Below are 57671 nucleotides of genomic sequence, written 5' to 3'. Positions count from 1 at the left end.
CGGCCAGTATGCGCACTACCGCCAAACGGATTGACGGCGGTTATCTGCTTAACGGCAGCAAGATGTGGATCACCAATAGCCCGATCGCCGATGTGTTTGTGGTTTGGGCTAAGCTGGACGGTGAAATTCGCGGCTTTGTGCTGGAAAAAGGCATGGCCGGTTTGTCGGCACCAAAAATTGAAGGCAAGTTCTCATTGCGCGCCTCCATTACCGGTGAAATTGTGATGGATAATGTCGCCGTGCCGGAAGATGCCTTACTACCTAATGTCAGTGGCCTGAAAGGCCCCTTTGGCTGTCTGAATAAAGCCCGTTACGGCATTGCCTGGGGCGCACTGGGTGCGGCCGAGTTCTGCTGGCATGCGGCGCGGCAATATACGCTGGATCGGATCCAGTTTGGCCGGCCGCTGGCGCAAACCCAACTGGTACAAAAGAAACTGGCCGATATGCAAACCGAGATTAGCATTGGCTTACTGGCCTGCTTACAGGCCGGCCGTTTAATGGATGCCGGTTTGCTGCCACCCGAGACCATTTCGCTGATTAAACGTAATTCCTGTGGCAAAGCACTGGAGATTGCCCGTATCGCCCGCGATATGCACGGCGGTAATGGTATTGCCGATGAATACCATGTTATTCGCCATGTGATGAACCTGGAAGCGGTGAATACCTACGAAGGTACCCATGATGTGCATGCGCTGATCCTGGGCCGGGCCCAGACCGGCTTGCAAGCCTTTAGCTAAGCCGGAGGCCAGCATGACCGAAGCCTTGCACCCCTGGTTGCAGGGGTTTTTGGCGCGCATCGAACAAGGCGCCTTACCCACACCACACTGGCCGGACAGCCTGAGCGATAGCGATCTGTACCGGCTGTGGCACAGTCAGCTTTGTAGCCGGTTACTGGATTTACAGTCACGCTTACTGCAGGCCAAGGGCCAAAGTTTTTATACCATTGGCAGTGCTGGCCATGAGGCTAATGCTGCGGTGGCCGCTGCGCTGCGCCTGAGCGATCCGGCATTTTTACATTACCGCAGCGGCGCCTTTTTTATTGAGCGTAGCAAGCAGTTACCCGGTAGCACGCCGCTGTACGATATGTTGTTGTCGTTCTGCGCTTCCAGTGAAGATCCGATCTCAGGCGGCCGGCATAAAGTGCTGGGTAGCCTGGCACTGAATATTCCGCCGCAAACCAGTACCATTGCTTCGCAATTACCAAAAGCGGTCGGAACTGCTTTTGCCATTGATCTTAGTAAGCGGCTTGGCCAGCCCGGTAACTGGCCGGAAGATGCCATAGTGGTCTGTAGCTTTGGTGATGCTTCGGCCAACCACTCGACGGCACAGGGCGCCATTAACTCAGCCTGTTGGGCGGCCTATCAGCATGTGCCGCTGCCGATTTTGCTGGTCTGTGAAGACAATGGCCTAGGGATTTCCACCCCGACACCGCAAGGCTGGATCGAGCAAAGCCTGGCTGAGCGGCCAGAGCTGCGCTACTTTGCTGCTGATGGCAGTGATTTAGCCGAAACACTGCGCGTCGCCAAGGCGGCCGCACACTATGTCCGCAGCAAACGCGCACCGGCACTGCTGCATCTATCGACGGTACGCTTATTTGGTCACGCCGGCGCCGATGCAGAAGTGGCCTATCGCAGCAAACAGCAAATTGAAACCGAGCTGGAGCAGGACCCGTTATTAGCCAGCAGCGGTATGCTACTCAGTCGTGGTATCTTATCGCAGGCCGCGTTGTTACAAAGTGTGCAGCAGTTGGCGGCGCAAATTGCCCGCGTTGCTGCCGTGGCCAGTAGCCGGCCCAAACTAACCAGCGCTGCCGCCGTGATGGCCTCGATTGCGCCGAATTATCCCGCTTTACCGACACCGCCGTTGCCGCTGCCAGCTGTGCGACAGGCGTTATTTGCCTTTGACCAGCATAACCTGGGTAAAGGCCAGCATTTAGCCAAGCTGTTAAACTGGGCGCTGCACGATCTCTTTGCGCAATATCCACAAACTCTGCTATTTGGCGAAGATGTCGGCAAAAAAGGCGGTGTTTATGGCGTATCGCAGCATTTGGTCCATGCTTTTGGCGCCAACAGGGTGATTAATACCCTGCTCGATGAGCAAAGTATTCTTGGGCTGGCGATTGGCTTGGCGCAGCAGGGCTTTTTGCCTATTCCGGAAATTCAGTTTCTGGCCTATGTGCATAATGCCGAGGATCAGATCCGTGGCGAAGCGGCAACGCTGCCGTTTTTCTCCAATGGCCAGTACCATAATGCGATGGTGATCCGCATAGCGGGTCTGGCCTATCAGCGCGGCTTTGGTGGTCACTTTCACAATGATAATTCCTTTGCGGTGTTTCGCGACATTCCGGGCATTATTCTGCTCTGTCCGTCTAACGGCGCTGATGCGGTGCTGCTGCTGCGCCAGGCGGTTCAGCTGGCCTACCAGCAAAAGCGGTTGGTGATCCTGCTTGAGCCGATCGCGCTCTATATGACGCGGGATCTGTTACACCCAGGCGATGGCTTATGGCTTTGCCAATACCCAGAGCCAGATCAGCCGTTGCCTGCGCTCGGCGAGCCGGGCGTGTATGGTGAGGGGGAGCAGCTGGCGGTAATTAGCTATGCCAATGGTTATTACTTAAGTCGCCAGGCGTTAGCGGAATTACCGCAGCAGGCAGCGGACATCCGCTTACTTGACCTGCGCTGTCTGGTGCCGCTGCATATCGACGCCATTATTCAGGCGCTGGGCCCTTGTCGCAAAATTCTGCTGGTGGATGAATGCCGCCGTCGCGGTTCACTGAGCGAAGAGCTGTTTACACTGCTACATGAAGCGCGGCTCGGGTTGTATCAGATCCAGCGTATTACCGCTGAAGATAGCTTTATTCCACTGGGGGCAGCCGCCTATCAGGTGCTGCCATCGAAAGCGCAAATCAGCAGTGCCATGCAGCAGTTACTGACTGCGGAGGTGTTAGTATGAGTGGTAAAAAAACCGCCGTCGTTGTTTGCCCCGGTCGTGGCAGCTATAACCGCACTGAGCTGGGCTATCTCAAGCAGGTCGCCGCCGACAGTCGCTGGCTTAAGCAATTTGATGCGGTGCGGGAGCAGCTCGGGTTAAGCACGGTAACGGCGCTGGATCAGGCGCCGGCCTTTAGTAGTCGCGAGCATTTAAAAGCCGAGAATGCAGCAGCGTTGATTTATAGCTGTGGTATCGCTGATTTTGCGGCCATTGATCGCGAACAGCTGGAGATCGTGGCGGTAACCGGCAATTCGATGGGTTGGTATACTGCGCTCGGCTGTGCTGGTGTCTGGCAGGGCGACAGTCAGATGCAGCTGGTCACCGGTATGGCGCAGCTGACGGCGGAGGCGGCCGGGGCGCAGTTTATCTATCCGCTGGTTAATAGCGACTGGCAGCCCGATGCCGCAAAACAACGCGCCGTAGCAGAGCAGCTATGGCAACATCAGGGCGCGCTCTTTATGTCGATAGTGTATGGCGGTTACGCGGTGCTGGCGGGAACGCAGCAGGCGGTACAAGCCGCGATGCAGGCCCTGCCGCCCTGTGATGAGCGTTTTCCGCTATTGTTACCCGGCCATGCCGCCTTTCATAGTCCACTGATGCAACCGGCCTCAGATCAGGCGATGAGTCGCTTTGCCGAGCCACTGTTTCACCCGCCGCAAATCCCGCTGATTGATGGCCGCGGTCAGATTTGGCCGGCCGGTTTAGCCCAGGCCGCGGCACTAAAAGCCTATACCCTTGGCGATCAGGTCTGTCAGACCTATCACTTTAGCAAGGCTATTGAGGTAGCAGTAAAAGAGTTTGCGCCGGATCACCTGATCTTACTGGGCCCTGGCAGTAGCCTTGGTGGCGCCGTCGCACAAAGTCTGATTGCGATTAACTGGCACAACTGGCAAAGCAAAGCCGATTTTAGTCAGGCGCAGCAGGCAGACTCTCCCTTTGTCATTAGCATGGGATTGGTGGAGCAACGCCGCTTAGTCAGTTCATTGGCCTAAGATCGTACAGCGGGTCAACAGACTCGCTGCTACACTTTATCCCGCACTTAACGCCATTAAACGCAGCACGGATTTTCTGCGCTTGAAAACATACAAACCTGTATGTATATTGTTGGGTAAACTAGGGCAGGTAAAACCTACCATTGATTAATTCTTCCATCTGCAAGGGCAAGCATGCGGCAATTTCAAGTTATTCTGCGCAATAGCAGCGTTTTCGTGATCCTAATTGGCCTGTTAACTGGTTGCAGTGAACCGGCTCCGCAAGCGTTAGCCGCTCCCGGGTTACCGGAGGTCGGGGTCTATCAGGTTCAATCGCAGTCATTAACTCAAGTTACGGAATTACCCGGCCGTACCACCGACTTCCGACAGGCAGAAATCCGGCCGCAGGTCAGCGGTATCCTGCAAAAACGGCATTTTACTGAAGGCCAGCAGGTGGCTGCCGGTGAACTGTTATATCAGATTGATCCGGCGCCTTATCAGGCGGCACTTGCCACCGCAGAGGCCAATTTAAGCCGGGCGCAGGCAGCCGCAACCAATGCTGAGCAGCGTCTGAAACGGTTACAGGGGCTGCTCGCTTCGCAAGTGGTCAGTCAGCAGGATGTCGATGATGCGCGCGCCACCTTATTGCAAGCTGCGGCCGAAGTGCAAGCCGCAACAGCGCAGCGGCAGGTGGCACAGATTAACCTGAACTACACCCGCATTACTGCGCCTATTGCCGGTCAAATTGGCCGCTCGCTGGTCACCGAGGGCGCGCTGTTAACTGCAAATCAGAGCGAAGTATTAGCTACTATCCGACAACTTGAGCCTATCTACGTTGATTTAACGCAATCAAGTAGTGAAATGCTGCAATTGCGGCGACAAATTCAGCATGACGGGCAGCAGATTGTCAGCGTAAGCCTGGAGCTGGAAGATGGTAGTCAATATCCGGCACAGGGCGAATTGCAGTTCTCCGAAGCCAGTGTCGACCCCAGCACCGGTATGGTGACCTTAAGGGCAGTATTCCCCAATCCGGATGGGCTGCTATTACCCGGCATGTTTGTCCGCGCCAGTCTGGCACAGGCCGGACAGACGAATGCGGTACTGGTACCGCAAGCGGCAGTAAAGCGTTTGCCTAAGGGCGCAACTCAGGTATTAGTGGTGAATAATCAGCAACAGGTTGAAGCCCGACAAGTTACCCTCGGTCGCAGTTATCAGCATTACTGGGTCGTGCAGGAAGGGCTGGCCGCCGGTGAGCAGGTGATTGTCGCCGGCTTACAAAAAGTACAGCCGGGTGCTCAGGTGAAAGCGGTAGTGGTGCAGGAGTAACCAATGGCAAATTTCTTTATCAGCCGGCCGATCTTTGCCTGGGTTATCGCCATTGTAATTATGCTGGGTGGTGCCTTATCGATAATGCAGCTGCCGGTAGAGCAGTATCCTCGGATCGCGCCACCGGCGGTAACCATTTCCGCCAGCTATCCGGGCGCCTCAGCGCAAACCGCGGAAGATGCAGTAACTCAGGTGATCGAGCAGGCGATGACCGGCCTGGATAACCTGATGTATATGTCGGCGCAAAGTGATTCGTCCGGTAATATCAGTTTAACCCTGACTTTTGAAACTGGCACTAACGCCGATATTGCGCAGGTCCAGGTACAGAACAAGCTACAGCAGGCCATTCCATTATTGCCGCAGGAAGTGCAGCAACAAGGGGTGCGGGTAGCCAAGTCCAACGGCGCTTTTTTGATGGTGGTGGCCTTTATCTCGGCCGATGGTAGTCTGAACCGCGATGATATTGCTGACTATGTGGTCGCTAACGTACGGGATCCGCTCAGCCGTACCCCCGGCGTCGGTAATGTCACAGTATTTGGTAGTCAGTATGCGATGCGGATCTGGCTGGATGCCGCTAAGTTAAACCAGTTTAATCTGACACCGGCTGATGTTACAGCGGCGGTGAGGGTGCAAAATAATCAGGTCACTGCCGGCCAGTTAGGCGGCGCACCGGCTTTAGCTGGCCAGCAGTTTAATGCCCCAATACTGGCGCAAACCCGCTTAACCTCAGCCGAAGAATTTGCCGATATTCTGCTGCGGGTGAATGCTGATGGCTCTACCGTGAAACTGGCTGATGTGGCCCGGGTTGAGCTGGGTGGCGAGAACTACGCCGTTATGGGCCGCTTTAATGGTCAGGAAGCCACCGGCATTGCGATTGAGCTGGCCACCGGCGCTAATGCTCTGGATACGGCAGCAGCAGTGCGGCAGCGGTTGGAAGAGTTAAAACCTTACTTTCCGGCTGGCCTGGTCACCGAAATTCCGTATGACACCACACCCTTTGTCGAAATTTCCATTACCTCAGTGGTGCAAACGCTGATTGAAGCAGTGATTCTGGTGTTTTTGGTGATGTACCTGTTCCTGCAGAATTTCCGCGCGACCCTGATCCCAACCCTGGCAGTGCCGGTGGTGTTACTCGGCACCTTTGGCGTGATGGCCGCCTTTGGCTTTTCGATTAATACCCTGACCATGTTTGGTATGGTGTTGGCCATCGGCTTGCTGGTTGATGATGCAATCGTGGTGGTGGAAAACGTTGAGCGGGTAATGACTGAAGAAGGCCTGCCACCGGAGGAAGCAACCCGTAAATCGATGGGGCAGATCACCGGCGCGTTGATTGGCATTGGTCTGGTATTGTCGGCAGTCTTTGTGCCGATGGCGTTCTTTGGTGGCGCCACCGGCGCTATCTATAAGCAGTTCTCGATTACTATCGTTACGGCGATGGCGCTGTCGGTACTGGTAGCGTTGATCTTTACCCCGGCGCTGTGCGCCACCATGCTCAAAGCTGGCCACTTACCGCCCAATAAGGGGTTCTTCGGTTGGTTTAACCGCAACTTTGAACGCAGTAACAAAGGCTATCAGCGCGGCGTGGCCGGCATGTTACAGCGGCCCGGCCGCTCGATGCTGGTATATGGCGCCATAGTGGCCATTATGGCGGTAATGTTTGTACGCTTGCCGACCTCCTTTTTGCCGGAAGAAGATCAGGGCATTTTTCTTAGCATAGTGCAGTTACCAACAGGTGCCAGTCTGGAGCGCACCGAGGCGGTAATGGATAAAATCAGCCAACACTATCAGCAGGATCCGGCCGTTATTTCTGCGTTTACCGTCAGCGGCTTTAGTTTCGCCGGCCGGGGGCAGAACGTTGGTTTAGCCTTCGTACGGTTAAAAGACTGGTCTGAACGTGGGCCGGAAGATAGTGTGCAGGCCGTAATAGGGCGAGCCTATGGTTTTTTCAGCACCATTAAAGAGGCGCAGGTGTTTGCCTTTAACTTACCACCGATCTCAGAGTTAGGACGGGCGACCGGTTTTAATCTGTATTTACAGGACCGCGGTGGCCTTGGCCATGAAGCGCTGCTTAATGCCCGTAATCAGTTATTGGGCATGGCGGCAAAAGAGCCGACGTTAATGCAGGTGCGGCCAAATGGTATGGAAGATGCGGCCCAGTTACAAATTGACGTGGATCAGCTAAAAGCTCAGGCGTTGGGTGTATCGCTAAGCGAAATTAACCAAACGTTGGCCATTGGCTGGGGCTCGGCCTATATCAATGATTTCGTCGACCGCGGCCGGGTGAAAAAGGTCTATGTACAGGCTGAGCCGGAATTCCGGATGACGCCGGAAGATCTGAACAAATGGTATGTCCGCAATAAGCAGGGCCAGATGGTGAACTTTAGCTCCTTTGCCAGCAGCCGTTGGGAGTATGGTCCGCAGCGTCTGGAACGCTATAACGGGGTCAGCGCCATGGAAATTCAGGGGGAGCCGGCGCCTGGCGTCAGCTCAGGCGATGCGATGGCGACCATGGCGCAACTGGTGCGGCAATTACCGGCCGGTATCGACTTTGAATGGACTGCAACCTCGTATCAGGAAAAGCTGTCTGGCTCGCAGGCACCGGCCTTATATGCACTGTCGATCCTGGTGGTCTTCCTCTGTCTGGCGGCGCTGTATGAGAGTTGGTCGGTGCCTTTTGCCGTGATCTTAGTGGTACCGCTGGGGATTTTCGGCGCGCTCTGTGCCGCCTATTTGCGTGGTCTGGGCAATGATGTCTATTTTCAGGTCGGGTTATTAACCACTATGGGGCTGGCCTCGAAAAACGCCATTCTGATTGTCGAGTTTGCCCGCGAGCTGCAGCAACAGGGCCGTGAACTAAAAGCCGCCATTATCGAAGCTGTCCGCTTACGCTTAAGGCCCATTATTATGACGTCAATGGCGTTCTCATTAGGGGTACTGCCGTTGGTGATCAGTAGTGGCGCCGGCTCTGCCAGTCGCAATGCGATTGGTACCGGTGTACTCGGCGGCATGATCTCTGCGACTGTGTTGGCGGTGTTTCTGGTGCCGATATTTTACTACGTGGTGATGCGCTTCTTTGCGGCTAAGCCGCGTCTCGCGTAAAGCGTGTCACGACTTAAAGGTTTGTACCTTTGCCAGTCTGTTTAGCGGGAAGGATTCCCAGCTTTCAGACTGGCTTTTTTATGCCGTTTAGCATCAGATCGATAAAGGCCGCAGCCTGCTTCAGATCGCAGAAATCGGGTTTCAGCAGATATTTACGGATCAGACCACCCAGATAGGCATGAATGGCACAGGCCGCCAGATCCGGATCGACATCGGCTTGCAACATGCCGGCACTCCGGGCACGTTGTAAGGCGCGGCTGATAATGGCATTGGCTGTTTTATCCAGCTCCTCCTGGCGCGACACCGCCGGATTTAGCTCATCAATATATTCACAGCGTAAGAATACGATCGATAAGACCCGGAAGTGCCGTTCACTGCTGCTGATCAACGTTAACGACCGGATCAGAAAATCGCGCAGTTGTGCCAGCGGATCGCCCTGCTGCAGCATATCGAGCTGGCCGAGCATTTGCTGAAAGGGCAGCCGGATCCGCTCCAGCATGGCGCTGAACAGTGCTGACTTATTCTCAAAATGCCAGTAAATAGCACCGCGGGTGACGCCGGCAGCGGCGGCAATTTTTTCCAGCGTGGTACGGGATACGCCATGCTGAAAAAACAACTGTTCAGCCGCATCCAGAATCAGTTCGCGGGTGGCTTCGGCTTCAGCTTTGGTTTTACGGGCCATAGACAGGACTTCTTGACTTTTTAACAACGGCCCCGGCAGTGTAGCACGTTGTCGTGGCGGACACTAATACCGGGGCGCGGCACGGCTTAAATCATCATCCAGCCAGTCAGGGTAAAGGCGAGCAGGGCCAGCAGGCCACAAAACAGCGCATAAGGCAGCTGGGTTTTTACGTGCTCCAGCAAATCACAGCCGGCAGCAACCGAGCTGACTGCGGTACTGTCTGAGATTGGTGAGCAGTGATCGCCGAAAATGCCGCCACTTAAAATGGCCGCTAATACCAACTGGGGTGGTAACTCCAGCAAAGTCACCATTGGCATACCAATAGGTACCAGGATCGCAAAGGTCCCCCAGCTGGTGCCGGTAGTGACGGAGATCAGTGAACCGGCCAGGAACAGCAATGCCGGGATCAGAAAATGCGGCACACTCTGATCAACCATGCCAGCGATCACGGCGCCGGTACCTAACATCTTTAAACTGGTACCCAGCGCCATCGACAGCAGTACTATGGTAACCACAGGTAATAGCTCTGAGATGCCTTTAAAACCGATATTCACCAACTGCTGGTGCTGAAAGCGCCGGCTAAACAGCATCATGCTATATGCCACCAGACACGCCAACACAGTTGCATACAGCACCGATTTGGAACCTGAACCCTGCACCAGATTACCGTTACCGGTTAGCAGCATAAAGGCGACCATCGAAAACACCAGTGTTAATAACGGCACCAACATATAAGACGGGTGACTGGCGGGGGTGTCAATTTCGGTATGATCGGCCAGCCGGTTTTGCTGCTGCTCAGCGCGGCGCAGTGGGCCATACACCTTACCGCTAATAATGGTGTACAGCACCACTGCCAGCGTAAACAGCGCATAAAAGTTCAGTGGAATAGTGCCCAGCAGCACAGACACAGCCGGCACCGATAATTCATAGGTGCTAAGCAGCCCCAGCACATAGGCACCCCAGCCATTGAGCAAAATAATGATACAAATTGGCGAGCTGGTACTGTCGATAATATAAGCCAGCCGGGCCCGGCTCATGCCAAATTTATCAAACAGGCCACGGGTACTGATCCCCTTGGTCAGCGAGCTTAAATTCGATTCAATAAAGGTAAAGAAGCTGATGCCAAAGGTTAGCAAACCGGCCTGGCGTCCGGTGCGGGCTACCCCTTTGCGGATCAACAGCTCCACCGTCGCCGTTACCCCACCGGAATAGCGTAAATAGGCCAGTAAGCTGCCGACCAGTAACGAGAACATCAGAATACGGGCATTACCGGCATCCGCCGTAACCTCGACAATCCGCTCCAGGGTCTGGATACTGCCGTTTAACAGTAAACTGGCGCCCAGTCCCTGGCCTTGCTGGATAAAGATCAGCAATTCCGCAGTACAAAGCGACAACAACAGCGCCAGGATCACTTCCTTGCGCCACAACACCACGGCAATAGCGACGATTGCCGGTAACAGGGTAAGCCAGTCTGACACGAAATCCTCCGTTGGCGGGGTCGGTCTGCCTTATTTGCCGGGGTACTGAGCCGATAGTGGGGTAGGGTACCCTGGCGCTGACAGTTTCTTTTGTTAAGATTTTATACAGGGGAAACGACGGCGCTGCAAGGCTTGTCTGTCAGACATTTGGTGCTGCCAGGTTATTGTCTTTACAACCTTTTGTATTTGTGCCTGAATAAGTATTGCAGCGGCAAGGGGTTTATTATGAATAAATGGTTACTGATCTTACTCTGGGTGGCTGGCATGACGATGGCACAGGCAACGACACTTGAACATTATCAACCTTACCTGCAACCGGGCTTCGATAAGCCCAGATTGCAACTGGCTGATATTGAACCTTTAATTAAGCAGTATGCCAGCGATCCGGCAGTAACGGTGACCGAGCTGGGCCGCTCGGTGGAAAACCGGCCAATCTATTTACTTAAGCTCGGGCAAGGCAAAAAACGCGTGCTGGCCTGGTCGCAGATGCATGGCGATGAACATACCGCAACCGCTGCCTTATTTGATTTATTGCGCTATACGCTGGCACCGGAGCAACAGGCCTGGCGCGAGCAGTGGTTTTCCGAAATCACCCTGTATCTGGTGCCCATGCTGAACCCTGATGGTGCTGCCCGGAACAGCCGGGTTAATGCCCAGGGCATAGATATTAACCGTGATGCGCTTGCGCTACAGAGTCCGGAAGGCCGCCTGCTGATGCAGCTGGCGCGGCAAATCCAGCCAGATTATGGCTTTAACTTGCATGATCAGAACCGCTTTCATGCCGCAGGTGAGGCCCCGAACCCGGCAACCATTTCACTGCTGGCACCGGCCTATAATGCAGCACGCGACATCAACGACAGCCGCCGGCGTGCGATGCAGCTGATTGCGCATATCAAACCCTGGTTGGATACTCAGATCCCGGAACATCTGGGCCGCTATAACGATACCTGGTCGCCACGCTCCTTTGGCGATACCTTTGCCGGTATGGGCATCAGTACGGTGTTAGTCGAGGCCGGAGGCCATCGTGCCGACGATAATCGCCAGGTGGCACGGCGGCTGAATTTCCAGTTGTATGTGGCCTGGTTAAATGCGATTGCCAGCGGCAGTTATCGTGCGGCCCCACTCAGTGATTATGAAGCGATCCCCTTTAACCGCAGTGGTGGCTTAAAAGATTTGATCCTGAAAAATCTGCAGGTCCGGGTTGCGGACACTGAGGCGGTGCTGGATATCGGCGTGAATTTTCATACCGAAGGCGATAGCTATGCCCGGATCCATGAGCTGGGCGATCTGAGTGGCTATGGCGCCTACCATCTGTTCGACGTGACTGGGCTGCGTTATCAGCAAGGCCGTGCCTATCCGCTGAGCGAGCCATTACTGTTGGATGATCAGCGTTATCAGCAACTACTACGGCAAGGTTATACCCACTTTAGCGGTGACGCCAAATTGCTGCAGCGACAAACCCGGTTACCGGTACTTGTTAATCCGCTGCGGCCAACACAAAGTTCGCCACAGTTGCGGCAAGGTGCGACCTTTTTACTACTGAATAGCCAGGGTGAGGTGGTTCAGGTACTGTTAAACGGCCAGCTGCTACACTTAGCCAACCTGGAATTAAAGAATCCTCTGGGGACTTAGGGCGTTAACTAGCCAAAAAAGGAACTTACTATGCGCAAACCATACCTGTATTTACCACTGTTACTTGCCAGCAGCTTGGTACTTCTGACGGCCTGTTCACCTGAGCCGGCCAACACCACTGTGCAACCGGGAGCCGGCAGCATGCAACTGAGCAGTAATAGCCGTGACTCGCTGGACTGGGCCGGTAGCTATCAGGGGATCTTACCCTGCGCCAGTTGTGAAGGGATTAAAACCACGCTGACGCTAAGCGCCGATGGTCAATTCCAGCTGCAAAGTATTTATCTTGGTGAAGAGCCGGATAATGAATTTAACGAAACGGGGCGTTTTAGCTGGGATACCAGTGGCGGCAAAATCCGGCTGGAGAGCGAAAGTCAGGAAAATCGCTGGTTTCGGGTTGAAGAAAATGCGGTGCGGCAGCTGGATCAGCAGGGCGAGCTGATTACTGGCGACCTGGCCGAGCATTATCGTTTGGCTAAGGTCGCGACAGAGGTGGCAGCGGTGACGGCCGGTGAAGCCGTGCAGCCAGATTTGCTTGACCGCGATTGGCAACTGACAGAGCTGCAGGGGCAGGCAGTGGCTGCCGATAGTGGCGCCTTTATCCATTTTGCGGCCGATGGCAAAGTCTGGGGCCGCTCTGGTTGTAACCGCTTTAGTGGCAGCTGGCAGGGTTCAGCCTATCGGATCCAAGTGGGGCAGCTTGCCGGTACTATGATGGCTTGTGCCGAAGATAAAATGGCACTGGAGCAGGCGTTTTTAGCGCAGCTGGCGCTGGCAGATAATTATACGCTGGCAAATGGCGAGCTGAGCCTGAACAAAGCCCGGATGGCGCCGCTGGCACGCTTTAGCGTAACAGCGGCGGCGGAATAATCATTCCGGATAGAGTAAATACGGTTGGCGTTGCAGCCTGAACTGCTGCAACGCACTTTGCCAGCTATCACGGATCTGTGGCTCACTGTCACCACGTTCAATTTGTAACCGCAACTGATCGGTGCCGGCCAGCTTATCCATAAAGTCCGGCGCCGTGAACATCACTTTGGCGTGGCTGGCAAACAGCTGTTGCCAGCGCATCAGATAGCTCAGGGTTAAGCCGTCTGTGCTGACCTGACGCAGATCTTCACCATAGACTCTTTTATCTTTTAACGGCGGATTTAATGCTGCACCCGGCGTGCTGACCGGGACAAAGCTAAACTCGTCGCTGGCAAACTGATCATAACCCAGCACCTGAAACGGAAAGGGGGTACCGCGCCCGACCGACAGGGGTGTGGCTTCAAAAAAGCCCAGCGAAGGGTAGAGCCGGACCGCCTGGGCATTGGGTAAATTCGGGCTGGGTGGGATTGGTAATTCGTATGGCAGATCGCGCTGATAATTGGCATTTGGGATCACCGTTAACTGCAGCTTTTCCGCATTGGCGATCCACTGCTCGCCTTTGATCATCAGTGCCAGCTCGCCAACCGTCATGCCATGTAACAGCGGGATCGGGTGCATGCCAACAAAGGACTGAAATTTTAGATCCAGTACCGGACCATCCAGATAAGCACCATTCGGGTTTGGCCGGTCCAGGATCAGCATCGCAACCCCGGCAGCGGCGGCAGCCTCCATCATATAGTGCATTGAGCTGATGTAGGTGTAATAGCGCACCCCGACATCCTGAATATCAAAGATCACCAGGTCCAGTTGCTGCAGTAAACTCAGATCCGGTTTTTTACTGGCGCCATACATTGACCAGATCGGCAGGCCGGTGCGGGGATCGCGGCTATCACCGACCCGGGCGCCGGCGTCGTAATCGCCGCGAAAACCATGTTCAGGTGCAAAGATGCCGACCACCTGCACTTGTTGCTGTAACAGGAAATCGACCAGATGCTGTTCGCCGACTCTGGAGGTTTGATTAACCAGTAAGCCCACTTTTTTACCGGCCAGCAGCGGCAAATAGCGCTCCGGTTGCTCGGCACCGGTGCGAATGGCTGCACTGTCAGCCAGCGCCGGCTGGCCACTACATAGCACTAACCATAACAGGACCAATAGCAGCTGTTTCATTGCAGCGCCTCCAGAGCTTTACGCACAAAACCTCCCTCTGCCAGCAGTTGTGCCCGACAGGCCTCGACCGGCTGGCCGCTGAGTAAATGCAATATCGCCAGCTTAGCACTCTGTTCACAACGCGCCAGTGCCTGCTCGGCAGTTGGCTGATCGCAGTCGGTGGCCTGCATCACAATGCGCACGGCGCGCGCCACCAGTTTTTGATTACTGGCATGCAGATCAACCATCAAATTCTGATACACCTTGCCGCTTAACACCATAGCAGCGGTGCTGAGCATATTTAAAATCATTTTCTGGGCGCTACCGGCTTTCATCCGAGTAGAGCCGGTTACCACTTCCGGGCCGACTTCGGCACAGATCGCGATATCAGCGGCCGCCAGAATAGGCGCACCGGCATTGCAACTGATGGCAACGGTTACTGCACCACAGCGGCGGGCGTAGGCCAGGCCGCCCAGTACATAGGGTGTGCGGCCACTGGCGGCGATGCCAACCAGAATATCCTGCGGCTGAAAGCCGATCTGCTGCAGATCCTGCTCCGCCAGTTGCGGATTATCTTCGGCACCTTCGACCGCTTTATAGATGGCATTAGCGCCACCGGCGATCAGGCCAATGACCTGGGAGTCTGGCACGCTATAGGTCGGCGGACATTCAACGGCATCCAGAATGCCGAGCCGGCCACTGGTGCCGGCCCCCAGATAAATCAGCCGGCCACCTTTGGCAAAGGCCTGCACTATCTGTTCTACCGCCTGAGCGATCTGCGGCAGTGCCGGCGTGATGCTGTTGGCTACTTGTTGATCCGCCTGATTAATCAGTTGAACCAGCTGCAGGCTACTGAGCTGATCCAGGTTCCGACTTGCGGTGTTACGTGCTTCTGTGCTCATTGTGGCTAATTGGGCAAGCAAGGTACTGGTACTCATCAGGCCTCCGAAGGTGCAGTTGCTAAGGCCTGTGCCAGCACCAGACCGCCGGTCAGGGCATCGCCGCTGGCGGCTTGTAACCGCTGTTGTAATAAGGGTGACAGCTGCGCCGCGCAGGCGGTTGCCAGCCCGCCCAGCAACACCAGGGGCAAGTCCTGGCCGGCCAGACAGCATAACGCCAGCTGATTAATGGCATCGGCCTGACGGGCCTGCAGGCGTTGGGCTGCCGGCTCACTGGCATATTGGTATACCAGCGGCGCCAGGGCAGCAAAGTCACTGGCCGTTGCTTGTTTCAACCAGGGCAGCAGGCTGGCAGCATCTTTGCCGCAGCGCGCGGCCACTGCCGAGAACAGTGGAGTGAACGGCTTTTGCCAATCCAGTTGCCATAACAGTTCCCGCACCAATTCCCGGCCCAGCCAGGCGCCGCCGCCCTCGTCACCGATATTAAAACCCCAGCCACCTACCTGCAGCTCGGTGCCATCGGCTTCTAAGCGCATCGCTACTGAACCGGTACCGATAGCGACCACCGCCACAGGTTTGCCCTGATTAGCGCCATACAATGAGGTTCGGGCATCGGTGGTGAGTTGCCATCTGGCAAAGGGTAAGGCCAGTTGTTGACTAAAGGCTTTATGCAATGCCGGATTGCCGGCACCGGCCAGACCAATTACCGCGGTGATCCCGGCCGGGCTGATGCCGGCCTGACGACACAGATCCTGTACCAGTGAGCGCACATTAATCAGCGCTTGTTGTAAATCATTGGTCAATTGAGCCGGGCCACTGACGGCTTGCCAGCGCTGACCACTAACCACAGCTTGCAGCACACCGGCTGTTTTGGTACCACCGCCATCGATGGCCAGAAGATACGACATACAGATTCCTCTTAACGGGAGGTTGTCAGCGCATCCGCCGCCACTTTGGCGGGCGAACCACTGACACAAACTAAAAAGGCGACCAGACTACCGAGGCAGAGTTGCCAGGTAAAGCCGAGATCCAGCACGGCCAGCGTTGGGCTGATTTGCTGCAACACATAAGGTTGTAGCACCAAGGTCACGCCAAAGCCGGTTAGCAGCGCCGCAGTTACCGAACGGCTATTGCCGCGACGGGTAAAGAGCGCGGTAAAAAACACGCCAAGTAAACCGCTGTAGGAAAACACCATCACGCTTAACGCAAAGGCCAGCAGCGGCATATCGGAATATTGTTGCCAGTAGTAACACAGCACCGCCATCAGTGACAGCGCCAGGGCAGTGAGCAACATTGCCAGCTGCCCGGCCCGCACCAGATGCCGCTCACTGCCAGCGCTTTGCTGTGCAATACCAGCACTTTGCCGTTTGCGCCACCAGGGAGCATAAAGATCCGCCACCAGTACCGAGGCCATTGAGTTCAGGCCCGAGGTAATGGTCGACAGTGCTGCTGCTATCACGCCCACTACGACCAGACCGCGCAGGCCGGAGGGCAGTTCGTTCAGCACATAGTACATAAAGACCGTAACCTTCTCGCCCTGAAAGCTATCGGCTAACAGGGCGCTGCCCTGATGCAGATCGGCGCGCTGATAAAAGATATACAGCAAAAAGCCAATTAAGATAAAGACCAGCATCACCGGGATCACCAGCAATGCAGAAGAAAGCAGCGCCTTAGCACCTTGCTGCGGGGTTTTGCAGGTCAGCACCCGCTGCGTCATATCCTGATCCAAACCAAAGGCGGCAATATTCAGCAGCACAAAGCCAGTCAGTGCCGACCAGATATTAAAGACGCCACTACTGCTAAAATCGACCGAAAAATCCAACAGCAATAATTTCGAACCGTCCTGCTCCAGCGGATGACGCAGGGCCTCCAGTAATACCGGCCAGGGCAGGCTTAAACTGCTGTACAGATATACCAGCACCACCAGCGCAGCAGTAACATAGACCAAACATTGCAGCGCATCGGTATAGATCACCGAACGGATACCACCCGCCATGGTACACAGCAGGCCAATGCCAGCCAGCAGCGCCACCGAGACCATTACACCACTGGCGTCGATATGGTTAAATAGCAGCATAGATACCGCCAGCGCCGCCATAAATAAGCGGGCACCGCTGGCAAAGACCCGGCCGAATAAGTACATCTGACCGGCATGACTTTTGGCACTGGCACTAAAGCGCTGTTCCAGCAACTCATAGACGGTGGTGACTTTCAGGGCGTAATAGCGCGGGATCAGAAAGCGCATCACAAAGAATGCCGCCAGCACGGCGCCGATATTCGAGGCCAGATAACTCAGGTTGCCGCGAAAGCCCAGATCCGGGCCGCCCAAAAAGGTTGCGGCAGACTGTGAGGTCGCCAGCACTGAAATGGCCACCAGGGCAGCGGGCATGGTGTTGGCACCCAGAAAGTAATCGCTGCTATTTTGCGCCCGCTTTTGATTAACCCACCAGGCAAGCAGGGCGAGCACAAAAAAATAGCTGCAAAAGACCAGCCAATCTACTAAGGTGAGCTGCATAAGCGGCAAGTCCGTGGTTTTACTGGGCCCCGTCAGCTGAGGGGCAGTTTTTAAGCAGCAGTAAAGCATAACTGCTAAGCGATGAACAGTGTAAACTATTCGTGTTTGCGAAAAATTCATGAATAAATTATGTTGGACGACGTTCAACTTTCTACACAGGGGGCACAACTGTGGCGGTAGTAAGCAAAGCTGGCTTAGGTAAATGGCTGGGGAGTGTAATGATGATTTGTAGTCTTGGCGCCAGTAGTCTGACAGAGGCCGCGGCCAAACAAAAAACGCCGCCAGTGCGGCAGATGCTGGGCCAGAAATTAATGCTGGACCTGCGTTATTATTGCGAGCAGCCGGTGGCACCCGGTGCCTGTCGCACTCCGCTAACCCAGTTACCGCCAGCGTTGGCAGAGCTGATCACCCAACATCATATCGGCGGGGTGATCCTGTTTGCCGAGAATCTGCAGGATCCGGAGCAAATCGTTAAACTGAATCTGGATTTACAGCAGGCTGCCGCTAAAGCCGGCGCTTTGCCGTTATTTATTGGAATTGATCAGGAAGGAGGGCGGGTAGCCCGCTTACCACGGCAACAATCCACCTCCTTTAGTGGCAATATGGCGATAGGCGCAACCTTTGCCCAGCATGGCAACCGCTTTGCCACTGAGGTTGGGCAGATCCTGGCCACGGAATTGCTTAGCCTGGGCATTAACGTTAACTTTGCGCCCACTGTTGATGTCAACGTGAATCCACAGAACCCGGTAATCAATGTGCGCTCCTTTGGTGAAGAGCCGCATAAGGTCGCGGTGCTGGGCAGCGCCATGACCAAAGCCATGCAGCAAAAAGGCTTGCTGGTATCACTAAAACATTTCCCCGGTCACGGCGATACCCATGTCGACAGTCATCTCGGTTTACCGCGGGTCGATCACAGTAAAGAGCAGATCGCCCGCGTCGACTTACTGCCTTTTGCCCAGATTATCAAAGAAGCTGCGCCGGCGATGATTATGACCGCGCATATCCAGTTCCCGGCGCTGGATAGCAGTACTTTTAGCAGCAAAAACGGCGAGCAGATGATTAAGCCGGCAACGTTGTCGCGCAGCATCCTGACCGGCGTACTGCGTGAACAGCTGAATTATCAGGGCCTGATTGTGACCGATGCGCTGGATATGGCCGGGATCAGCCATTTCTTTACGGTGCCACAGGCGGTGATTGAAACCTTTGCAGCCGGGGCGGATATTGCCCTGATGCCGGTAAAGCTGCAAAGCCCGGCGGAGCTGGCCAATCTGGCGGCGTTACTTGACGAGCTGGAGGCGGCGGTACAAAGCGGCAAGTTATCGCAGCGCGAACTGCAAGCCTCCTATCAGCGGATAGTGGCCGCCAAGCAGCCGCTGCAAAGCCAGGCCAGGCCGGATGCCCGTTTGGCCCGCACTGTGCTGGCTAATCCGTTACACCGGGCCAGTGAACTGGCATTGGCGCGGGCGGCCGTGACCGTGGTGAAAGGCGAATCCAGCTTGCCGCTGAATTTAACTAATAAAACCACAGTGCTGTTGATGCCGGATCTGAGCAAGGGCACCTTGCTGAAAAATTACCTTAAGCAGCTCGCTCCCAATGCCGGTAACATTGAGCTGATTAGCCTGCAACGGCTGAATTTGGATCAGGCGAAGCAGCAAATTGCCGCCGCCGATCAGGTGATCGCGGGCTTTATTTCACCGATGCAATCGCTGGCGGAGATCGGTGGCATGGATGATTTATCCGGCATTCGCAATCTGGGCGAGGCTTATCAACAACAGCAGCAGTATTTTTTACAACTGCTGCAGTACGGTGCGGCGCTGAAAAAACCGCAGACCTTTGTCAGTCTGCGCTCGCCTTATGAGATCAGCCTGTATGCCCCCTATGCCGAGCGGACACTGGCAACCTATGCCTATCATGGCTGGCAGGATGACGCAGGCAACTGGGTTAGCCCGGTGTATCAGGCATTAGCCGAGGTGTTGTTAGGTCAGAGTAAAGCAACCGGCCGCTTACCGGTGACGCTGGTGGCGCAACCGGAAAACTGAGATGCTATTGCGACACTGTCAGCAGATCTTAACCCAGCAACCGGCCAACCGCATGCTGGCGCTGGATGCGCTGCGCGGGCTGGCGATCCTGGCGATGATACTGGTGAATAATCCGGGCAGCTGGCAGTATGTCTACCCGCCGTTGTTACATGCCGAGTGGCATGGCTGGACGCCCACCGATCTGATTTTCCCGGCTTTTCTGGTAATGGTGGGGATGGCGATCCCCTACAGCCTGGCTGGCCGGCAGCTGCTACCCAAAGCGGAGCTGATCCGCCAGGGCGCCATCCGGGCACTAAAGCTGTATCTGTTGGGGCTGTTTCTGGTGCTGTTTTACTATAATTTCCGTGACCCCAATTACAGCTATCTGCAACAGAAACTGCTGACAGTGCGCTGGTCCGGTGTATTACAACGCATTGGTATTGTCTATTTTTGTACTTTAGTGATTGTGCTGTACAGCGGGACCCGCGGCCGCATTCTGTGGTTAAGCGGGTTATGCCTGTTATATTTTTTGCTGATGCAGTTTGTGCCCTACCGCGATAACTACGGCCATACCTTTGTTGGTTTGTGGGAGCACGGTAACAATCTGGCGGCCTGGCTTGATCATCAGCTGCTGGGGCCAAATCATGTGTATTTTCGTAGCGCCACGCCCTTTGCCTTCGATCCTGAGGGCATTTTGAGCACCCTGCCAGCGATTGCCAGCTGTTTAAGCGGGGTATTAATGGCGCAGCTGCTGCAGAGTCAGGCGGAGCTGGCATTTAAGCTGCGGGTGCTGTTGCTATCCGGTCTGGCGGCGGTTTGGATCGCCGAGCTGGCGCATCCGGCCTTGCCGATTAACAAAATGCTGTGGACACCGACCTTTGTGCTGCTAAGTAGCGGTTTCACTGCGTTAATGCTGGCGCTGTTTCTGTGGTTAACGGAAATGAAGCGCTACCGGCTCTGGACGGCGCCGCTGCTGGTATTTGGTGTTAATGCCATTTTATTCTTTATGCTGGCCGGGGTGGCGGCGCGGGTGTTATCGATGGTACCAGTTGTCGGCACCACGCTGGGTAACTGGCTGTACCGCAGTGCTTTTCAGCCACTGTTTGGTGACTATAACGGCTCGTTAGCCTACGCCATCTGCTTTTTGCTGTTGTCTTATATCGGTATGCTTTACTGCTATCGTCGCGGCTGGATTTTTAAGGTGTAGCAGCTAACTGAATAAGGCCAGCCGGCTTAAAAACTGCTGGCCATGTTGCGACATCAGCCATAACAGTAACAGGCAGTTACCCAGTACCACTAACCAGAACTCCCGCTGAAATAACGCTTTACTGCGCTTATGCGCCAGTTTTTTTTGCGCCACCAGCGCGCCGGGCCAGCCGCCAATCAGACTAAACATTTGCAGACTTTCTTCCGGCAGGCGTTGGGTTTGCCGGGCCACAGCGGCATTTTTATCGGCCTGATACAACCAGTAGGTAAAGAGGCTGGCTTCCAGATATAAGATAGGTAACAGGTAGGGCAGGGTACCGAACAGCAGCGCAATAATCACCAGCATCAAAAAGGCGGCGCGAAAATACAGCGCCACATCCTGGGTATAATCCAAATCAACGCTGCTCAGCCGTGGTAAAGGGTGTTGCCGGGCCGCCGGGTTGGCGCTTAGGATGCTCAGCTGAGTGGCAATAGGCCGGCCCTGTTTATCGGTGCCGATACTAAACTGCAGCTCATCACCTTCAGCCGGGCGGCTTTTACTGTCGGTAAAATCCCGGATATGAAAAAACAGCTTCTGCTCAGTTTGCTGACACAGCAAAAAGCCGAAGCCCTTTTTATCCTGCCAGAATACTACCTTACCTGTCAGCTGCATCTGCCACACTCCCGGCGCACCCAAGGTTTAAGTGTAGCAGAGCACGGGCGCATTCTTAGCCTCTTTGCTGTAAGCGCATCGATAAATCGATGGCCTGGACATGCTTGGTCAAGGCGCCACTGGAGATAAAATCGACACCGGTCGCCGCCAGTTCACTAAGCCGCTCACTGGTAATATTGCCCGATACTTCCAGCTTAGCCCGGCCCTGATTTAGCAGCACCGCCTGACGGATCTCCGGCGTAGCGAAATTATCCAGCATAATAATATCGGCGCCGGCAGTCAGCGCCTGTTTCAGCTCGTCCAGGTTTTCCACTTCCACCTCGACCGGCTTGCCGGGAAAGTTTTGCCGCGCCTGCTGCACCGCCTGACTGATTGAGCCGGCCGCTGCGATATGATTTTCTTTAATTAAAAAGGCGTCAAACAGCCCAAAACGATGATTCAGGCCACCGCCACAGCTAACGGCATATTTCTGGGCAAAGCGTAAGCCGGGTAGGGTTTTACGGGTATCCAGCAGCCGGGTGTTGCTGCCTTCCAGGTAGCGCACATAATAGGCAGTGGTGGTGGCCGTACCGCTTAGCAGTTGCAGAAAATTCAGCGCGGTACGCTCACCGGTGAGCAGCGCTCTTGCCGGTCCTTGCAGGGTACAGATCAGACTATTTGCACTTAAGCGGTCACCGTCAGTGGCGTGCCACTGAATGCTGACCTGATTACCCAGCTGCAGGAAGACTTCATTAACAAAGCCGCTGCCGCACAGCACACAGTCTTCGCGGGTAATAATGGTTGCCACCGCCTGCTGGCTGGCCGGGATCAGAGAAGCGGTAATATCGCCAAGCTCAGCGTTTTGCTGGCCAAGATCTTCAGCCAGGGCAGCCGCAACAGCGCGGCGCAGCTCATCGGCTAACAAAGGATGCTGAAAAGGGGTAACAGGGCTACTCATGGTTTAGGTCACTATCCGGTTTAGAAAAGGGTATACAACGCCGAAGCTGAATGCGACTTGAACAATCTGACTTGAGCAATGCGATGCGGCTACAAACGTTGGATCAGCGTTAACTGATTTCCTTGCTGGCGAAATTCTAACTGTTTTAGGGCGCTCATACCTAACAAAATCTCAGTGCCACCTAAATTTGGCACTATGCTGGCCGGTACCTGATACAGCACAATATCGCCCAGCTGCAGCTCGGCGATTTCACTGCGCCAGGCGTTACTGATGCCATTGGCAGTGGCGACCCGAATTGGCTGGCCCTTTTGCATGCCAAGTAAGGCCGCACTGCGCTCTGAGACCGCGACTGTGGTTGCGCCGGTATCCAGTAAAAATTCGGCACGCTGACCGTTAATCAGTGCCACGCCGAGATAATGGCCGGCCCGATTGCGGGTTAGCTGGGTAATAATTTCGCCATTACCGCGGCTGCTTTGCAGTTGCTGATTCGGGTTTTGCTGCTTTGCCAGATAATCCTGAAAGAACCAGAACAGCACAACCAGCAGCACTATCCAGGCCAGGATATGAAAGATCCGACCAAAGGAAGAACTGACTTCAGGTGCTTGCATAAAAGATCCCCAGCATCGACAATAGGCTTACAGTGTACTAAGACCAGAGCGCTACGGCAAAATTCCCGATGATTGCAGCCAAGCCACCGCTGATCCTCCGCCTCAGCGCGCATTTTGATGAGCGTCCTGACCCCACCGATATCAGTTTACTGGTGATCCACAATATCAGTTTACCCGCCGGTGAATTTGCGGCCCGCCCGGAGCAGAGTTATGTCGATGCGCTATTTTGCGGCCAGCTGGATTGCAGCGCGCATCCGAGTTTCAGTGACTTAGCCAACCTCAGAGTCGCGGCGCATTGTGTGATCTGGCGCGATGGTCAGATCTTTCAGTATGTGCCGTTTGAAAAACGCGCCTGGCATGCCGGTGTCAGCCAGTTTGCTGGTCGCGAACGCTGTAATGACTTTTCGATCGGTATTGAGTTAGAGGGCACCGACAATATACCCTATACTGAACAACAATATAGCAGCTTGCTTCAGCTAAGCCGTTATTTGTTGGCGCAGTACCCTGCCATCACCGCGGAGCGGATTGTTGGCCATTGCGATATCGCGCCCGGTCGCAAAACTGACCCCGGCCCGGCTTTTGATTGGGCCCGCTATAAAACGGCGCTAAAGGAGAACAAGGCATGACCCTGATAAGTATGTTACTGGCATTAATTATTGAGCGACTGGCGGTGCGTAGTGACGCCTGGCAAGCCCGCCCTTATTGTCAGGCCTATCTGAAACTGACCGCTGGTTCCGGCCTGAAACAACTGGCTGAGCATCAATATGGCCGTTACCTGTGGATCCTGCTGCCCGGCCTGCTGGTGGCCGTATTACTGCATCTGCTGGATAACCGCCTGCTGACATTAGTAGTGAATACACTGGTGCTGCTGGTGGGGATTGGTTGCTGGCATTACCGGCAGTTGTATAAACAGTATTTAAATGCCCAGGAGCGCGGCGATGCCGAGGCGGCGCACCTGGCCATGCAGCAGATCAGTCAGGATAGCCGCAGTACGGTAGACAGCAGTCAGGGGCTAACCCTGGTTTGGTTAAACTTCCGCTATTATGCCGCTGTGGTGTTTTGGTTCTTAATTCTGGGCGCCTTTGGGGTGATTACCTATGCCTTGCTCCGGCATCTGAATGAACAAACCGCAACCGAACAAGCGGCAGCGGCTAAGGTGGTAGACGAGCACAGCGATCCGCTGGCAGAAAGTGAAACTGCTGCGGGCTACAGTGCGGATTACAGCCAAACTGACTACAGCACTGCCGATGATATCAGTGCTGACAGCAATGGCGCTGATAACAGTGCTGAGCCGGTCACTATGGATGCTGCTATCGACAGCGATACCGAGAGTCTGAGTGCTGAGCCAGTGTCAGCGCCCGCCGCCAGGGATGCGCTTAATTGCATGCTGCATTGGGCAGACTGGTTCCCAGCACGGCTATTTGGTTTGGGTTTTGCGCTGGTGGGACATTTCTCCCGCGCCTCGAATGCCTTGCTCGGTTACTTTTTGGATTTTACCGCCAGCAACGAACAGGTGGTAAAGGATGTGGCGCGTGCCGCTGAACCCTTACCGGAAGAAGTCGTAAACGGTATTGAAGATACCAGCAGCATGGTACAACTGGCCAAACGCAATATGCTGTTCTTCCTGGCCTTTACCGCGATTTTAACGTTAACCGGTTGGTTGGGTTAGAACAGGCAGCGGGAATTTTCTCATAATAAGGCGCCGTTTGGCGCCTTATTTCTTGCTCATAACAAGGCATAGTAAACATTTTGCGCAATTGGTCAGACCAATTTATTTCAGTATTGAAATATTTGCCAATTATTGAGTAATTACTCTAACAAAATCGCGCTTGCCAGCCCCGAAAAATTCTGCTTTATTTACAAGCTGTGCAGAAAATGCTAGCCTGCTGCCCAAATGTTGAAAATTGGTAAGACCAATTTACCGGGCGCAAAATTGTAGCTAGCCTGGCGTGCAAATAAAGGATCTCTGCCACTCATATGGCTGATTTAAAAATTAAGCCTGCCAAATTATCCGACCAGATAGTGGCGCAGCTGGAACATTTACTACTGGAGGGCAGCTTTAAGCCTGGCCAGAAGCTACCTTCAGAGCGCGAGCTGGCTGAGCGCTTTGCGGTATCGCGTCCATCGCTGCGTGAAGCTATCCAAAAGCTGGAAGCCAAGGGCCTAGTCAACCGGCGCCAGGGGGGGGGGACTTACGTCTGCGACAATATGGTCAAGCAGCTGACTGACCCGCTGTTTATGCTGCTGGCGCAATATCCGGACTCGCAGTTCGACTTTCTGGAATTTCGCCACGCGCTGGAAGGCATTTGCGCCTATTACGCGGCATTGCGTGGCACTGAAGCCGATCATAAAAAGATTAAAGCCTCGTACGAGGATATCTGCCTGCAGCAGCAGTTGCAGGACAGTGATGCCGAAGCCAAAGCCGTGACCCAGTTTTATCTGGCGGTGGCGGAAGCGTCACACAATATCGTGTTGTTACATCTGGTCAGAAGCCTGACGCCGCTGACCGAACAGAATATCCGCTTAAACTTAGCCGCCTTGCAACAGCGTGACGGCTACGCCGACAAATTAAATGAGCATCGGCGCCGGTTAATGCAGGCGGTAATTAGCAGGGAGCCCGAACTGGCCCGTCAGGCCAGTAACGGGCATTTAGCTTATATAGAAGAAGCTTTGCTGGAAGTGAGCAAAGAGCGCTCCCGTATTGAGCGCTCGTTGCGACGGTCGCAGCAGGCATAATTATTTTTGCAGCACGCCTCGGCGTGATTAACCAAAGGAAACCTCGATATGTCTGAAGTCAGTAAGGTTGACATCGACGCTCTGGAAACCAAAGAGTGGCTGGAAGCGTTGGAGTCGGTGGTGCGTACCGAAGGGGTAGAGCGGGCGCAGTTTTTGCTGGAGCAGGTACTGGAGCAGGCCCGGCTGGAAGGCGTCGATATGCCGACCGGTGTCACCACCAACTACATCAATACTATTCCACCGCAACAAGAGCCGGCCTATCCGGGCGATGTGAACCTGGAGCGGCGTATTCGCTCGGTGATCCGCTGGAACGCCATAATGATCGTGCTGCGTGGCTCGAAAAAAGATCTGGAACTGGGTGGCCATATGGCGTCGTTCCAGTCTTCTGCCGCCTTCTATGAAACCTGCTTTAACCACTTCTTCCGCGCGCCGAACGAAAAAGACGGCGGCGACTTGGTGTACTATCAGGGTCATATTTCACCGGGTATCTATGCCCGTGCCTTTGTTGAAGGCCGTTTAACCGCCGAGCAGCTGGATAACTTCCGCCAGGAAGTGGATGGTAAGGGCCTGTCGAGCTACCCGCACCCGAAACTGATGCCGGAATTCTGGCAATTTCCGACCGTTTCTATGGGTTTAGGCCCAATTACCGCCATTTATCAGGCGCGTTTCTTAAAGTACTTAAATGGTCGTGGTTTAAAAGACACCAGCGCGCAGCGCGTTTATGCCTTCCTCGGTGACGGTGAGATGGACGAGCCGGAATCACGCGGTGCCATTTCGTTTGCGGCCCGTGAAAAACTGGGCAACCTGTGCTTCCTGGTCAACTGTAACCTGCAGCGCCTTGATGGCCCGGTAATGGGTAACGGTAAGATTATCCAGGAACTGGAAGGGTTATTCCGCGGCGCCGGCTGGAACGTGATCAAAGTGGTGTGGGGCCGTGGTTGGGACAAGCTGCTGGCCAAGGATACCACCGGTAAGTTACTGCAGCTGATGAACGAAACCGTAGACGGTGACTACCAGACGTACAAAGCCAAAGATGGCGCCTATGTACGCGAGCATTTCTTTGGCCGTTACCCGGAAACGGCGGCACTGGTTGCCGACATGACCGACGAAGAGATCTTCGCCTTAAAACGCGGCGGTCATGAACCATCGAAGCTGTATGCGGCCTTTAAAGCAGCCCAGGCCTGCACCGATAAGCCAACGGTTATTCTGGCGAAAACCGTTAAAGGTTACGGCATGGGTGACGCCGCCGAAGGTAAGAACATTGCGCACCAGGTCAAGAAGATGGACCTGACGCATGTTAAGCAACTGCGTACCCGCCTGGGTTTAGAAGACTATATCAGCGAAGAGCAGGTTGCCGATTTACCTTATATCAAGCTGCCAGAAGGCTCGCCAGAACTGCAATATCTGCATGATCGCCGTAAAGCCTTACATGGCTATACGCCGGTGCGCTTGCCGAAGTTCAGCGAAACTCTGACACTGCCAGAGCTGTCGGCCTTTGATTCGCTGCTGGAAGAGCAAAAGCGCGAAATATCCACTACGCTGGCTTATGTGCGGGCGCTGAATATCCTGCTGAAAGATCAGCATATTGGTCAGCGTATCGTGCCAATTATTGCCGACGAAGCCCGTACCTTTGGTATGGAAGGCTTATTCCGTCAGATCGGTATCTATAACCCGCATGGTCAGAACTATACGCCGGAAGACCGCTCAGTAGTGTCTTACTACAAAGAAGATACCGCGGGTCAGGTACTGCAAGAGGGTATCAACGAGCTGGGTGCCATGTCGTCCTGGGTAGCGGCGGCAACCTCGTATAGCACCAATGATCTGCCGATGATCCCGTTCTATATCTATTATTCGATGTTCGGCTTCCAGCGCGTTGGCGATATGGCCTGGCTGGCGGGTGACCAGCAGGCGCGTGGTTTCCTGTTAGGTGCCACCGCCGGTCGTACCACGCTAAATGGTGAAGGCTTACAGCACGAAGATGGTCACAGCCATATTCTGGCCAGCACAGTACCGAACTGTATTTCTTATGATCCGACCTATGCCTATGAGCTGGCGGTGATTCTACAAGACGGTATCCGTCGTATGTATGGTCCGGAGCAGGAAAATATCTATTACTACATTACCTTAATGAACGAAAGCTACCATCATCCGGCCATGCCAAAGGGAGCTGAAGAAGGTATCCGCAAAGGTATTTATAAGCTGGAGTCGTACAACGGTGGTCGCGGTAAGGTGCAGTTACTGGGCTCAGGTACCATCCTGAACGAAGTACGCAAAGCGGCTGATATTCTGAGTAAAGACTATGATGTCGCTTCAGATGTGTACTCTGTGACTTCCTTTAACGAGCTGGCGCGCGATGGTCAGGATTGCGAGCGTTTCAATATGCTGCATCCGGAAGCGGCCGAAAAGGTACCATTTGTGGCGCAGGTGCTGAACAAGGCGCCGGCGATTGCAGCCACCGACTATATGAAAAACTACGCCGAACAGATCCGTGCCTTTATCCCGGCCAATAGCTACAAGGTACTGGGTACCGACGGTTACGGTCGCTCGGATAGCCGCGAAAACCTGCGTCGCCATTTTGAAGTTAACGCCGGCTATATCGTGGTAGCAGCGCTAAACGAACTGGCGAAGCAAGGCGAGCTGAAAAAAGCGGTAGTGGCCGAAGCGATTAAGAAATTTGGCATTGACGCCGACAAAACCAACCCGCTGTACGCATAAGAGGATTTGTCATGACGATTGAAATTAAAGTACCAGATATTGGTACCGATGAAGTAGAAGTGACCGAGATCCTGGTAAAGGTGGGTGACGTTGTTGCTGCCGACCAGTCGCTGTTAAGCGTAGAAGGTGACAAGGCTTCAATGGAAGTACCCGCTGCCGTGGCCGGCACAGTGCAGGAAATTAAGGTTAAGGTAGGCGATAAAGTTAAAACCGGTAGCCTGATTATGGTCTTTGCCGGTGATGGTGCCGAAGCCAAAACCGAAGCCAAGGCTGCACCAGCGCCAGCAGCCCCGGCACCCGCAGCAGCGGCCAGTGCCGAGGTAACAAGCGCCGAGGTAAAAGAAGTGCAGGTGCCGGATATCGGTGGCGATGAAGTCGAAGTCACCGAGATTATGGTTAAGGTTGGCGATAGCGTCACGGCCGATCAGTCATTGCTCAGCGTCGAAGGTGACAAGGCCTCGATGGAAGTGCCAGCGCCGTTCGCCGGTGTGGTAAAAGAAATTAAGGTGCAAACTGGTAGCAAGGTGAAAACCGGCAGCCTGATCATGCTGTTCGACGTTGCCGGCAGCGGCAAAGCGCCGGCCGCTGCGGCTCCAGCCAGTGCTCCGGCTGCGGCTGCGCCGGCTCCTGCCAGCACAGAGCAAAAAGACGTTAAGGTACCAGATATCGGTGGCGACGAAGTTGAAGTGACCGAGATTATGGTCAAGGTGGGCGATACCGTTGCGGCTGATCAGTCACTGCTTAGCGTTGAAGGTGACAAGGCCTCGATGGAAGTGCCAGCGCCGTTCGCCGGTGTGGTAAAAGAAATTAAGGTACAAACCGGTAGCAAGGTGAAAACCGGCAGCCTGATTATGGTATTCGAAGTGGCTGGTGCCGCCAAAGCGGCCGCGCCTGCCGCTGCCAGTGCAGCTGCTACCACTGCTACCGCACCAACAGCTAGCGCCAGCCCAGCGGCTGCGCCAGCAACAACGGCAGCGGCTGATGGCTTTGTGGCCAATAGTGCCTATGCTCATGCTTCGCCGGTGATCCGCCGCTTAGCGCGTGAGTTTGGCATTAACCTGGCCAAGGTAACAGGCACTGGCCGTAAAGGCCGCATCGTGAAAGAAGACGTGCAAAACTACGTGAAGCAGTTAGTGAAGCAGGTAGAAAGCGGTGCGGCACCGGCTGCTGCCTCAGCCTCTACCGGTGGTAACAATATGGGCTTTGACTTACTGGCCTGGCCAAAAGTCGATTTTGCCAAGTTTGGTGCCGTAGAAGAGAAACCGCTGTCACGGATCCAGAAAATCTCTGGTGCCAATCTGCATCGCAACTGGGTACGCATTCCGCATGTCACCCAGTTTGACGAAGCCGATATCACTGGCCTGGAAGACTTCCGCAAAGAGCAGAATGCGCTGGCGGATAAGAAAAAGATGGGCGTTAAATACACCCCGCTGGTCTTTATTATGAAAGCGGTGGCCAAGGCGCTGGAAGAGTTCCCAACCTTTAACAGCTCTTTATCAGAAGATGGCGCCAGCCTGATCCTGAAAAAGTATGTGCATTTAGGCATTGCCGTTGATACGCCAAATGGCCTGGTGGTGCCGGTAGTACGGGATGTTAACAAAAAAGGCATTATCGAATTATCCCGCGAGCTGCAGGACATTTCGGTGAAGGCGCGCGAAGGTAAACTGACTGCCAGCGATATGCAGGGCGGCTGCTTTACTATCTCCAGCCTGGGTGGCATCGGCGGTACTGCTTTTACCCCTATTGTTAACGCGCCGGAAGTGGCCATTTTGGGTGTCTCGAAATCTGACATCAAACCAAAATGGAATGGCAAAGAGTTTGAGCCTAAGCTGATGCTGCCGTTATCGGTATCCTACGACCATAGGGTAATTGACGGTGCTCTGGCGGCGCGCTTTACTGCCACCTTAGCCAGTTATCTGGCCGACATCCGGCAAATTATTATGTAAAAAAGCCATTACGCCACGAAAAGTGGCGTAATTTTCACTCAGCCATGCAATCTATGGTTACAGAGCGGCGGCTCTGATGTTAAAATTCCGCCAATTTTTTCGCCTGACAGCCCTTGCCCTACACTTGGCTGTTGGAAAAATTTACTGATGATAAAAGGTAAAATGATGAGCAACGAAATCAAAACCCAAGTGGTAGTGCTGGGCGCAGGCCCTGGCGGTTACTCTGCAGCCTTCCGTGCCGCAGACTTAGGCTTAGAAGTAACACTGGTTGAAGCACGCAGCACCTTAGGTGGCGTGTGCTTAAACGTGGGTTGTATCCCATCTAAAGCACTGCTGCACGTTGCAAAAGTGATCGACGATGCCAAAGAAATGGCCTCACACGGCGTAACCTTTGGCGCACCGGAAATTGATTTAGATAAAATCCGTGCCTGGAAAGACAAGGTAATTGGTCAGCTGACCAACGGCCTGGGCGGCATGGCGAAAATGCGTAAAGTTAAGGTAGTTAACGGCTACGGTAAATTTACCGGCGCGAACACCTTACAGGTTGGCGATACTACCATTACCTTCGAACACGTTATTATTGCAGCCGGTTCAGAGCCAGTGGCGCTGCCATTTATTCCAAAAGATGACCGCGTAATCGACTCTACCGGCGCGCTGGAATTAAAAGATATCCCAGGCGAAATGCTGGTATTAGGTGGTGGTATTATCGGCCTGGAAATGGGTACTGTATACCGTGCGCTGGGTTCTAAAGTATCAGTAGTAGAATTTGCTGATCAGTTAGTACCAGCCGCTGATGCCGATATCGTTAAAGCCTACACCAAGTACAACAGCAAAAACTTCAATATTATGCTGTCAACCAAGGTAACAGCAGTAGAAGCCAAGAAAGATGGTTTATATGTGACGTTTGAAGGCAAAAACGCCCCGGCTAACCCGGTACGTTACGACAAGATCTTAGTTGCGGTTGGCCGTAAGCCAAACGGCAACCTGTTAGACGCGGCGAAAGCCGGTGTTAACGTCGATGAGCGTGGCTTTATCAATGTTGATAAGCAACTGCGCACCAACGTACCGCATATCTATGCTATCGGTGACGTGATCGGCCAGCCAATGTTAGCGCACAAAGCGGTACACGAAGGCCACGTAGCGGCTGAAGTGATCTCTGGCTTAAAGCACTTTTTCGATCCACGCTGCATTCCATCAGTAGCCTATACCGATCCAGAAATGGCTTGGGTGGGTGTCACCGAGAAAGAAGCAAAAGAGAAGGGCATCGCAGTAGAAACCGCTACCTTCCCATGGGCAGCCTCTGGCCGCGCTATCGCCTCAGCCCGCACTGAAGGCTTCACTAAGTTAATTTTCGACAAAGAAACCCACCGCATTTTAGGTGGCGCCATTGTTGGTATTAACGCCGGTGAAATGCTGGGCGAGATCTGCTTAGCAGTAGAAATGGGTGCCGACGCCGAAGATATCGCGTTAACCATCCACGCTCACCCAACGCTAAACGAGTCTATCGGCTTAGCAGCAGAGATCTACGAAGGTTCTATCACCGACCTGCCAAATCCAAAAGCGAAGAAGAAGTAATTTTTCTGAGTTTTGATAAGACAAAGGCCGCGAATGCGGCCTTTGTTGTTTTTGTCAGCTTGTAATCTGCCGGGCTAAGTATCATACTATCAGAGTGCTAAATTATGTACATGACTATGTACTTTGAGGTGTTGTATGGCGTCACATGCTATTTTGGCGGAAAAAGCAGTTTCGGTATCGGAAGCCCGCAAAAACTTGAGCCAGTACTTTACTGATGAGCCAGTGGCGGTGTTATCTAATAACAAGCCAACAGGCTATATGCTAAGTGCTGAGTTATACGAAAAAATGCTGCGGATTATTGAAGCATCAGGCGTTGCTGAACCCGGTTTATTTCGACCTGGTGCGGCAAGGCTAAAAGAGATTAGCCGTCTTAGCGAACAGTTGTTGTTAGAGGCAGATGCAGCTAAGTTGGGTGAATTTAGCGAGTGATTCGGGTTTTTACCAGTAAGCTATTGGTTGAAGCGCTGACGCCAGAGGAACGGCAGGCGTTAATTGCCGACTTTAAGCAATATAAAGCCGGGATCTTGCCTGCGGCGTTTGGCAAAGATGTGCCCTACGATCATGCTTTTAACCTTGATGTAATTAAACAGGAGCAAGTTAGGCATATTCACTTAGCTGAAAGCAGCGTCGGCTTCCCGGTATTACTTACTCAGATGAAACGAACCAGTGATACCCATCTGGCGTATTGTCGAGGCTTTCGTAACGATAACTGCTATCTACTGATGGCGATTCTGCAACCCAACGCGCATCAGCTGGCAAGGTCAAACCAAGTGATGTATCAACTTGGCGTAATGGCACAATTGTTCCGGCAAAAATTTTAAAGCTAGCTGGATCCCGAGAAACCCACAGCAAAATGCTGGAACAGCTGTAACCCTGGGTAACTTGTCCAATTAGGCGAACAGTATTCCGAAAGTCGTTAGCTTGCGCAGTAAAGTTAGGTAGAAGTTGTTACCATAGCTACAGGTAACAACTCTATTCAATGTTGGAGCTTAAAGATGGATTTAGACGATGCGCAAGACTGGGTCTGGTGTGACAGCCAGTTTGCGGCCATTGAAACTTACGTAAAAACCCAGCAAATCCCGCATGGTATGATTTGCGACTGGCCGGAATGGTATACCGCACCTTATGTTGGGTTATGGGCAGTAGAAAACCCTGAAGATCCGGGGTTTGTTGGACACTGGATCCTGGCTGGCGATAGCACCGGCGCTCAGCCCCAACCTGTGCCGTTTGACCATCTTAGCGCCACTGATTTACCCGAGCCCCGTGATGCGATGGCCGCCTTTGCGCGTAAATGGACCACGCTTGCCGCAGCCGCCAATAAAGGTATAGCCTGGCAAGGCAGCCCGGAGCTTAGCGGCGATTTGGCCGCCAAGGCAAAACAACTTAGCCGTCAGGCGCAGTTGCTGGCGCTGTGGGCGGCTGATGATGAGTTGTGGGATTTGGATTAGTGGTAAATCACTAATCCCCCACACCCGAATTACGATCACTATGCTGTAAGCGGTCAATCACTATTACTACGGCCAAGAGTTGCGCTGTCCACTCCGGTTTTAGGATCTGCACCGCATAGGTATCAGACCAGCTAAACCATTTTTTTGAAATACTGGCAATCAGCTGGCCCTGTTGGCGGATTTCGTATTCGTGTTGCCAGAAATTGCCGGTCATTTCTAGTTGCCCGTGCGGCGTTTCCACCACAAAGCGGCTTTTTAAAAACGCCCAGAACCGCTTGCGCACCAGCCATTCGCTGCCATCGTTATTAACAATCCGGCAGGCGGGTAACAGCGTCAGGTATTTGCGGCGGATCTTTAGTAGTGGCTGGGCGCTGGCATTAAATAGCGTTTGGCTGCTGCTAAAGCTAAAGACTTTACCTTTTACCAGATAAGCCGCGCGGCCGCGCTCATCTTCAATGCTAAAGCTATCGCTTAGGCTAAGCAGTTTTTGTTTAATCAGATATTTCATAGCGGTTGTCCTTGCCTTAGCTCGCTGGGGCCTTGCTCACCATTTTGCTGAAAGTATGTTAACTTATACATAAACCTGATGCGTGATTTTTAAGGTGTTTTTATGCAGCAAGCCGCTGTGCTTAATCGTTTAGTATCGCTGGCAGCCGCCAATTCTCAGATAGCGGCATTGTGGCTATACGGCTCGCGTGCGCGGGGCACTGCTGGTGACGCCAGTGACTACGATTTGGCGGTACTGTTTGCTGACTATCAAAACGATCCGGTTGAGCGTCGTTTGGCGCCGGAGTTACTGGCGTTGGATTGGCAAAGCGAGCTACCGGATATTCAATTATCTGTGCTTGATGTGCAGCAAGTGCCACTACCACTGGCTTTTACTGTAGTAAGCGACAATACCTTACTGTATTGCCGCGATGATTTTGCCCGGCTGGAGTTTGAACGCCGCACGCTGTCAAAGTGGGAAATTGATTATCTTTACCATAAGAGGCACTTTGGTTAAGTGCGCTGGTGCACGATTATTTAAATTTTAGCGTCGATGTATTGCAGCGGGTATTAGTGCAGCGGCAATTTTTACAGGTCTTTCAGTTTATTCAGCTCGCCAGTGCATCGTTACGATAACGGCTAACGCTGCGTAGGTTCTGCATTCTTAACCTGCCAATTGCCCCATACCGGGTTACCCTCTACCTTAAGCCCCAGCGCTCTTAACCAGTCGGCGGCCTGATGGTTGGAGTTATAGTGCATGGTATAGGGCTTATCGCTGGGGATAAAACTAAGATGGCGCTCAGAGCTATAAAAAGGCGCGGTCTGACTATGTTGAAATTGTTGCTCCAGGGTTTGGATCAGGGCATCGACTTTGGCGGCTTCAACTTGAAATTGCCAGCGCTGACCAATACCAACGCCGATTTGCGCTTCGAGGTTTTCTCCGGCACTGGCCGGGGCGATCTGTTGCCGACCCAATGCGCCTTTACTGTCCAGAAATAACGCCCGGCTGCCACTGGCCAGGCTTTGCTCGTTCGCAACATACCAGGCCCAGTCACCAAAGGAATAACGCAGCCGGCTTTGATCGGCGGCGGTTAGCAGAATAGAGCTATGGCGACCATGCAGCAGTAACTGCACTTCACGCGGCTCTGCCACCTGTGCCGGCAAGCTAATGGTGGCGCTGCAGCCGCTTAATAGTAGCAAGGGTAGCCAGATTAACAGTATCAACACTCTTGGTATCAAAACTTTCTGCATCAATGCTCTCCCCATAACTATTTTGTGCATAACTATTTTGTGCATAACTATTTTATGCATAACTACTTTGCGCTTTAGTGGCCGCACCCTGGCTCCTTAGTCTTTAACTATAACGGCGACGATTTTTCTGGCCCAGGCTGACCGCGCTATGTCAGAGTGGCCTTTACATCATAATAGCGACTTTTGGCGCAGGCAGCGCGGATCTGCATCCGGTTGGATCGCGGCTTAAGGCGCTTGCGATTATTGCGCTAGGAATGAATATATACTTCATATATAATTCGTATATTGCGAACTGCAGGAGTCAGGAACTTGGGTATTGTAAAAATTGCTGATGAGCTACACGAAGAAATTCGCAAAGCCAGTGGCGCTATGTCGCGCTCGATTAATGCGCAGGCGGAGTTTTGGCTAAAAATGGGCATGCTGGCTGAGCTGCATCCGACCCTTAATTATCAGCAATTGGTAGTGATGTTGTTACAGCAGGCTGATGTGAAATGGGCGGGGGGCCTGGATGAGCGGCGTTCAGCTTAAAACGGCAGCCGAGCTGGCATTACAGCGCGAGGCTGGCCGGTTGTTAACCCGGGTGTTTGCGATGCTGGATACCGCGATCACGGCCGGAATTTCAACCCTGCAAATTAATGAACTGGCTGAGCGCTATATCGTCGATGAGTTACAAGCCCGCCCGGCCAGTAAGGGGCAGTATGGCTTTGCCTATGTGCTAAATACCTCGGTGAACGAGGTGGTGTGTCACGGCGTGCCGTCGGCCAGCCAACGCTTAAAAAACGGCGATATTATTAACGTCGATATTACACTGGAAAAACATGGCTTTATTGCCGATTCCAGTAAGATGTATCTGATTGGCGAGGTGACACCGGCAGCCCGGCAGTTGGTGGCCGACTGTTATCAGGCGTTGTGGCTGGGTATTAAAGCGGTTAAGCCCGGCGCCCGGCTGGGCGATATTGGTTTTGCCATTGAGCAGTTTGCCTTAAGCCGCCGCCGGTAGCGGTATGCTGTTAAAGCCCGGCATGGTATTTACGATTGAGCCGATGCTTAATCAGGGTAGCGCCAAGGTGAAAACCAAAAAAGATGGCTGGACTGTGGTCACCCGCGATAAGAAATTATCGGCACAGTGGGAGCATACCGTGGCGGTAACAGAAAACGGGGTAGAGGTATTAACGCTGCGCCCGGAGGAGCTGGCGCAGCAGTTAGCAACGGCTGATTAGCGGTAAAAGGCTTCTACTGTGCCTTTTACGGTCAGTAATAATGGCTGGCCACGGCGATCCAGTGCTTTGGCGGAGGCGACCTTTACCCAGCCTTCGCTGATGCAATATTCTTCTACGTCAAAACGCTCTTTACCGTTAAGTTTGATGCCAACTTCGTGTTCGAAAATTGCCGCATCATAGAATTTGCTGCGTGGATTTACTGATAAACGGTCTGGTAAGGTCGGGCGGGAGCTGCTGTCGGTCATCTTGATTCTGCCATTAAAATTGCGATGCGGCATTGTAGGCAATGCCGGCAGCGCACTCAAGCTCATTTATCAGCCCGGATAAGCGCAGTGGTGCCGGTAAAACGCCCGGGTGCTATGCGGTATAGCGCCGTCTTGGGCGCAGCCGCTGCCAGAGTAGTACCAGGCCGGTGAGGGTAAATAGCAAAGCTGCGGCCGCGCTGCTAATTAACAGCGGGTTATTAAAGTTACTGCGGTCGCGGTAATCCATAATATGCAGCATCCAGAAAAAGTCGAAGATGCGCCAGCCCTGGGTTCTGACCCGCTGCACTACGCCGGTTGCCGGATCCAGATAAAAGGTGGTGTGGTCGGCATCGCTAAACTGTACCTGCCACAGCGGTGGTGTCAGATTTTTCACTTCTGCTGGCAGCTGCGATAGCAAATGGCTTTGTCGTAACTGGCCAGCGCCAAGATATTGGGCGGCTGCCAATTGCCGGATCTGCGGCTCGGTTAATGGTTCCAGCATGGCACCTGTGGCCGCGTGATAGCGATATAACTGTCCCTGATCTGCCACCAGATAGACGGGTATAGCGGCGAGTTGCTGCTCCTGCAGTATAAGTCGCTGGCTCAGCGTCAGGCCGGCACCGGCCTGATGTTTCGCCAACACAGCGGCGGGAGCCAGTGCAGCGCTTTGCCAGTCGCTGGCCAGGGTTTGGCGCAGATGTTCACCCCGCACCTGTTCAATCGGCATAATGGCCATCACCAGGCCGCTCAAAAACCAGCAGATAATCTGAATGACCAGGATTAGGCCCAGCCAGTTATGTAGCCAACGGCAAATTTTAAGCATGCGGCATCCTGCGGCGCGAAAGAGGGCCTTGGGCGTTAAAATGTCTAGCGGCGCGGCATTTCGGCCAGCGGCAGCTCAAAGTCCTGGCTGCTGCCATCGGCGAAGTACAGCGAAACCCGGACGCTGTCGCCCAGGCGCAGCTCGACCTGAGGTTCGAATAGCATCAGATGCAAACCACCGGGTTGAAACACCAGGGTAGCACCGGGCTCGAGACTAATCGACTCGACTTCCACCATCCGCATCACGTCGTCCTGGCGGATATGTTGGTGCAATTCCACCCGGGCAAAGGCCGGGCTGCTGGCCTTAACCAGCTCCACTTCATGGCTGGCACTGTTTTCTGCGGTAAAGTAACCGGCGGTGAGGGTTCTGCCCGGCATCGGCAGCCGTACTTCGCCCTGTTTTAATACTAAGGGTGCGGCGGCAACAAGGGGTGACGTGAAACCAAGCAGCAAGATCAAAGCGGGCAGAAAACGCATAACAGGTCCTTGATAGAGTAAGCCATATCCTGCCTACGGTAGCGATAAAGCGGCGCCCTGACAAGTGATGAGCCAGCGGGTGCGACAATATGTCGCACTGCTATTGCCTTCAGCCAATTGTCTGGGGCAGGCTGGATCTTGATCAGCAAAGCAGGCTACAGTCTGACTATGATTGTTGTCTGGCCGAGTTGTGCATGAAATCCTGGATTCTAAGTATCGTATTGGCGCTGGCGATTTTTTTTGGCCTAAGCTGGTATAAAGAGCGGCCATTATTAGCCAGCGGTACGCCCGCGCCAGCCTTTATTGCCATTGCGGCCGACGGCGCTTTGTTCCGCTCTGCTGAGCTGGAGGGTAAGCAAACCCTGTTATATTTTTTTGCGCCCTGGTGCGGCATCTGCCGCTTAAGTATGCCTAACCTGAAGTACCTGCAAGCCGATAACGACGGACTGGCCGTTTATGCCATTGCCTTACAGTATGATTCGGCAGAGCAGGTGGCAGACTTTGTCGCCGATCTGGATTTACAGGTGCCGGTATTGTTGGGTAATCAACAGCTAGCGGTCGATTATCAGATCCAGGCGTTTCCAACCTACTATGTGCTGGATGCTCAGGGGCAGGTCACGGCGAAATCCTTGGGCTACAGTACAGCGCTGGGGCTTTGGTTGCGCAGTCGCTAGCGGCTGGCACTACTTGTGTCAGCTGCAGCCTACTGCGTTTCCTGACTGAGTAACTTTTCCCGCGATAATTCAATTTGTTGCCAGAGCTTGGCGCGTCGCTCGTCGTTAAGTTTGCTGCTTTGGCGGCTGAATGCCAAAAACAGCGGCTGTGCCATAAACCGCGGTTCAAGCTTGCGGATTTTGTCGGCCTCGGGGTGGCCTTTAAGTTGGGTTGCTGCCACCTCATCCGGCAGTACATAACCATCCAGCCGGTGTTTTAAAACCAGATCAATGCCAGAGTCCAGGGTTGCATCCAGTTCACGCCAAACGCCCAGCTGTTGCAGGCGCTGTTCGGCGACATAACCTTTCGGAGCCGCCAGGCCATGTGCGATACCTGTCAGCTGCTGACCATCCCACTGCAGCGGGCTGTCATAACGGGTATAGATAGAGTAACTCAGGTGCAGTAATCGCTTAGTTGGATCTGGCTCCAGCTCTGATCTTGGGAAGTGGTATGCCTGATCGCGTTCTGCAGTCCAGCCGACACCGATCACGCCATCCAGCTCACCGCGGCTTACCGCCGCCAGGCAGCGGCGCCAGGGCAGTCGTTGTAATTGATAGGGCACGGCCAGGCTTTGTAAGGCATCAGCGACAACCTTGGCCTGAAACTCAAAAATCTGTTCCAGTCCAATCCCCAGGCTGGTTTCTACGGTCGAATTTTCCTGTAATTCATAACAGAGCAGTAAAGGGGAATGAGCAAAGACGGGCCGACATAATAGCAACAGCGCAAGTAAGGCGTATTTTTGCATAGTTATCCGCCTGATAAGAGGGGCGCGGCACAGTGCGCGTTGCCTAATAATTAACCTAAATTGGCATGCGGTCAACTTTAATTCAGGCGGCTGTACGCCACCCTGTAGCCGGTCTTTGCGATTAATCACAGTTTGCTGCCTGAAAGTGCAGGCTCTGATTACGCCCTTGTTGCTTGGCGCTATAAAGAGCCTGATCTGCCTGCTGGACCAGCTCGTGGAAATTTTGCCCTGAAACCAGGGTGCTAATGCCAATACTGACGGTGAGTTTGAGCGCTGGTAACTCGTCAATAATGCTATTTTCGATATGTTGGCGCAAACGCTCTGCGACTTTTAGTGCCTCGTCGGCGGCAGTGCCTTTTACAAAAAAGTTCACCATGGCGAGGGTGAGTATGTCCATATACGTAGTACCCCTGTTAGATCAATCCAAGACTAACAGAATAAGATAATTAATGCTGTGCTTAATAAGAGGTATCTTAGCTCATTTTTCTAAAAAAGAAACATTTGCTGCTGGATTTTGGCTGTGATTAGTCCGAGATAGCAGTGGCATGTTCTAATTTGACGGCGGAAAAGCTTTGTACCTGATTGCGGCCGCGGAACTTTGCCATATAAAGCGCTTGATCGGCATGCTTTAGCAAGCTTTGCCAATCTGCCGTTCCCGGGCTACTGGCCACGCCAATACTCACGGTGAGCGTAAAGGGCTCTGTTGCCTGCACTGCTTGCTTTTCGATGCTGTGACGCAGCCGCTCAGCGATCTGTAGCGCTGTAGAATGGTCGGTATCCGGTAAGCAAAGTAAGAACTCTTCGCCACCAAAGCGAAACAACAGATCATAATCGCGTAGCTGTTGATCGGCGATCCGCGCGATATGCTGTACTGCCTGATCGCCGGCAGCATGGCCAAGGGTATCGTTAATTTTCTTGAAGTGATCAGCATCCAGCAACAGCAAACTTAAGCTGCTGCCCTTGCGCTGACAACGATTAAATTCGGCTGCCAGCCTGAGGTCCAGGGTGCGGCGGTTTAATAAGCCGGTTAGCGCATCGCGCTCAGATAGCTGCTGTAACATCAGTTTTTGTTGCCGGTGGCTAAGCATAATAATGCAGCAAAAAATCAGAATGGCGAAAACCGTCAGGCAGAAAAAACCTATGCTATGCACCAGAGCGCTATAGTTTGTATTAAGAACCTGGGTTTGCTCCAGTAGCAGGTAAGTAGATCGCCCACCAAATTGCAGGATATTAAAGATAAAGGTCGCCATAAACGCCAGATAGACCTTACCCAGTTCTGAATGCCGGGCCTGCCAAAGCATGGCAATACACCAGAAATTAACCAGCAGTACTATCGGGATATTGAGAAGCATCCGGTACCCAAGGTTGTTGCTGATATAGTCGACAAAATGCAGGGCATAAATCAGCATAAACACCAGCAATAAACCAAAGCGTTTACCGGGTTTTTGCAAATGGCGGTGAATACCTGCAGCCAATGCCAGGCTGGCGCCAACACTCAGGCTGTTGGTCAGGGCTGGAAACAACCAGTACGGCAGGGGGTAACCGGCATAGCGCAAGGCGCTGAAACTGGCGTTTAGCAGCATGCACAGGCCGGCCAACACAAAATAGCGCTGGTAACGGAATTGCCGATCTGCACTATCCTGCAATACCAGCACGGCGGTTGCCACCAGCGCGATAAAGGCATTGACAATAGTGAGTGTTAACAAATCCATCACAGGCTAGCTTTATCAGAAAAGGGCGCAAAATCTAGCACAAAAAAGCAACAGCTGGCAATCACGACCTTAACTAAAGGCAGCGATAAATTTGTCACCCAGTAAATTAGCGCCTAAGTGTCCGGTTTTAACATAGATCAGGGCGCCAGTCTCGCCAGTAAAAGGGGTATGGCTGCTATAGCGGGGATTGCGCAACCAAGTACCCTTGGGATATTCCGCAAACTCATCGCGGAAAACACCGTCCAGCACCAGGATTTCCTCGCCACCGGGATGGGTGTGGCGGTTAAATTGGGTATTGGCGGCCCAGCGCACTAAGGCGGTGTTAACACCGTTATGCTCATGTAAAGGCAGTACACTTAGCCCAGGCACTAAACCGGGGAGCCAGCTCCTATTATTGGTATCAATGACCAGCTTAGTGTGATCGTCAGCGGCAAATTGCCAAAGTTTTACCAGCAGCAGACAACCCTGCTCAGAGTATGGCTGGTGGCTACTGCCCGGTGGATTACGCAGGTAGCTGCCAGCAGGATAGTGGCCGTGTTCATCTGAAAAGATGCCGTCCAGCACCAGTATTTCTTCACCGCCATCATGGCGATGGCTGCTATAACCCGAGCCTGCTGCATAACGTACCAGACTGGTAGCGCGTGCGACTTCGTCACCAGCACGGTCTAACATCACCCGGCTTACACCGGGCAGAGGGGATGGCACAAATTGTTGTTGGCCCGGCAACAGCACTACCCGGGCACTAAAATCGGCGTTAATCTGCATGCTTAACCGAAATGACAAAAGCAAAGTTTATTACCATCGGCATCCTTTACATAGGCACCGTAGAAGGTATTTGGAATGCGTTGACCCGGTGCACCATCGCAAGTGGCACCCAGCGCAATGGCTTTATGATACAGCTGATCAACCGCTGCTTTTGAGCCTGGAGCCAAAGACACCATATTGCCATTACCTGGCGCTGCGGCTTGCTGATTGAACGGAATACATACAGCCAGCATGGGTTCTTTCATGCTCTTACCAAAAAAGGTGATCCGATCCATATTTAACAAGGTTTTGGCACCAAGCTCAGCCAGTAAATCACCATAAAACTTGCGGGCTGCAGCAAGATCACTGACACCTAAGGTTACATAACTAATCATCATTTTCTCCGTTCATGGTTCTGGGTTAGTATGGGCACTGAGTGATAACAGTGTTCGGCGTAAGTATACGAACGAAAGCGGCGCCTGGTGTTGTTGTTTTAGAAAAAAATTAAGGATGCGCTACGCATGCATAGTCACATAACCAAGTTATATCAACTGGCCGCCAAACCCAGCCGCCGCATTATCGGTTTAATGAGTGGGACTTCGTTAGATGGGCTGGATATCGCGCTGTGCTTAATTAGTGGTAGCGGCCAGCATACCAGCGTCACCGTCGAGCAGTTTATCACCGTGCCTTATCAGGATGAATTTCGCAGCCGGGTGCAGGCGGTATTTGCCAAACGGCAGGTTGATTTACAGCAACTGACATTATTGCATCCATGGATTGCCCTGCAGCATGCGGCTATGATCAATCAGGCATTACGCGACTGGCAGGTGCCGGCGTCAGAGGTGGACCTGATCGCCAGTCACGGTCAGACCGTCTATCACTGCCCGTTGCGGCAGCATCAGGATCCGGCGTGGGGCAACGCGACCTTGCAACTGGGAGATGGTGATCACCTTGCGGTGCATACCGGCATTATTACCGTCAGTGACTTTCGGCAAAAACATATCGCGGCTGGCGGCGAAGGCGCACCACTGGCGGCCTATGGTGATTATTTACTCTTTGGCTCCGCTCAGGAAAACCGTATTCTGCTGAATATTGGCGGCATTGCTAATCTTACCTATTTGCCGGCAGATGCCGATCTGAACAAGGTGTTTAGTACGGATCTCGGCCCGGGTAATACCATGATGGATGCCTATGTCCGGCAGTACTATCCGGCCTTGCAATATGATGCCGATGCCAGAATCGCCAGCAGTGGCAAGGTGGCGCCGGCATTATTGGCGGCGTTACTGCAGCATCCGTTTTTCAGCCTGAGTTTGCCCAAAACCACCGGGCCTGAGGTGTTTAATTTGCAGTACCTGCAGCAGGCGCAGCAACAAAGTGGTTGCACTGCGCTAAGCCCGGCAGATGTGCTGGCCACGTTAAACTGCTTTAGTGCAACAGCCATTGTGCGTGTAGTACAGCAGCTAACGGTAGCAGCACAGCCTACTGTTATTTACGCCAGTGGCGGCGGCATCCATAACCCGCTGTTAATGCAGCAAATTCAGCAGCAACTGCCACAGTTTCCGCTGCGAACTACCGCTGAGTTGGCGATTTTGCCGGACGCCAAAGAAGCCGTATTATTTGCCGTGCTGGCGAATGAAAGTGTCGCCGGCAGCTCTGACACCTTTACTGCTACCAGTGAAGCTATGCCGGCCATTACTGTGGGTAAGATCAGCTTTGCTGACTAGGGAGCCTTTACCTTTGCTCTAAAAAACAACGGTAGCTTGCGCTACCGTTGTCACTTACTTATCTGGTACTGACTTAAGTTACGGATTGTAACTCACTGTCAGGGTCACACCGCTGAAACTGCTGTAAGCACGGATACTAACGTGCCATACGTCTGCAGCTGGATTGCTGATATTGCAAGTTTCATTGTTACCTTGCAGATACGGACGACAGGTATAGGTTGTGGTAGTCGGTCTGGCGCCGCGACGAACATAGAGATCGGCATCGCCGGTGCCACCGGAAATACTGGCGGTGAGCGTCCGCATACCAGCAGGTACCGTGACAGTGTAGTGTAGCCAGTTATTGGTAGTAGCCGACAGGTTGGACACAGTGCCGCCACCGCCGGTGCCACCTGAACCCTGAGCAGCTTGCACTGCGGCATTGGCATCAACAATGCCGGTACCACAGCCACTGCAGGTTGCCGGGAAGCTGCGAGCGGTATTTTTCAGGATGGTCTCAATTTCATCCGGGGTGGCAGAGGGTTTCACCTGCTTAATCAGCGCTGCAACACCGGCCACGTGTGGCGCCGCCATAGAGGTACCCTGACTGTAGCCGTAGCTGTCATTGCCCGGCGTAGTGCTGCCAGAGTTATAGGTAGACAGTACGCCATTCGGGTCATTGGCTGAGGTCATCTGGCCACCCGGTGCTGCGACATCAACGCTGGTACCAGTATTAGAGTAGCTGGCGCGACCGCCCTGACGGTTGGTTGCGGCGACGTTAACCACGCCGGCACAGTTACCCGGGTTAAAGTTATTGGCGTTTGAGTTACTGTTACCGGCGGCAACAACAACGACAGCACCACGGCTGCGCGCCTGGTTAATCGCATTCTGAGTGGTGGTAGAACAGCTACCAGAGCCACCCAGACTCATATTGATAACACTGGCTGGATTCGCATTAGCCGGTACGCCCGACACAGTGCCACCGGCTGCCCAGATAATACCGTCAGCGATATCAGAGGTATAACCACCGCACTTACCTAATACCCGCACCGGTACGATCTTGGCGTTATAAGCAACGCCGGCAACCCCGGTGTTATTGTTGGTAACAGCTGCAATGGTACCGGCCACGTGCGTACCGTGCCAGCTGGAAGCGCGGAAGGAGGTTGGTTGACCGCCGCCACACTCGCCGGCATTGGTCCAGTCTCCCGGATCGCGGGCATCGCTGTCACGGCCGCCGCCATCATTGGCGATAAAGGTATCGGAAATCATATCGTAGCCGGGCAGAATATTGGCATTCAGATCGGCATGTGGCCGGTAGCCGGTATCCAGTACCGCCACGACTACGCCCTGACCCGTGGCTCTGTCCCAGGCTGCCGGGGCGCGAATACCGCCGGTATTCTCATAGTAATGCCATTGGTTGGCATACTGGGTATCGTTTGGAGTCAGAGCTGCTTGTAGCAGCACATCTTCTTCGACTAATTCTACTTCGTCATCTGCTGCTAATTGGCTGAGCAGTGCCGCTGTTTCCTTGGCCGACAGGCGACGGTCGGCGCTAAATACCGCATGGCGTTCCAATGCGGTTTCCCGCACAAACTTCACTGACTTGCCGGCACGCTGACTAAAACGCTCAGCTTTGGCCTGCATCCGCTCAGCCCGGCGCTGCTGAGCGACGGCTGCCGGCAGACTGCGTGTCAGATTATCGGTCTGGCTTTCTTTATACTTAACAATAACCCGGGTAACCGGGCCATCCTGATATTGGTTGTTATCGTCTGCGTTTGCGGCATTTGTTAACAATGCTGCGGGTAGGCACAGCAGTGCAAACGCATTTAGTTTGAAATATTTCTTCGGCATAGTATTACCTTGTTTCTTGTTATGAGTTCCCTGGAAGGATGACTGCATGCTGTAAAACCACAGCAACATCTGTTACTAGTTTTAAAAGAAAAGGCGGGGAGCTGTAAATGGACGAAAAATAGTCAGTCGACTTCGGGTTACACCATGATCGGCACAGCGTTTCCGAAAAAGGTTTTTTTTACTATGGTCAAAAAAACATCATCAGCCGGTAACCTAGCTGTAATAAGTGCTGTTACTTTTTGTGTACAGCATTTAAATATAACTAAATGTAATATCTTATTTCAAAAGTGTTTTAAAAAGGTGGCTGTATTGGGTTCGGCATCCAGTGCAGGCCTAACCGTTTTGGGTTAGGCCTGCAGGTAATGCGTTATGCGGTATTCCTAAACATAAGGCGACATTAGTTTTTCTTTAGCTCAATGCGGCCACTGACGGTATTAATGTCAATCACGCCCAGGCCCTTGCCGCTGGTAAATTGCAGGCCGCTGGCCGGGCCGTATTTAGCGCGACTCGGTTGATCGGCGGTCAGGCTGTTTTTAATACTGCCGCCAGCGGATGTTTTCAGGCTGACTGCGGCATCCAGATTGGCAGGTAGCTTCAGCTCGAATTTGCCACTAACTGAAGAGCCTTTAATACGTGGCGCATTCTGGTTTTTTAGCTCCAGTTCGACGTTACCATTTACCGAAGAGATTTCCAGTTGCGCGGTATCGGTTAACTCCAAATCCACTTCGCCATTCACGACGGTTACCATCAGCTCTTGTGGTTTGCTCTTGAGCGCTATTTCGCCGTTTACGGATTCCACACTCAGACGCCCGGTCGCGCCTTGATCACTGATTTTACCGTTTACCGACCGCAGGCGCAGTTGACCATTTAATGCCTGGCTTTTAATGGCACCGTTTACGGTCGCCAACTCGACCCGGCCATCCAATTGCGCTGCTGTGATATCACCATTGACGGTATTGATTTCCACGCCGCCGTTCACCTGGGTCAGGCTGACATCGACATTCACGCCTTTAAAGGATACGGAGCTACCCACCGGTAATTCGATAACAAGCTCTGAACCCTGGACTTTTTCTTGATGTTGCTCTCTTAACTGTCGGGGCATCTGCACGATAAAGCCGGTAAAGCCGCCCTTGGAATCGAGGGTAAAGCCTTCCGCTTTTTCATCCAGTTTACCGGACACCCGGAACTGGTTGCTATTGGTGCCACGGATTTCAACCTTGCCGCGCATTACCTCCAGGCTGATCTGCTCATTCGGGCTGACGGTGCGGACTTCGTTAATACTTTGCCGGCTGTCGGCCAGGCTTAGACTACTGGCAAGCAGTAAACAAAGGCTGGCGCCGAGTTGTATCAGTTTCATGGTGTTCTCCTTTAGTAAGATGTCGAGGCCAACCAGTCAACATAAGACAGCTGTTGTTGATAGAGTGAGGCCAGTTTGTGTTGCAGACCGGGATCGTCCGGGTAAAAATTCAGTGCCACTTTCACCTGATTGATGGCTTGCTGCCACAGCTGCAACTGCCATTGCCAGTCGCCAAAGGCCGGATTGACCTGTTGCAGCTCTGCCAGTTGTTGGCTTAGCGCCTGTTGCCATTGCTGTTCCTGCTGCTGCCAGGCCAGCACAGGTTCGGTGCGCTCTGGCCATTGCCAGCTAAAGAGCAGCATCAGCAGTACCGACGCGGCTATTGCCAGTTTGCCGAAGTGACGCGACTGTGGCCGTGGTGCAAGCCGGACGGCTATTTCAGGCCACAGATCCCGTTCGGGTTGCCGCTCACGTGGCAGGGTGGCGAGCAAATCATCGAGTTGCTTAGTGCTCATTCAGATACTCCTGCAATAATTGCCGGGCGCGGTGGTAGTGGGCTTTACTGCTGCCTTCGGCAATATTCAGTAAGGTGGCGATCTCCTGATGGGGATAACCCTCCAATGCGTACAACACAAAAACGGCTCTGGCCTGGGCTGGTAAACGTTGAATCGCACTTTCCAATTGCTGTTGCTGTTCACCTTGTTCGGCGGGGCAATAACCGAGCTCCGGCAGCGACTCGCCGTCTTCCAGCCTTAAGCCTTTATCCTTGCGCCAGAGATCGATACTGGTTCCGACGGCCAGGCGGTGTAGCCAACTGCTAAAGGCACTCTCGCCCCGAAAGCCAGGCAATTGTTGCCAGACCCTTAAAAAGGTCTCCTGCACCGCCTCTTCTGCCCGGGCGCGGTTTGCCAGCAAACGCCAGGCGATCGCATAAACCCGGCCAACACCCTGCTGGTAGAGTTGGGCGAAGGCGCTTTGATCACCTTGTTGGGCTCGTTGTAATAACGTTTGTTCTGTTGCAGGCATGCCTGATACTAATTATGGGTTTCTTGCTTAGTCGTCCACCTTATGGCAAAGGTTTAGTGGCTGCAAAAAATATCTGTTACTGGACAGCCTCCAATGTTTCACCATACTTGAAGAAATACTGCTGCTAAGGTGGCTTTGATGTCAGTGCTGAATGTGTCAGAAATTGTCCCTATTTTGTCCGGTGGTGGTACCCGTCTGAGTTGCCATATCGGCATTCTGCAAGCCCTGAATGAGCTGAATCTGAGTTACCGGCATTTAGTTGGCGTATCGGGTGGCAGTATCGTGGCGGCTTTTTATGCGGCCGGCTGGCCGTTAAAGCGGATTGAACAGTTGGCATTGGATACAGACTTTCGTTACTTCAAAGGGATCTCGCTTACTACCTTATTACGCACCGGCGGCCTCTGTAATGGTAACCGCTTTGAACAGTGGCTGGATGCACTTTTAGAGCAGCGTACCTTTGCCGATCTTGAGCTGGATTTGCATGTGCTGGCAACGGATATCAGTGGCGGTGGGCCGGTGATTTTTAACCGCCAGTTGACGCCGGAGGTCAGAGTATCGGCCGCAATCCGCTATTCGATGTCGATCCCGTTGTTTTTCTCGTTTAAAAGTTATCGCGACAAGGTGCTGACTGATGGCGTGATCCTGTCTGAGGATGCGCTGCACCGCGATTGGTCGGGGCAGGGGCTGCCACTGGTTTGCTTCCGGCTGAAAAGTGAATCTGAAACCCGGCCTATCCGCACCAGCCGCTACCTGCCGGTCGTGTCTTATATGCAGATGCTGATCCAAACCTTTATGAATGCCGTGTCACGTGAATATGTCCATGCCGAATACTGGCACAATACGGTGGTGGTAAATACCGGTGAGGTATCAGCGGTGAACTTTGAATTGACGGTGGCACAGAAGCAATTGCTGTATCTGCAGGGCTATAAAACGGCACTGGATATAGTACCACGTAAATTACCGCAGCTGTTTCTGCCAGTGGCACCGGTTGGTTTGTCACCCAAACTGGCCTGACTTGGAGATTGTGCGGCTGACTGTTAGCATTCAGCTTTTGCAACCAGGGAGCTGCTGATGCATAAAACTGAGTTTAAAGTCCGCGATTACGAATGCGATATGCAGGGTATAGTGAATAATGCCGTCTATTTTAATTATCTGGAGCATGCCAGGCATGAGTTTTTAGCCAGCCGGCAAATTGATTTTGCCGCCTTAGCCAGAGCCGAAGTTAATTTGGTAGTGGTGCGTGCCGAACTGGACTACAAGGCATCGTTAACCAGTGGCGATCAGTTTTATATCACTACCCAGTATCAGCCGGTGTCGCGCTTACGCTTTGGTTTTAAGCAACAAGTGTGGCGCAGTCGCGATCAGAAGCTGATGCTGGATGCCTTTATTACCGGTACCGCCGTTAATGCAAGCGGCAAGCCGTTTTTACCGCCAGAGTTACAGCTACTGTTGGATTAAAGCCACAATTAAAGCAGGCTGCCTGCTGGCAGCCTGCGGGTCGCCATCTTAGCTCTGTTGCTGGCGCTTTTGCTTTTTCAGCCGGCGTTTTTCTTTGATGTCATGCTTTGGCTGCTTTTTGCTGGTTTCTTTGCTCATGGTAAATCCTTAAACAGATGACACCCCTGCTCTGAGGTCGCAGCAATCTACAGACGGTAGGTGCGGTGATATCAAAACCTTTAGCTGCGACTGTTAAAGACTGCATGGCACTATCCTCCCGGGTTTTAACCTCAATCGGTTTGCTTGACTCTCAGAATGTCGCCGACGATAAACGTCAAAGTGCGGCGAAATACTTTTACCTGCACCAGGTCACCACAGGTTTTGCCCAGTAGCGCCTGCCCGAGTGGCGACCAAATCGACAGCGGGTTATCATCTGTGCTGGCCGTATGCTCTGTGCTGAGTGTTACCCAACAACTTTCGCCTTCGGGTAGCGCGATCAGTTGTATTGAATGGCCGGGTGCGGCGCTAAGCTGACCTTTATCACCGCGAGGCACCTGAGGTGTACCCAGTGTCCGCAACAGAGTGGTTGGTTTACGTGCTTTGTGCAGCGGGAACCAGCTGGCACTAAGTAAATAGCGTTCCAGGCGCGATAGCGGAAAATTCTTCAGGGTGGCGCGACCTGTCATCGGGCTCTCCATAGATCAAATTTGTTGGCGAATAAGGGTATGGGCTAACAAGCTGGTATTGGATCCGGGCGCGACAGCGCGCACCCGGCTTAAAGCTGGAAGGCGGTACTAAAACTCTTTAAAGACGACCGGATGGGCCTGAACAAGACGATACTCCGTTAAAGTACAGCTGGCAGAGTGCCAGCTTGCGCATACCATAGCAGAGTAGCCAGTAAAAGCAACCACCAGTCCTGACCAAGCGTCTGAGCGCCATCACTAGCGCTTGCCACTATTATTTTTGTAATAAAATTACAGTTTGTATTGCTTTGTTTAGCGTGCTGTATATCCATTCTTTCTGGGCTGAAGCGCCCTATGTCTTTGATTTTATTTCATTGTGGCTGTTTGTCTTTGTTGCTTTTGCGTCAGGTGGTCGGATAAGTTAAATTTTCTAACCTGTTCGTTTAGTTCTTCTCGTTTGTCAGAAATAGCGTGATCTTGTAATTTTATTACGTGCCACTAAGCAGGCACTGAAATCAATTTTGCAGGAGAGACCAGACATGACCTTTTCAACGCGTAAATTATTAGCCGGTTTGGCGGTAGTAATGTTGTCGTCAAGTCCATTGCTCGCTTCTGCGGCGGGTAATGCGTACCAGATGGGATTGCCGGAAGAAGCACCGGGCGCCGAGTTAATTAAAGCCGGGCAGTTTAAAGCGGGGATCGAACAGGCGGTGAGCCCCCGTCAGGCCGATACGGATCCGTTCTTCCGCCAGTTAAGCCTGTGTGTCGCGTACAGCCGCACTGCTGACTTCGCATCAGCCGAGGCAGCCTGTACTGACGCCGTGCAGCGTGCCGGTACTTTGCAGGCCGTGCCGCGCTCCGCTAAACGCGAGATGCGGGCACTGGCACTGAATAACAGAGCCGTAATGAACCTGATGGCCGGTGATAAAGTGGCTGCGCTGCAGGATCTGATGCTGGCGGTTAAGCTGGACAATTCAGAGCTGACGGTGGCAAATCTGCAACGCCTGACCATGAGCATCAACGGTATTGCGTCAACGCAGGTTGCGCAGCAGGCTGCGGAATAAAGTCTGTTGTAATAACCGATTTAGCAATCAGGCTCCTGCGGGAGCCTGAATTATTTTGGGAGTTGAACCGGGCGGGTTGACTCTGGTGCGGCTTGCCGGAACACCTCTGCCAGAGCAGCAAGTGCGCTGGCAGGGGCCTGATTAGGCCGGTGTAGCAAATACATCGGGCGCCATAAGCCAGCAGTACCCAGGGTTTTGCTAACCAACAGGCCTTGACTGGCAAAGGGTTCCGCCATCCAGCGCGGCAGGGCAGCAATGCCCTGGCCCGCTGCGACCAATTGCACAATTTGGCTGCCTTGGGCGACGGCTTTGAGTTGACCTTTAAAGCTGAGATCCGGCATAAAACAGCGGAATAAGTCCTGCCGCTCAGCTGGGATCGGGTAGCTTAGGATCACCTCATGCTGCAGCAGCGCCGGTGTAATCTGCTCTGCCTGAGCCAACGGATGATCCGGGCTCACCAACAACACTAACTCCAGCTCAAATAACGGATAAAGCTGCAACTTGTCGGCATGGCGCAGATCGGTGGTTAGCACAATATCCAGCTCGCCAGTTAATAAACTGGTGACAGCATCATGCTCAATTTCATGGCTGAGGGTGATGGTCAGTGCCGGATTCTGCTGCCGATACAGACGCAGTGCCGGCAGGATCCAGTGAAAACAGGCATGACACTCCACACTTAATACTAAAGTGGCGTTTGCGTCGCCAGGCTGCTGTAACTGTCTGAGTGTGTGTGCCACATCAGGCAGCACCCGCTGTGCCAATTCCAGCAACGCCTGGCCGCTAGCCGTAAACTGTAGCGGCTGACTTTTACGCTGAAATAACCTTTGCCCAAGCCGTTGCTCTAACTGACCCAGTTGATGGGAGAGGGCGGATTGGGTAACACAGAGTTCCAGCGCCGCCGCCTGTAAACTACCGGTTTTTGCCAGTGTTGTTAGTGTTTTCAGGTGTTTAAGTTCAAGCATTCAGGGTTAGGCCAGATCTCACGACAAGCAGATGCACACAGCTTAACCCCGGAGTAAGACGCCGGCAACCGCAGCAGGTTGCCGGAGCAGCTTAAAGTTGAAAGGGTTGACCATCTTTGGCGGTAAAGCTTTTTTCCGCACGGCTGCGGCAGCTGATCTGCCGGCCACTGATCAGGCTAAACCAATTGCAGTCCGGCGTGGTGGTTTGCAGCTGAATATCGTCAATGCCAGCCGGATCCTGACTACCCTGTAGCCCACGCCGGTTCAGGATCAATTCAACATGGCGCTCTTCATTCTGCAGCAACAGCGCTTCTGGTGATTCGCGGTGGCCAATCAGGGCAATAAATTGTGCCGGTTCTTTTAAACCGCTGGTACTGCCATCATGAAAAAACGCCAGTAGTTGCTGGTAGTACACCACATAGCTGGCGACATCTTTATGCGAACCCCGGGCCAGTGGGAAGGTTTTGTCCAGAAAACCTTTTGAGTAATCCATGACCTGGCGCACATGCTGTTGGTTCAGCTCGGTGATCAATTGGATTTGCTGCTGGATATGCAGCTCCTGCTGCAGTGGGTTAGCTAAAGTTGTCATCTTGTGTTCCTCATCGGGTAGGGTCGGTATTTTGCCTCTGATAAGGCTTAGTTTTGGCACTAGCTTTTGCTATTGCTTGAAATCTAGTCTAGATTAGTTTTAAGCATAATTTCACAATAAAAATTTTACAGTGTGAATTTTACAAAATGAAAATCAACAAAAGTCTGCTGCGTAAGTCCCATTTTCTGGGCACTAAAATAAGAAATTTGCGTAAACGCAATAACTTAACTATTGAAGATCTGTCGACCCGTTGTGTGCGGCTGAATCCGGAAGCGGCGCCCTCGGTATCTTATTTATCGATGATTGAGCGCGGTAAGCGGGTGCCGGCCGTCGAAATGTTGGAAGTTATTGCGCAGGTGTTTCAAAAAGAGCTGGACTGGTTTTTGGATGGCGAAGCGGAGGAGCAGGATCTGGTGCTACCGAAGCAAAGCAAGGGTGGCTTAAATGGTATGCCGTTGGAGCCAGGCTTTTTGTTTAGCGGCGATATTCTGCAAATTGCGATCCCAGAGTTGTTGTCGCAAACCGGCACCAGTGGCCGGCAGTTTGCTCAGCTATTAATTCGCGCCCATCAGGAGCATCACCAGAACCACTTTCCTGAGCTGGAGCGCGCCGCTGAAGAAGTGGGGTTAAAGCGGCTACCGTTATCGGTTGACGAATTGCTGGCCATTGTCAAACAACTGGGACTGAGTATTCACTGGTTTGATGAAGCGCCGCGTGAGCTAATCGACGAATTGGGCGTCCGCTCGAATAATATTCAGACCTCGTTTTTTGTGCCACCGCAGAGTTTGCATTTGCACCGGATCCTGCAGCAATGGCCAACCCGGCTAAAATATGAGCTGGCAGTACATATTGGCCATGCGGTACTGCATAACAAAGATGGCGTGAAAAGCTCCATGGCAGTCGGCGGGGCGCATGACGATGTGTTCGCTGACAGCAGTAGCATGGCACCGCAGGACATTTTGCATGCCTGGCGCGACTTTGAGTCGAGCTTTTTTGCCGGTGCGCTGCTGTGCCCGAAACAGCCATTCCGGCAGTTGCTGGAGCGGCGTGGCTACGAAATTGCCAGTCACTTGCAGGCTGAAGTGTCGGCTTCGGTGGCGATGCGGCGGATGACGGCAGTATCACCCTATCCGCACTGGCACTATTTTGATGCGTACAGCCCCGGTAAATTAAAGGCAGTGTATCGCGGTAATGGTATCCCGCTGCCCTGGGGCAATATGCGACAAGTCCAGGACCCGTGCCAACACTGGGCGGTATTCCGGATGTTTGAGGTAAAAGAATCGGGTAGTGCGGCGCAACTATCTTTACTGGATGTGCAGGGACAACCGAGAATTTATTGCTGTGAGTCGACCAAGGTCAAAGATTTGGCCGGTAATGACCATGTATTATGTGCTGGTATTGATTTGAATCCGGCTCTGGCGGCTCAGGGGCTGGATGCCGATGCGCTGGCGCAGGAGATGAAGGCACGTTGTATCAGTTACGGTGGCGCTGCTACTGTGCCGCAAAATATTCAAACCACCTTGAAGCGGGTGGCCAATATTCTGAATATCAACTGGGTTAGCCGTAGCATGAATAAACCCGCACAACTGATTTGCGCCCGGGGCGGCAGCTGCCCGCGCTCGCCCAGTTGTTATCAATGCGAGGTTGCCACTTAACACAGCGCGTAGGAGATATGATGACCGAGAAAGTCCAGGCTGAGACGACAGCGCAGGATCCGCAAACTGAACGGGTGACACAAAGGCTTAGCGCCAGTCAGCAGGCCAAGGCAGTAGCGATTGAAGACATTATTGCCGCCCGGGCGGCTGGCGATTTGCACCAGTTATCCGAGCATTTACTGGCGATGTTGGAAGGCTTGTCACCGGATGATCTGACACAACTGAGTAAGGCGTTACTTAAGGGCGAATCGGCGCAGTCAGAAAAACGCCGTCTGAAAGCCGACCAGCAATTGGCCACTGACTGGCGCAGTGGCGGCTATCCTTACCAGAACCGCTTAAGTCGCAAAAGCTACGAACAGCAGAAATATCAGCTGCAGGTCGAACTGTTAAAGTTACAGCACTGGGTTAAAGCCAGCGGCCAGCGCCTGGTGATCCTGTTTGAGGGGCGGGATGCGGCAGGCAAAGGCGGCACCATCAAGCGCTTTATGGAGCATCTGAATCCGCGTGGCGCCCGCGTGGTTGCGCTCGAGAAACCGACCACGGTTGAGCAGGGGCAGTGGTATTTTCAGCGTTATGTGGCACAGCTACCCACCCGGGGGGAAATCGTGTTATTTGACCGCTCCTGGTACAACAGAGCGGGTGTTGAGCGGGTAATGGGTTTTTGCAGTGATGAGGAGTATCAGGAATTTATGCTGCAAGCGCCAGACTTTGAGCGCCAACTGGTGCGTAGCGGCATTCATCTGATTAAGCTCTGGTTTTCCGTTAGTCGCGACGAGCAGCGGCGCCGCTTTACCGAGCGAGAAGCCCATCCGTTAAAGCAGTGGAAGTTAAGCCCCATCGATCTGGCATCGCTGGATAAATGGGATCACTATACTCAGGCCAAAGAAGCGATGTTTGCTGCAACGGATACCAGCTATGCGCCCTGGACGGTGATTAAATCCGATTGTAAAAAACGGGCCCGCCTTAATGCGATGCGTTACGTGTTGCAGCGCCTGCCATACGAGAACAAAGATGCGGCGGCGATAGGGCTCCCCGATCCGCTGTTGGTGGGGCGGGCTAATGTCATTTTTGAGCAGGGCGAACATGGTTTTGCGTTGGAAAGCAGCAGTTAAGGCCTTTCTCATACTTTGTTACAACTTTATGCCTGGCACAAATTGGCAAGGCCAGACAGAGGGCGTAAGATGAGATGTTCACTCTTTTTTCCCGCGTATAACAGGATATAACAATGAAAAAAATCACCTTAGTGGCCAGTGCGGTAGCCCTGGCTCTTGGCCTGAGTGCCTGTGGTAAGCAAAATGCCCCCGAGCAAAGTGCGGCGGCCAAACCTGCAGTTACCCAGCAACAGGCTGCCCTGGTATCAGGTATTGATACCCAGTACTTTGACTCAAGCGTGGCCTTTGGTCAGGATTTTTTCCTGGCGGTAAATGGCAAATGGCTGGCTGAAACTGAAATTCCTGCCGACAAAGCCACCTATGGCTCTTTCCATATTCTGGCAGATCAATCGCAGCAGGCGGTAAAAGCCATTATCGAAGAAGTCTCTGCCCGGACTGATTTAGCCGCCGGTTCGGACGAACAAAAGCTGGGACACTTCTATAACAGCTTTATGGACCAGTCTGTTATCGAAGAGCTGGGTTTAAGCCCGCTGCAGCCGCAGCTGGATGCGATTAAAGCGCTAAGTGACAAGGCACAGCTACCCGCAATATTTGCCCGCTTACAACGTGATGGCATTGCGATTCCATTTAGCTGGTTTGTTAATAACGATGCGAAAAACTCTACCCAGTATGCGGTGTATTTAAATCAGGGTGGCCTGGGGTTACCAGATCGCGATTACTACTTTAAAGATGATGAGGCCTCACTGAAAATTATCAGTGAATATAAAGCCTATCTGAGCGATATGTTCGCGCTGGCAGGCCATAGCGATGCGGCTGCCGCAGCGGAGCGGGTGTATCAGCTGGAAAAAGCGCTGGCAGAACATCACTGGACCCGTCTCGATAGCCGTAATGCCGATAAGACCTACAATAAACTCAGCAACACAGAGCTGAATAATAGCCTGGGCGCCTTTGATTGGGCTGCCTATGCTGAGGGCGTAAAGCTGGCTCAGGTCAGCGATATTATTGTGCGTCAGCCAAGTTATTTTGCTGGCTTAGGCCAGGTGATTGCCGGCAGCGATCTGCAAAGCTGGCAGGACTACCTGACCATTAAAACCGTTAACAGCTACGCCGATAAGCTGAACAGTGCCTTTGCTGACCGTCGTTTTGCGTTCTATGGCACCACCTTAAGTGGTATTCAGGAGCAACAACCACGTTGGAAGCGCGCTGTCGATGCTGCCGATCAGGTGCTGGGCGAGCTGACTGGTAAGCTATATGTTGAGCGTCATTTCAGCCCTGCCGCTAAGGCACGGATGGAAGTGCTGGTTGCCAATCTGATTAAAGCCTATGAGGTGTCGATCAAAGAGCTGGAGTGGATGAGCGAAGACACCAAGGTCGCGGCTTTGGAAAAACTGAGCAAATTTACGCCGAAAATTGGTTATCCGAACAAGTGGAAAGATTACTCCGCGCTGGAGATCAAGGCCAATGATCTGGTCGGTAACTTTATCCGTGCCAGTCACTGGGGCTATGATGAGATGGTGAGCAAGTTGGGCAAGCCAATCGATAAAGACGAATGGTTTATGACACCGCAAACGGTCAACGCTTACTACAACCCGGTGAATAACGAAATCGTGTTCCCGGCCGCCATTTTGCAGCCACCGTTCTTTAATATGGCAGCCGATGATGCCGTAAACTACGGCGGTATCGGTGCAGTAATTGGCCATGAAATCGGCCATGGCTTTGACGATCAGGGTGCTAAATACGACGGTGACGGTAACCTGCGTAACTGGTGGACCGAGCAGGATAAAGCTCAGTTCCAGGCCCGCGGTGCCAAGCTGATTGGTCAGTATAATCGCTTTGAGCCGCTGCCGGGTGTTAATGTGAACGGTGCAGTGGCACTGGGTGAGAATATCGGTGACCTCGGCGGTATGACGGTAGCCCTGAAAGCCTATCAGTTATCACTAAATGGTCAGCAAGCACCGGTGATGGATGGCTTTACCGGTGAACAACGCTTCTTTATCAGCTGGGCCCAAATCTGGCGCACCAAGTTCCGCGAAGAAGCGCTGCGTCGTCAGCTAAGCACAGGTCCGCACTCGCCAGCCCATTATCGGGTAATTGGCGTGCTGCCAAATATGCCGGAGTTTTATACCGCCTTTGATATTAAAGAAGGTGATGCGATGTATTTACCGGTCGAGCAGCGCGTTAAGATCTGGTAATCCATAGCGCGCTGTCACTATAATCAAGCCGTGGTTACCTTGTTTGGAAATCGCAAGGTGCCACGGCTTTTTGCTGCCTTGGTCAGACCACTATAAATTAAAATTACCTGCCTGACGCTTTGTATTCAGCAAATTTATAACCATTATAAGTGTGTGTGCATTAGTGTTAATATGCTTTTGCTCTGATCTTTCTTATAATTGAGCCCATTCATTCACCGGAATGACGTTGCAGTGACCAGA

54 protein-coding genes and 1 pseudogene (1 of these 55 cut by a window edge) are annotated in these 57671 nt (G+C 53.2%); 29 read left to right on the top strand and 26 right to left on the bottom strand.

Translation table 11 applies throughout. The features are described from left to right. The 5 genes from AEST_RS12070 to AEST_RS12050 all read left to right on the top strand — a co-directional run. On the top strand, positions 1-737 hold the 3' portion of the coding sequence (locus AEST_RS12070; RefSeq protein ID WP_008609363.1) for an acyl-CoA dehydrogenase. The gene continues 439 nt to the left of window position 1, outside the view; only the last 737 of its 1176 coding nucleotides appear in the window; the start codon falls outside the window, past its left edge; it ends in the stop codon at positions 735-737. 13 nt (positions 738-750) lie between these two features. Next, a complete protein-coding gene (locus tag AEST_RS12065) occupies positions 751-2952 on the top strand; it encodes a thiamine pyrophosphate-dependent enzyme (protein WP_008609362.1) in 2202 nt (733 codons plus the stop codon). Further along, positions 2949-3983, top strand: a complete 1035-nt coding sequence (locus tag AEST_RS12060; protein WP_008609361.1) for a malonyl CoA-ACP transacylase — start codon at positions 2949-2951, stop codon at positions 3981-3983. The genes AEST_RS12065 and AEST_RS12060 overlap by 4 nt, the downstream gene beginning before the upstream one ends. A 174-nt stretch (positions 3984-4157) precedes the next feature. Further along, complete coding sequence (locus tag AEST_RS12055) at positions 4158-5288, top strand: efflux RND transporter periplasmic adaptor subunit (protein ID WP_008609360.1); 1131 nt, start codon at positions 4158-4160, stop codon at positions 5286-5288. A 3-nt stretch (positions 5289-5291) separates the two neighbouring features. Further along, complete coding sequence (locus tag AEST_RS12050) at positions 5292-8387, top strand: efflux RND transporter permease subunit (protein WP_008609359.1); 3096 nt, start codon at positions 5292-5294, stop codon at positions 8385-8387. Between the two features lie 64 nt (positions 8388-8451). Here the strand turns inward: AEST_RS12050 and AEST_RS12045 are convergent, their stop codons facing one another. Further along, on the bottom strand, positions 8452-9069 hold the full coding sequence (locus tag AEST_RS12045) for a TetR family transcriptional regulator (protein WP_008609358.1): 618 nt from the start codon (positions 9067-9069) through the stop codon (positions 8452-8454). Between the two features lie 86 nt (positions 9070-9155). Then, entirely contained in the window at positions 9156-10547 is a 1392-nt protein-coding gene (locus AEST_RS12040; protein WP_008609357.1) for a Na+/H+ antiporter NhaC family protein, read from the bottom strand. Positions 10548-10772: 225 nt separating this feature from the next. On the opposite strand from AEST_RS12040, the gene AEST_RS12035 reads away from it, so the two are divergent. Next, on the top strand, positions 10773-12179 hold the full coding sequence (locus tag AEST_RS12035) for a M14 family zinc carboxypeptidase (RefSeq protein WP_008609356.1): 1407 nt from the start codon (positions 10773-10775) through the stop codon (positions 12177-12179). A 30-nt stretch (positions 12180-12209) separates the two neighbouring features. Next, positions 12210-13046, top strand: coding sequence for a copper resistance protein NlpE N-terminal domain-containing protein (locus AEST_RS12030; RefSeq protein WP_008609355.1), 837 nt, complete (start codon positions 12210-12212; stop codon positions 13044-13046). On the opposite strand, the gene AEST_RS12025 is transcribed toward AEST_RS12030, so the two are convergent. From AEST_RS12025 to AEST_RS12010, 4 genes are read right to left on the bottom strand one after another with little or no spacing between them, the layout of a single operon-like run. Continuing rightward, a complete protein-coding gene (locus AEST_RS12025) occupies positions 13047-14213 on the bottom strand; it encodes an exo-beta-N-acetylmuramidase NamZ family protein (RefSeq protein ID WP_008609354.1) in 1167 nt (388 codons plus the stop codon). Continuing rightward, the gene (murQ, locus tag AEST_RS12020) at positions 14210-15130 is read right to left on the bottom strand and encodes an N-acetylmuramic acid 6-phosphate etherase (RefSeq protein ID WP_008609353.1); all 921 of its coding nucleotides are present in this window, start codon (positions 15128-15130) and stop codon (positions 14210-14212) included. The genes AEST_RS12025 and murQ overlap by 4 nt, the downstream gene beginning before the upstream one ends. Continuing rightward, entirely contained in the window at positions 15130-15999 is an 870-nt protein-coding gene (locus AEST_RS12015; protein ID WP_008609352.1) for a glucosamine kinase nucleotide-binding domain-containing protein, read from the bottom strand. Before AEST_RS12015 ends, murQ begins: the two co-directional genes overlap by 1 nt. An 11-nt stretch (positions 16000-16010) precedes the next feature. Continuing rightward, positions 16011-17606 (bottom strand): sodium:solute symporter, encoded by a 1596-nt coding sequence (locus AEST_RS12010; RefSeq protein ID WP_008609351.1) that lies wholly within the window; start codon positions 17604-17606, stop codon positions 16011-16013. A gap of 170 nt (positions 17607-17776) precedes the next feature. Here AEST_RS12010 and AEST_RS12005 point away from each other — a divergent pair, with 170 nt between their 5' ends. Together AEST_RS12005 and AEST_RS12000 are read left to right on the top strand one after the other, a co-directional pair. Next, complete coding sequence (locus tag AEST_RS12005; protein ID WP_008609350.1) at positions 17777-19645, top strand: glycoside hydrolase family 3 protein; 1869 nt, start codon at positions 17777-17779, stop codon at positions 19643-19645. Between the two features lies 1 nt (position 19646). Continuing rightward, positions 19647-20831 (top strand): acyltransferase family protein, encoded by a 1185-nt coding sequence (locus AEST_RS12000; protein ID WP_008609348.1) that lies wholly within the window; start codon positions 19647-19649, stop codon positions 20829-20831. Between the two features lie 3 nt (positions 20832-20834). Here AEST_RS12000 and AEST_RS11995 read toward each other — a convergent pair whose 3' ends face one another. From AEST_RS11995 to AEST_RS11985, 3 genes are all read right to left on the bottom strand, one after another. Continuing rightward, entirely contained in the window at positions 20835-21482 is a 648-nt protein-coding gene (locus tag AEST_RS11995; RefSeq protein WP_008609347.1) for a DUF1294 domain-containing protein, read from the bottom strand. Positions 21483-21537: 55 nt separating this feature from the next. Further along, entirely contained in the window at positions 21538-22419 is an 882-nt protein-coding gene (nadC, locus tag AEST_RS11990; RefSeq protein WP_008609346.1) for a carboxylating nicotinate-nucleotide diphosphorylase, read from the bottom strand. A gap of 89 nt (positions 22420-22508) precedes the next feature. After that, positions 22509-23027: a retropepsin-like aspartic protease family protein gene (locus tag AEST_RS11985; protein WP_008609344.1), complete on the bottom strand. Its 519-nt coding sequence runs from the start codon at positions 23025-23027 to the stop codon at positions 22509-22511. Between the two features lie 68 nt (positions 23028-23095). On the opposite strand from AEST_RS11985, the gene ampD reads away from it, so the two are divergent. The 9 genes from ampD to AEST_RS11940 all read left to right on the top strand — a co-directional run bounded on the left by ampD (position 23096) and on the right by AEST_RS11940 (position 33447). Then, complete coding sequence (gene ampD, locus AEST_RS11980; protein ID WP_008609343.1) at positions 23096-23653, top strand: 1,6-anhydro-N-acetylmuramyl-L-alanine amidase AmpD; 558 nt, start codon at positions 23096-23098, stop codon at positions 23651-23653. Continuing rightward, positions 23650-24696 carry a regulatory signaling modulator protein AmpE gene (ampE, locus tag AEST_RS11975; RefSeq protein WP_008609337.1) on the top strand — a complete coding sequence of 349 codons (1047 nt, stop codon included), beginning with the start codon at positions 23650-23652 and terminating at the stop codon, positions 24694-24696. The genes ampD and ampE overlap by 4 nt, the downstream gene beginning before the upstream one ends. A 308-nt stretch (positions 24697-25004) precedes the next feature. Then, positions 25005-25763 (top strand): pyruvate dehydrogenase complex transcriptional repressor PdhR, encoded by a 759-nt coding sequence (gene pdhR / locus AEST_RS11970; RefSeq protein ID WP_008609336.1) that lies wholly within the window; start codon positions 25005-25007, stop codon positions 25761-25763. Between the two features lie 48 nt (positions 25764-25811). Further along, positions 25812-28478 carry a pyruvate dehydrogenase (acetyl-transferring), homodimeric type gene (gene aceE, locus AEST_RS11965; protein WP_008609335.1) on the top strand — a complete coding sequence of 889 codons (2667 nt, stop codon included), beginning with the start codon at positions 25812-25814 and terminating at the stop codon, positions 28476-28478. An 11-nt stretch (positions 28479-28489) separates the two neighbouring features. After that, positions 28490-30424, top strand: coding sequence for a pyruvate dehydrogenase complex dihydrolipoyllysine-residue acetyltransferase (gene aceF / locus AEST_RS11960; RefSeq protein ID WP_008609334.1), 1935 nt, complete (start codon positions 28490-28492; stop codon positions 30422-30424). 165 nt (positions 30425-30589) lie between these two features. Beyond that, entirely contained in the window at positions 30590-31999 is a 1410-nt protein-coding gene (lpdA, locus tag AEST_RS11955) for a dihydrolipoyl dehydrogenase (protein ID WP_039925478.1), read from the top strand. Positions 32000-32134: 135 nt separating this feature from the next. Then, on the top strand, positions 32135-32428 hold the full coding sequence (gene yafN, locus AEST_RS11950) for a type I toxin-antitoxin system antitoxin YafN (RefSeq protein WP_008609329.1): 294 nt from the start codon (positions 32135-32137) through the stop codon (positions 32426-32428). Beyond that, positions 32425-32820 (top strand): type II toxin-antitoxin system YafO family toxin, encoded by a 396-nt coding sequence (locus AEST_RS11945; RefSeq protein ID WP_008609328.1) that lies wholly within the window; start codon positions 32425-32427, stop codon positions 32818-32820. Before yafN ends, AEST_RS11945 begins: the two co-directional genes overlap by 4 nt. Before the next feature lie 174 nt (positions 32821-32994). Beyond that, the gene (locus AEST_RS11940) at positions 32995-33447 is read left to right on the top strand and encodes a DUF4826 family protein (protein ID WP_008609327.1); all 453 of its coding nucleotides are present in this window, start codon (positions 32995-32997) and stop codon (positions 33445-33447) included. A gap of 10 nt (positions 33448-33457) precedes the next feature. Here AEST_RS11940 and AEST_RS11935 read toward each other — a convergent pair whose 3' ends face one another. Next, complete coding sequence (locus tag AEST_RS11935) at positions 33458-33955, bottom strand: LURP-one-related/scramblase family protein (protein ID WP_008609326.1); 498 nt, start codon at positions 33953-33955, stop codon at positions 33458-33460. A 102-nt stretch (positions 33956-34057) separates the two neighbouring features. On the opposite strand from AEST_RS11935, the gene mntA reads away from it, so the two are divergent. Beyond that, positions 34058-34450 (top strand): type VII toxin-antitoxin system MntA family adenylyltransferase antitoxin, encoded by a 393-nt coding sequence (gene mntA / locus AEST_RS11930; RefSeq protein WP_008609325.1) that lies wholly within the window; start codon positions 34058-34060, stop codon positions 34448-34450. 122 nt (positions 34451-34572) lie between these two features. On the opposite strand, the gene AEST_RS11925 is transcribed toward mntA, so the two are convergent. After that, positions 34573-35184, bottom strand: a complete 612-nt coding sequence (locus AEST_RS11925) for a DUF2459 domain-containing protein (RefSeq protein ID WP_008609323.1) — start codon at positions 35182-35184, stop codon at positions 34573-34575. Between the two features lie 309 nt (positions 35185-35493). Between AEST_RS11925 and AEST_RS11920 the strand changes: the two genes are divergently transcribed. Next, positions 35494-35712, top strand: a complete 219-nt coding sequence (locus AEST_RS11920; RefSeq protein WP_008609322.1) for a ParD-like family protein — start codon at positions 35494-35496, stop codon at positions 35710-35712. Continuing rightward, positions 35693-36404 (top strand): annotated as a pseudogene (locus AEST_RS11915) (type I methionyl aminopeptidase). The gene AEST_RS11920 and the pseudogene AEST_RS11915 overlap by 20 nt, the downstream one beginning before the upstream one ends. On the opposite strand, the gene AEST_RS11910 reads toward AEST_RS11915, so the two are convergent. The 3 genes from AEST_RS11910 to AEST_RS11900 form a co-directional block, all read right to left on the bottom strand. After that, on the bottom strand, positions 36401-36649 hold the full coding sequence (locus tag AEST_RS11910; RefSeq protein ID WP_039925490.1) for a DUF3297 family protein: 249 nt from the start codon (positions 36647-36649) through the stop codon (positions 36401-36403). The pseudogene AEST_RS11915 and the gene AEST_RS11910 overlap by 4 nt on opposite strands. 112 nt (positions 36650-36761) lie before the next feature. Continuing rightward, complete coding sequence (locus tag AEST_RS11905; RefSeq protein ID WP_008609315.1) at positions 36762-37472, bottom strand: PepSY domain-containing protein; 711 nt, start codon at positions 37470-37472, stop codon at positions 36762-36764. 44 nt (positions 37473-37516) lie between these two features. Beyond that, entirely contained in the window at positions 37517-37948 is a 432-nt protein-coding gene (locus AEST_RS11900; RefSeq protein ID WP_008609312.1) for a copper chaperone PCu(A)C, read from the bottom strand. A 194-nt stretch (positions 37949-38142) separates the two neighbouring features. On the opposite strand from AEST_RS11900, the gene AEST_RS11895 reads away from it, so the two are divergent. Then, positions 38143-38622 carry a TlpA family protein disulfide reductase gene (locus AEST_RS11895; protein WP_039925489.1) on the top strand — a complete coding sequence of 160 codons (480 nt, stop codon included), beginning with the start codon at positions 38143-38145 and terminating at the stop codon, positions 38620-38622. 29 nt (positions 38623-38651) lie between these two features. Here AEST_RS11895 and AEST_RS11890 read toward each other — a convergent pair whose 3' ends face one another. From AEST_RS11890 to AEST_RS11870, 5 genes are all read right to left on the bottom strand, one after another. Then, the gene (locus AEST_RS11890) at positions 38652-39407 is read right to left on the bottom strand and encodes a substrate-binding periplasmic protein (protein ID WP_008609309.1); all 756 of its coding nucleotides are present in this window, start codon (positions 39405-39407) and stop codon (positions 38652-38654) included. Positions 39408-39528: 121 nt separating this feature from the next. Then, the gene (locus AEST_RS11885) at positions 39529-39804 is read right to left on the bottom strand and encodes a diguanylate cyclase (RefSeq protein ID WP_008609307.1); all 276 of its coding nucleotides are present in this window, start codon (positions 39802-39804) and stop codon (positions 39529-39531) included. Positions 39805-39931: 127 nt separating this feature from the next. Beyond that, positions 39932-41119: a GGDEF domain-containing protein gene (locus AEST_RS11880; protein WP_008609305.1), complete on the bottom strand. Its 1188-nt coding sequence runs from the start codon at positions 41117-41119 to the stop codon at positions 39932-39934. A gap of 69 nt (positions 41120-41188) precedes the next feature. After that, positions 41189-41884 carry a cupin domain-containing protein gene (locus AEST_RS11875; RefSeq protein ID WP_008609304.1) on the bottom strand — a complete coding sequence of 232 codons (696 nt, stop codon included), beginning with the start codon at positions 41882-41884 and terminating at the stop codon, positions 41189-41191. A gap of 2 nt (positions 41885-41886) precedes the next feature. After that, entirely contained in the window at positions 41887-42258 is a 372-nt protein-coding gene (locus AEST_RS11870; protein ID WP_008609302.1) for a VOC family protein, read from the bottom strand. 126 nt (positions 42259-42384) lie between these two features. Between AEST_RS11870 and AEST_RS11865 the strand changes: the two genes are divergently transcribed. Then, complete coding sequence (locus AEST_RS11865) at positions 42385-43587, top strand: anhydro-N-acetylmuramic acid kinase (protein ID WP_008609301.1); 1203 nt, start codon at positions 42385-42387, stop codon at positions 43585-43587. Between the two features lie 78 nt (positions 43588-43665). Here AEST_RS11865 and AEST_RS11860 read toward each other — a convergent pair whose 3' ends face one another. From AEST_RS11860 to AEST_RS11845, 4 genes are all read right to left on the bottom strand, one after another. Beyond that, a complete protein-coding gene (locus AEST_RS11860) occupies positions 43666-45414 on the bottom strand; it encodes a S8 family peptidase (RefSeq protein ID WP_008609300.1) in 1749 nt (582 codons plus the stop codon). 397 nt (positions 45415-45811) lie between these two features. Next, on the bottom strand, positions 45812-46771 hold the full coding sequence (locus tag AEST_RS11855; RefSeq protein ID WP_008609297.1) for a DUF4097 family beta strand repeat-containing protein: 960 nt from the start codon (positions 46769-46771) through the stop codon (positions 45812-45814). Between the two features lie 11 nt (positions 46772-46782). After that, positions 46783-47226, bottom strand: coding sequence for a hypothetical protein (locus AEST_RS11850; RefSeq protein ID WP_008609295.1), 444 nt, complete (start codon positions 47224-47226; stop codon positions 46783-46785). After that, entirely contained in the window at positions 47216-47737 is a 522-nt protein-coding gene (locus AEST_RS11845; protein ID WP_008609294.1) for an RNA polymerase sigma factor, read from the bottom strand. Before AEST_RS11845 ends, AEST_RS11850 begins: the two co-directional genes overlap by 11 nt. Before the next feature lie 138 nt (positions 47738-47875). On the opposite strand from AEST_RS11845, the gene AEST_RS11840 reads away from it, so the two are divergent. Together AEST_RS11840 and AEST_RS11835 are read left to right on the top strand one after the other, a co-directional pair. After that, a complete protein-coding gene (locus tag AEST_RS11840; protein WP_008609293.1) occupies positions 47876-48751 on the top strand; it encodes a patatin-like phospholipase family protein in 876 nt (291 codons plus the stop codon). 54 nt (positions 48752-48805) lie between these two features. Beyond that, positions 48806-49195 carry an acyl-CoA thioesterase gene (locus AEST_RS11835; protein WP_202948020.1) on the top strand — a complete coding sequence of 130 codons (390 nt, stop codon included), beginning with the start codon at positions 48806-48808 and terminating at the stop codon, positions 49193-49195. 269 nt (positions 49196-49464) lie between these two features. Here AEST_RS11835 and AEST_RS11830 read toward each other — a convergent pair whose 3' ends face one another. Then, on the bottom strand, positions 49465-49860 hold the full coding sequence (locus AEST_RS11830; protein WP_008609290.1) for a GreA/GreB family elongation factor: 396 nt from the start codon (positions 49858-49860) through the stop codon (positions 49465-49467). Between the two features lie 536 nt (positions 49861-50396). Between AEST_RS11830 and AEST_RS11825 the strand changes: the two genes are divergently transcribed. Beyond that, entirely contained in the window at positions 50397-50921 is a 525-nt protein-coding gene (locus tag AEST_RS11825) for a hypothetical protein (protein WP_008609288.1), read from the top strand. 50 nt (positions 50922-50971) lie between these two features. Here AEST_RS11825 and AEST_RS11820 read toward each other — a convergent pair whose 3' ends face one another. Both AEST_RS11820 and AEST_RS11815 read right to left on the bottom strand, forming a co-directional pair. Beyond that, positions 50972-51883, bottom strand: coding sequence for a LysR substrate-binding domain-containing protein (locus AEST_RS11820; protein ID WP_008609287.1), 912 nt, complete (start codon positions 51881-51883; stop codon positions 50972-50974). 91 nt (positions 51884-51974) lie between these two features. Then, the gene (locus AEST_RS11815) at positions 51975-52472 is read right to left on the bottom strand and encodes an aldolase/citrate lyase/malate synthase family protein (RefSeq protein ID WP_008609286.1); all 498 of its coding nucleotides are present in this window, start codon (positions 52470-52472) and stop codon (positions 51975-51977) included. 146 nt (positions 52473-52618) lie between these two features. On the opposite strand from AEST_RS11815, the gene AEST_RS11810 reads away from it, so the two are divergent. The 3 genes from AEST_RS11810 (at position 52619) to AEST_RS11800 (ending at position 57431) form a co-directional block, all read left to right on the top strand. After that, positions 52619-54127 (top strand): DUF3612 domain-containing protein, encoded by a 1509-nt coding sequence (locus AEST_RS11810; RefSeq protein ID WP_008609285.1) that lies wholly within the window; start codon positions 52619-52621, stop codon positions 54125-54127. Between the two features lie 20 nt (positions 54128-54147). Beyond that, complete coding sequence (gene ppk2, locus AEST_RS11805; RefSeq protein ID WP_008609284.1) at positions 54148-55239, top strand: polyphosphate kinase 2; 1092 nt, start codon at positions 54148-54150, stop codon at positions 55237-55239. 113 nt (positions 55240-55352) lie between these two features. Beyond that, a complete protein-coding gene (locus AEST_RS11800) occupies positions 55353-57431 on the top strand; it encodes a M13 family metallopeptidase (protein WP_008609282.1) in 2079 nt (692 codons plus the stop codon). Positions 57432-57671: the final 240 nt, after the last annotated feature.

Source organism: Alishewanella aestuarii B11, assembly GCF_000280055.1.
Lineage (GTDB): Bacteria > Pseudomonadota > Gammaproteobacteria > Enterobacterales > Alteromonadaceae > Alishewanella > Alishewanella aestuarii.
Note: the sequence above shows the minus strand (reverse complement) of the source record. Positions and strands in the feature narration are given on the sequence as shown.

Bases quoted from the DNA above. Each gene is read 5' to 3' on its own strand.
- AEST_RS11880 (WP_008609305.1), bottom strand. From the start codon at position 41,119: ATGGATTTGTTAACACTCACTATTGTCAATGCCTTTATCGCGCTGGTG.
- AEST_RS12030 (WP_008609355.1), top strand. From the start codon at position 12,210: ATGCGCAAACCATACCTGTATTTACCACTGTTACTTGCCAGCAGCTTG.
- lpdA (WP_039925478.1), top strand. From the start codon at position 30,590: ATGAGCAACGAAATCAAAACCCAAGTGGTAGTGCTGGGCGCAGGCCCT.
- AEST_RS11865 (WP_008609301.1), top strand. From the start codon at position 42,385: ATGCATAGTCACATAACCAAGTTATATCAACTGGCCGCCAAACCCAGC.
- AEST_RS12010 (WP_008609351.1), bottom strand. From the start codon at position 17,606: ATGCAGCTCACCTTAGTAGATTGGCTGGTCTTTTGCAGCTATTTTTTT.
- mntA (WP_008609325.1), top strand. From the start codon at position 34,058: ATGCAGCAAGCCGCTGTGCTTAATCGTTTAGTATCGCTGGCAGCCGCC.
- AEST_RS11850 (WP_008609295.1), bottom strand. From the start codon at position 47,226: ATGAGCACTAAGCAACTCGATGATTTGCTCGCCACCCTGCCACGTGAG.
- nadC (WP_008609346.1), bottom strand. From the start codon at position 22,419: ATGAGTAGCCCTGTTACCCCTTTTCAGCATCCTTTGTTAGCCGATGAG.
- AEST_RS11925 (WP_008609323.1), bottom strand. From the start codon at position 35,184: ATGCAGAAAGTTTTGATACCAAGAGTGTTGATACTGTTAATCTGGCTA.
- AEST_RS12015 (WP_008609352.1), bottom strand. From the start codon at position 15,999: ATGTCGTATCTTCTGGCCATCGATGGCGGTGGTACCAAAACAGCCGGT.
- AEST_RS11905 (WP_008609315.1), bottom strand. From the start codon at position 37,472: ATGCTTAAAATTTGCCGTTGGCTACATAACTGGCTGGGCCTAATCCTG.
- AEST_RS11825 (WP_008609288.1), top strand. From the start codon at position 50,397: ATGACCTTTTCAACGCGTAAATTATTAGCCGGTTTGGCGGTAGTAATG.
- AEST_RS11830 (WP_008609290.1), bottom strand. From the start codon at position 49,860: ATGACAGGTCGCGCCACCCTGAAGAATTTTCCGCTATCGCGCCTGGAA.
- AEST_RS11875 (WP_008609304.1), bottom strand. From the start codon at position 41,884: ATGCAGATTAACGCCGATTTTAGTGCCCGGGTAGTGCTGTTGCCGGGC.
- AEST_RS12045 (WP_008609358.1), bottom strand. From the start codon at position 9,069: ATGGCCCGTAAAACCAAAGCTGAAGCCGAAGCCACCCGCGAACTGATT.
- AEST_RS12055 (WP_008609360.1), top strand. From the start codon at position 4,158: ATGCGGCAATTTCAAGTTATTCTGCGCAATAGCAGCGTTTTCGTGATC.
- AEST_RS11815 (WP_008609286.1), bottom strand. From the start codon at position 52,472: ATGACAACTTTAGCTAACCCACTGCAGCAGGAGCTGCATATCCAGCAG.
- ppk2 (WP_008609284.1), top strand. From the start codon at position 54,148: ATGACCGAGAAAGTCCAGGCTGAGACGACAGCGCAGGATCCGCAAACT.
- murQ (WP_008609353.1), bottom strand. From the start codon at position 15,130: ATGAGTACCAGTACCTTGCTTGCCCAATTAGCCACAATGAGCACAGAA.
- ampD (WP_008609343.1), top strand. From the start codon at position 23,096: ATGATTGCAGCCAAGCCACCGCTGATCCTCCGCCTCAGCGCGCATTTT.
- AEST_RS12060 (WP_008609361.1), top strand. From the start codon at position 2,949: ATGAGTGGTAAAAAAACCGCCGTCGTTGTTTGCCCCGGTCGTGGCAGC.
- AEST_RS11860 (WP_008609300.1), bottom strand. From the start codon at position 45,414: ATGCCGAAGAAATATTTCAAACTAAATGCGTTTGCACTGCTGTGCCTA.
- AEST_RS11890 (WP_008609309.1), bottom strand. From the start codon at position 39,407: ATGCAAAAATACGCCTTACTTGCGCTGTTGCTATTATGTCGGCCCGTC.
- AEST_RS12065 (WP_008609362.1), top strand. From the start codon at position 751: ATGACCGAAGCCTTGCACCCCTGGTTGCAGGGGTTTTTGGCGCGCATC.
- AEST_RS11845 (WP_008609294.1), bottom strand. From the start codon at position 47,737: ATGCCTGCAACAGAACAAACGTTATTACAACGAGCCCAACAAGGTGAT.
- AEST_RS11900 (WP_008609312.1), bottom strand. From the start codon at position 37,948: ATGCGTTTTCTGCCCGCTTTGATCTTGCTGCTTGGTTTCACGTCACCC.
- AEST_RS12050 (WP_008609359.1), top strand. From the start codon at position 5,292: ATGGCAAATTTCTTTATCAGCCGGCCGATCTTTGCCTGGGTTATCGCC.
- AEST_RS11935 (WP_008609326.1), bottom strand. From the start codon at position 33,955: ATGAAATATCTGATTAAACAAAAACTGCTTAGCCTAAGCGATAGCTTT.
- AEST_RS11800 (WP_008609282.1), top strand. From the start codon at position 55,353: ATGAAAAAAATCACCTTAGTGGCCAGTGCGGTAGCCCTGGCTCTTGGC.
- AEST_RS11870 (WP_008609302.1), bottom strand. From the start codon at position 42,258: ATGATTAGTTATGTAACCTTAGGTGTCAGTGATCTTGCTGCAGCCCGC.
- AEST_RS11885 (WP_008609307.1), bottom strand. From the start codon at position 39,804: ATGGACATACTCACCCTCGCCATGGTGAACTTTTTTGTAAAAGGCACT.
- AEST_RS11840 (WP_008609293.1), top strand. From the start codon at position 47,876: ATGTCAGTGCTGAATGTGTCAGAAATTGTCCCTATTTTGTCCGGTGGT.
- AEST_RS11940 (WP_008609327.1), top strand. From the start codon at position 32,995: ATGGATTTAGACGATGCGCAAGACTGGGTCTGGTGTGACAGCCAGTTT.
- aceF (WP_008609334.1), top strand. From the start codon at position 28,490: ATGACGATTGAAATTAAAGTACCAGATATTGGTACCGATGAAGTAGAA.
- AEST_RS11810 (WP_008609285.1), top strand. From the start codon at position 52,619: ATGAAAATCAACAAAAGTCTGCTGCGTAAGTCCCATTTTCTGGGCACT.
- ampE (WP_008609337.1), top strand. From the start codon at position 23,650: ATGACCCTGATAAGTATGTTACTGGCATTAATTATTGAGCGACTGGCG.
- AEST_RS12025 (WP_008609354.1), bottom strand. From the start codon at position 14,213: ATGAAACAGCTGCTATTGGTCCTGTTATGGTTAGTGCTATGTAGTGGC.
- AEST_RS11985 (WP_008609344.1), bottom strand. From the start codon at position 23,027: ATGCAAGCACCTGAAGTCAGTTCTTCCTTTGGTCGGATCTTTCATATC.
- aceE (WP_008609335.1), top strand. From the start codon at position 25,812: ATGTCTGAAGTCAGTAAGGTTGACATCGACGCTCTGGAAACCAAAGAG.
- AEST_RS11855 (WP_008609297.1), bottom strand. From the start codon at position 46,771: ATGAAACTGATACAACTCGGCGCCAGCCTTTGTTTACTGCTTGCCAGT.
- AEST_RS11910 (WP_039925490.1), bottom strand. From the start codon at position 36,649: ATGACCGACAGCAGCTCCCGCCCGACCTTACCAGACCGTTTATCAGTA.
- AEST_RS12000 (WP_008609348.1), top strand. From the start codon at position 19,647: ATGCTATTGCGACACTGTCAGCAGATCTTAACCCAGCAACCGGCCAAC.
- AEST_RS12035 (WP_008609356.1), top strand. From the start codon at position 10,773: ATGAATAAATGGTTACTGATCTTACTCTGGGTGGCTGGCATGACGATG.
- AEST_RS11895 (WP_039925489.1), top strand. From the start codon at position 38,143: ATGAAATCCTGGATTCTAAGTATCGTATTGGCGCTGGCGATTTTTTTT.
- pdhR (WP_008609336.1), top strand. From the start codon at position 25,005: ATGGCTGATTTAAAAATTAAGCCTGCCAAATTATCCGACCAGATAGTG.
- AEST_RS11820 (WP_008609287.1), bottom strand. From the start codon at position 51,883: ATGCTTGAACTTAAACACCTGAAAACACTAACAACACTGGCAAAAACC.
- yafN (WP_008609329.1), top strand. From the start codon at position 32,135: ATGGCGTCACATGCTATTTTGGCGGAAAAAGCAGTTTCGGTATCGGAA.
- AEST_RS11995 (WP_008609347.1), bottom strand. From the start codon at position 21,482: ATGCAGCTGACAGGTAAGGTAGTATTCTGGCAGGATAAAAAGGGCTTC.